General features: G+C 37.0%; 54 protein-coding genes (2 of these 54 running past the window's edge). 14 read left to right on the top strand and 40 right to left on the bottom strand.

The window, feature by feature from the left end; translation table 11 throughout:
• Positions 1-1302, bottom strand: partial view of an alpha,alpha-phosphotrehalase gene (gene treC / locus STRPS_RS05020; RefSeq protein ID WP_007893800.1) — the 5' portion only. Its footprint begins 330 nt before the window's first position; only the first 1302 of its 1632 coding nucleotides appear in the window; its start codon is at positions 1300-1302; its stop codon lies off the left edge, out of view.
• A 65-nt stretch (positions 1303-1367) separates the two neighbouring features.
• Positions 1368-3362, bottom strand: coding sequence for a PTS system trehalose-specific EIIBC component (treP, locus tag STRPS_RS05015; RefSeq protein WP_007893912.1), 1995 nt, complete (start codon positions 3360-3362; stop codon positions 1368-1370).
• Between the two features lie 216 nt (positions 3363-3578).
• On the opposite strand from treP, the gene treR reads away from it, so the two are divergent.
• Positions 3579-4292 (top strand): trehalose operon repressor, encoded by a 714-nt coding sequence (treR, locus tag STRPS_RS05010; RefSeq protein WP_007893900.1) that lies wholly within the window; start codon positions 3579-3581, stop codon positions 4290-4292.
• A 132-nt stretch (positions 4293-4424) separates the two neighbouring features.
• Complete coding sequence (yaaA, locus tag STRPS_RS05005; RefSeq protein ID WP_007893732.1) at positions 4425-5156, top strand: peroxide stress protein YaaA; 732 nt, start codon at positions 4425-4427, stop codon at positions 5154-5156.
• Positions 5157-5276: 120 nt separating this feature from the next.
• Here the strand turns inward: yaaA and nrdG are convergent, their stop codons facing one another.
• From nrdG to mutL, 16 genes are all read right to left on the bottom strand, one after another.
• Entirely contained in the window at positions 5277-5891 is a 615-nt protein-coding gene (gene nrdG / locus STRPS_RS05000; protein WP_007893717.1) for an anaerobic ribonucleoside-triphosphate reductase activating protein, read from the bottom strand.
• Positions 5892-5897: 6 nt separating this feature from the next.
• On the bottom strand, positions 5898-6401 hold the full coding sequence (locus STRPS_RS04995) for a GNAT family N-acetyltransferase (RefSeq protein ID WP_007893867.1): 504 nt from the start codon (positions 6399-6401) through the stop codon (positions 5898-5900).
• Positions 6402-6411: 10 nt separating this feature from the next.
• Positions 6412-7344 (bottom strand): Gfo/Idh/MocA family protein, encoded by a 933-nt coding sequence (locus STRPS_RS04990; RefSeq protein WP_007893821.1) that lies wholly within the window; start codon positions 7342-7344, stop codon positions 6412-6414.
• A 21-nt stretch (positions 7345-7365) separates the two neighbouring features.
• Complete coding sequence (locus STRPS_RS10690) at positions 7366-7518, bottom strand: hypothetical protein (RefSeq protein ID WP_007893810.1); 153 nt, start codon at positions 7516-7518, stop codon at positions 7366-7368.
• A gap of 108 nt (positions 7519-7626) precedes the next feature.
• Positions 7627-9822, bottom strand: coding sequence for an anaerobic ribonucleoside-triphosphate reductase (gene nrdD / locus STRPS_RS04985; RefSeq protein ID WP_007893785.1), 2196 nt, complete (start codon positions 9820-9822; stop codon positions 7627-7629).
• Between the two features lie 101 nt (positions 9823-9923).
• Entirely contained in the window at positions 9924-11486 is a 1563-nt protein-coding gene (locus tag STRPS_RS04980; protein ID WP_007893784.1) for a glycosyltransferase family protein, read from the bottom strand.
• Positions 11487-11613: 127 nt separating this feature from the next.
• Positions 11614-11913, bottom strand: a complete 300-nt coding sequence (locus STRPS_RS04975) for a DUF1292 domain-containing protein (RefSeq protein WP_007893854.1) — start codon at positions 11911-11913, stop codon at positions 11614-11616.
• Between the two features lie 10 nt (positions 11914-11923).
• On the bottom strand, positions 11924-12343 hold the full coding sequence (gene ruvX / locus STRPS_RS04970; protein ID WP_007893744.1) for a Holliday junction resolvase RuvX: 420 nt from the start codon (positions 12341-12343) through the stop codon (positions 11924-11926).
• Complete coding sequence (locus STRPS_RS04965; RefSeq protein ID WP_003083367.1) at positions 12340-12609, bottom strand: IreB family regulatory phosphoprotein; 270 nt, start codon at positions 12607-12609, stop codon at positions 12340-12342. The genes ruvX and STRPS_RS04965 overlap by 4 nt, the downstream gene beginning before the upstream one ends.
• 111 nt (positions 12610-12720) lie before the next feature.
• The gene (gene spx / locus STRPS_RS04960) at positions 12721-13119 is read right to left on the bottom strand and encodes a transcriptional regulator Spx (RefSeq protein WP_007893913.1); all 399 of its coding nucleotides are present in this window, start codon (positions 13117-13119) and stop codon (positions 12721-12723) included.
• 405 nt (positions 13120-13524) lie between these two features.
• On the bottom strand, positions 13525-14667 hold the full coding sequence (gene recA, locus STRPS_RS04955) for a recombinase RecA (RefSeq protein ID WP_007893872.1): 1143 nt from the start codon (positions 14665-14667) through the stop codon (positions 13525-13527).
• An 89-nt stretch (positions 14668-14756) separates the two neighbouring features.
• Entirely contained in the window at positions 14757-16016 is a 1260-nt protein-coding gene (locus tag STRPS_RS04950) for a competence/damage-inducible protein A (RefSeq protein ID WP_007893844.1), read from the bottom strand.
• 115 nt (positions 16017-16131) lie between these two features.
• The gene (locus STRPS_RS04945) at positions 16132-16686 is read right to left on the bottom strand and encodes a DNA-3-methyladenine glycosylase I (RefSeq protein ID WP_007893754.1); all 555 of its coding nucleotides are present in this window, start codon (positions 16684-16686) and stop codon (positions 16132-16134) included.
• A 6-nt stretch (positions 16687-16692) separates the two neighbouring features.
• The gene (ruvA, locus tag STRPS_RS04940) at positions 16693-17286 is read right to left on the bottom strand and encodes a Holliday junction branch migration protein RuvA (protein ID WP_007893783.1); all 594 of its coding nucleotides are present in this window, start codon (positions 17284-17286) and stop codon (positions 16693-16695) included.
• Position 17287: 1 nt separating this feature from the next.
• Positions 17288-18511, bottom strand: coding sequence for an MDR family MFS transporter (locus STRPS_RS04935; RefSeq protein WP_007893804.1), 1224 nt, complete (start codon positions 18509-18511; stop codon positions 17288-17290).
• Positions 18512-18521: 10 nt separating this feature from the next.
• Entirely contained in the window at positions 18522-20489 is a 1968-nt protein-coding gene (gene mutL, locus STRPS_RS04930; protein ID WP_007893835.1) for a DNA mismatch repair endonuclease MutL, read from the bottom strand.
• A gap of 148 nt (positions 20490-20637) precedes the next feature.
• Between mutL and STRPS_RS04925 the strand changes: the two genes are divergently transcribed.
• The 3 genes from STRPS_RS04925 to STRPS_RS04915 all read left to right on the top strand — a co-directional run bounded on the left by STRPS_RS04925 (position 20638) and on the right by STRPS_RS04915 (position 25594).
• Positions 20638-21537, top strand: coding sequence for a hypothetical protein (locus STRPS_RS04925; RefSeq protein WP_232010993.1), 900 nt, complete (start codon positions 20638-20640; stop codon positions 21535-21537).
• On the top strand, positions 21522-21701 hold the full coding sequence (locus STRPS_RS04920) for a peptidase (protein ID WP_007893796.1): 180 nt from the start codon (positions 21522-21524) through the stop codon (positions 21699-21701). The genes STRPS_RS04925 and STRPS_RS04920 overlap by 16 nt, the downstream gene beginning before the upstream one ends.
• Before the next feature lie 992 nt (positions 21702-22693).
• Positions 22694-25594, top strand: a complete 2901-nt coding sequence (locus STRPS_RS04915) for a serum opacification factor (RefSeq protein ID WP_232010992.1) — start codon at positions 22694-22696, stop codon at positions 25592-25594.
• Positions 25595-26093: 499 nt separating this feature from the next.
• Here STRPS_RS04915 and mutS read toward each other — a convergent pair whose 3' ends face one another.
• Genes mutS through argR form a run of 3 tightly spaced genes read right to left on the bottom strand, consistent with a single transcriptional unit; the run spans position 26094 to position 29417 of the window.
• Entirely contained in the window at positions 26094-28643 is a 2550-nt protein-coding gene (gene mutS, locus STRPS_RS04910; RefSeq protein WP_007893751.1) for a DNA mismatch repair protein MutS, read from the bottom strand.
• Positions 28630-28983, bottom strand: coding sequence for a YlbF family regulator (locus STRPS_RS04905; RefSeq protein ID WP_007893906.1), 354 nt, complete (start codon positions 28981-28983; stop codon positions 28630-28632). The genes mutS and STRPS_RS04905 overlap by 14 nt, the downstream gene beginning before the upstream one ends.
• Positions 28980-29417, bottom strand: coding sequence for an arginine repressor (gene argR, locus STRPS_RS04900; protein ID WP_007893813.1), 438 nt, complete (start codon positions 29415-29417; stop codon positions 28980-28982). Before argR ends, STRPS_RS04905 begins: the two co-directional genes overlap by 4 nt.
• 287 nt (positions 29418-29704) lie before the next feature.
• Here argR and argS point away from each other — a divergent pair, with 287 nt between their 5' ends.
• Positions 29705-31393, top strand: coding sequence for an arginine--tRNA ligase (argS, locus tag STRPS_RS04895; RefSeq protein ID WP_007893778.1), 1689 nt, complete (start codon positions 29705-29707; stop codon positions 31391-31393).
• Positions 31394-31438: 45 nt separating this feature from the next.
• Here the strand turns inward: argS and STRPS_RS04890 are convergent, their stop codons facing one another.
• From STRPS_RS04890 to hisS, 5 genes are all read right to left on the bottom strand, one after another.
• Entirely contained in the window at positions 31439-32320 is an 882-nt protein-coding gene (locus STRPS_RS04890) for a YitT family protein (protein ID WP_007893764.1), read from the bottom strand.
• A 51-nt stretch (positions 32321-32371) separates the two neighbouring features.
• On the bottom strand, positions 32372-33256 hold the full coding sequence (locus STRPS_RS04885; RefSeq protein ID WP_007893787.1) for a YitT family protein: 885 nt from the start codon (positions 33254-33256) through the stop codon (positions 32372-32374).
• Between the two features lie 26 nt (positions 33257-33282).
• Positions 33283-34224: a YitT family protein gene (locus STRPS_RS04880; RefSeq protein ID WP_007893869.1), complete on the bottom strand. Its 942-nt coding sequence runs from the start codon at positions 34222-34224 to the stop codon at positions 33283-33285.
• Positions 34217-35965: an aspartate--tRNA ligase gene (gene aspS, locus STRPS_RS04875; protein WP_007893721.1), complete on the bottom strand. Its 1749-nt coding sequence runs from the start codon at positions 35963-35965 to the stop codon at positions 34217-34219. The genes STRPS_RS04880 and aspS overlap by 8 nt, the downstream gene beginning before the upstream one ends.
• Before the next feature lie 145 nt (positions 35966-36110).
• Complete coding sequence (gene hisS, locus STRPS_RS04870; RefSeq protein ID WP_037598994.1) at positions 36111-37388, bottom strand: histidine--tRNA ligase; 1278 nt, start codon at positions 37386-37388, stop codon at positions 36111-36113.
• A 255-nt stretch (positions 37389-37643) separates the two neighbouring features.
• Here hisS and rpmF point away from each other — a divergent pair, with 255 nt between their 5' ends.
• Together rpmF and rpmG are read left to right on the top strand one after the other, a co-directional pair.
• Positions 37644-37826 carry a 50S ribosomal protein L32 gene (gene rpmF / locus STRPS_RS04865; protein WP_003085054.1) on the top strand — a complete coding sequence of 61 codons (183 nt, stop codon included), beginning with the start codon at positions 37644-37646 and terminating at the stop codon, positions 37824-37826.
• A gap of 15 nt (positions 37827-37841) precedes the next feature.
• Positions 37842-37991 (top strand): 50S ribosomal protein L33, encoded by a 150-nt coding sequence (gene rpmG / locus STRPS_RS04860; RefSeq protein ID WP_002982147.1) that lies wholly within the window; start codon positions 37842-37844, stop codon positions 37989-37991.
• A gap of 80 nt (positions 37992-38071) precedes the next feature.
• Here rpmG and STRPS_RS04855 read toward each other — a convergent pair whose 3' ends face one another.
• On the bottom strand, positions 38072-39598 hold the full coding sequence (locus STRPS_RS04855) for an IS1182 family transposase (protein ID WP_007895264.1): 1527 nt from the start codon (positions 39596-39598) through the stop codon (positions 38072-38074).
• Between the two features lie 738 nt (positions 39599-40336).
• Between STRPS_RS04855 and STRPS_RS04850 the strand changes: the two genes are divergently transcribed.
• Positions 40337-40831, top strand: coding sequence for an NAD(+) diphosphatase (locus STRPS_RS04850; RefSeq protein ID WP_007893565.1), 495 nt, complete (start codon positions 40337-40339; stop codon positions 40829-40831).
• A 59-nt stretch (positions 40832-40890) separates the two neighbouring features.
• Here the strand turns inward: STRPS_RS04850 and STRPS_RS04845 are convergent, their stop codons facing one another.
• Positions 40891-41475, bottom strand: a complete 585-nt coding sequence (locus tag STRPS_RS04845) for a helix-turn-helix domain-containing protein (protein WP_007893555.1) — start codon at positions 41473-41475, stop codon at positions 40891-40893.
• 203 nt (positions 41476-41678) lie between these two features.
• Here STRPS_RS04845 and STRPS_RS04840 point away from each other — a divergent pair, with 203 nt between their 5' ends.
• Positions 41679-42521, top strand: a complete 843-nt coding sequence (locus tag STRPS_RS04840; RefSeq protein WP_007893561.1) for a DUF368 domain-containing protein — start codon at positions 41679-41681, stop codon at positions 42519-42521.
• Positions 42522-42628: 107 nt separating this feature from the next.
• On the opposite strand, the gene STRPS_RS04835 is transcribed toward STRPS_RS04840, so the two are convergent.
• Positions 42629-43243 carry an NUDIX hydrolase gene (locus STRPS_RS04835; protein ID WP_007893556.1) on the bottom strand — a complete coding sequence of 205 codons (615 nt, stop codon included), beginning with the start codon at positions 43241-43243 and terminating at the stop codon, positions 42629-42631.
• 185 nt (positions 43244-43428) lie between these two features.
• Between STRPS_RS04835 and STRPS_RS04830 the strand changes: the two genes are divergently transcribed.
• From STRPS_RS04830 to STRPS_RS04820, 3 genes are read left to right on the top strand one after another with little or no spacing between them, the layout of a single operon-like run.
• The gene (locus STRPS_RS04830) at positions 43429-43755 is read left to right on the top strand and encodes a PadR family transcriptional regulator (protein WP_007893567.1); all 327 of its coding nucleotides are present in this window, start codon (positions 43429-43431) and stop codon (positions 43753-43755) included.
• The gene (locus STRPS_RS04825; RefSeq protein ID WP_007893558.1) at positions 43742-44326 is read left to right on the top strand and encodes a DUF1700 domain-containing protein; all 585 of its coding nucleotides are present in this window, start codon (positions 43742-43744) and stop codon (positions 44324-44326) included. Before STRPS_RS04830 ends, STRPS_RS04825 begins: the two co-directional genes overlap by 14 nt.
• Positions 44323-45231 carry a DUF4097 family beta strand repeat-containing protein gene (locus tag STRPS_RS04820; RefSeq protein WP_007893563.1) on the top strand — a complete coding sequence of 303 codons (909 nt, stop codon included), beginning with the start codon at positions 44323-44325 and terminating at the stop codon, positions 45229-45231. Before STRPS_RS04825 ends, STRPS_RS04820 begins: the two co-directional genes overlap by 4 nt.
• A gap of 170 nt (positions 45232-45401) precedes the next feature.
• Here the strand turns inward: STRPS_RS04820 and STRPS_RS04815 are convergent, their stop codons facing one another.
• Both STRPS_RS04815 and STRPS_RS04810 read right to left on the bottom strand, forming a co-directional pair.
• Positions 45402-45758 carry a DUF1304 domain-containing protein gene (locus tag STRPS_RS04815; RefSeq protein WP_007891571.1) on the bottom strand — a complete coding sequence of 119 codons (357 nt, stop codon included), beginning with the start codon at positions 45756-45758 and terminating at the stop codon, positions 45402-45404.
• Between the two features lie 9 nt (positions 45759-45767).
• Positions 45768-48023 (bottom strand): YhgE/Pip domain-containing protein, encoded by a 2256-nt coding sequence (locus tag STRPS_RS04810; protein WP_007891605.1) that lies wholly within the window; start codon positions 48021-48023, stop codon positions 45768-45770.
• 130 nt (positions 48024-48153) lie between these two features.
• Here STRPS_RS04810 and STRPS_RS04805 point away from each other — a divergent pair, with 130 nt between their 5' ends.
• Positions 48154-48693, top strand: coding sequence for a TetR/AcrR family transcriptional regulator (locus STRPS_RS04805; RefSeq protein WP_007891603.1), 540 nt, complete (start codon positions 48154-48156; stop codon positions 48691-48693).
• 96 nt (positions 48694-48789) lie between these two features.
• Here STRPS_RS04805 and rpsD read toward each other — a convergent pair whose 3' ends face one another.
• The 9 genes from rpsD to mnmA all read right to left on the bottom strand — a co-directional run.
• Positions 48790-49401 carry a 30S ribosomal protein S4 gene (rpsD, locus tag STRPS_RS04800; RefSeq protein WP_003084382.1) on the bottom strand — a complete coding sequence of 204 codons (612 nt, stop codon included), beginning with the start codon at positions 49399-49401 and terminating at the stop codon, positions 48790-48792.
• A gap of 221 nt (positions 49402-49622) precedes the next feature.
• Positions 49623-49895 (bottom strand): Veg family protein, encoded by a 273-nt coding sequence (locus STRPS_RS04795; RefSeq protein WP_007891642.1) that lies wholly within the window; start codon positions 49893-49895, stop codon positions 49623-49625.
• Positions 49896-49907: 12 nt separating this feature from the next.
• Entirely contained in the window at positions 49908-51269 is a 1362-nt protein-coding gene (gene dnaB, locus STRPS_RS04790) for a replicative DNA helicase (RefSeq protein ID WP_007891582.1), read from the bottom strand.
• 37 nt (positions 51270-51306) lie between these two features.
• Positions 51307-51759 (bottom strand): 50S ribosomal protein L9, encoded by a 453-nt coding sequence (gene rplI / locus STRPS_RS04785; RefSeq protein ID WP_007891600.1) that lies wholly within the window; start codon positions 51757-51759, stop codon positions 51307-51309.
• Positions 51760-53733, bottom strand: coding sequence for a DHH family phosphoesterase (locus STRPS_RS04780; protein WP_007891614.1), 1974 nt, complete (start codon positions 53731-53733; stop codon positions 51760-51762).
• 87 nt (positions 53734-53820) lie between these two features.
• Entirely contained in the window at positions 53821-55722 is a 1902-nt protein-coding gene (gene mnmG / locus STRPS_RS04775; RefSeq protein WP_007891547.1) for a tRNA uridine-5-carboxymethylaminomethyl(34) synthesis enzyme MnmG, read from the bottom strand.
• Positions 55723-55738: 16 nt separating this feature from the next.
• On the bottom strand, positions 55739-56188 hold the full coding sequence (locus STRPS_RS04770; protein ID WP_007891640.1) for an NUDIX hydrolase: 450 nt from the start codon (positions 56186-56188) through the stop codon (positions 55739-55741).
• A 219-nt stretch (positions 56189-56407) separates the two neighbouring features.
• Positions 56408-57019, bottom strand: a complete 612-nt coding sequence (locus STRPS_RS04765) for a MarC family protein (protein ID WP_007891585.1) — start codon at positions 57017-57019, stop codon at positions 56408-56410.
• A 34-nt stretch (positions 57020-57053) separates the two neighbouring features.
• Positions 57054-57671, bottom strand: the 3' portion of a protein-coding gene (mnmA, locus tag STRPS_RS04760; protein ID WP_007896478.1) for a tRNA 2-thiouridine(34) synthase MnmA. 504 nt of this gene lie beyond the right edge of the window; only the last 618 of its 1122 coding nucleotides appear in the window; the start codon falls outside the window, past its right edge; its stop codon occupies positions 57054-57056.

Raw genomic sequence — 57671 nt, 5'->3', positions numbered from 1 at the left:
TTGATAAGAATGCCCGACTTTTAGCCAAGGTGTCCCAGTCGTAAAACCTGCATGTTCACTGGCATCCCATTGCATAGGTGTCCGTGAATTATCGCGAGATTTCGCTTGAATAATTGTAAAAGCTTGCTCAGGCGTTTTACCTTCATCAAGCATGATTTGGTAGGCATTTTTACTTTCAATATCAACATAATCTGCCATGGAACGATAATCCGGATCAATCATCCCAATCTCCTCACCCATATAGATATAAGGCGTTCCACGAGAAAGGTGGATTGAGGCTGCTAGCATTGTGGCCCCCTCGTTGCGGAAGTTATTAACATCGATAAAACGATTCAAAGCCCTTGGTTGGTCATGGTTATTGTAGAACAGGGCATTCCATCCATTTCCTTTACTCATTCCTTCACCCCACGAATGGAAGAGATCGCGTAACGCGGCAAAATCAAAGTCCATAATCGACCACTTCTGACCATCGACATAATCCACTTTTAAATGATGGAAGTTAAAAGCCATTGACAACTCCTCGCGTTCTGGAGCTGTGTAAAGAATACAGTTTTCAATAGTCGTCGCTGACATTTCACCCACAGTCATAAAAGAATCATCTCGACCAAAGCTAGCCTTATTCAACATTTTCAGATAATCATGCGTAACAGGACGATCTGTGTAAGCTGGCTTCCCATCATTAACAGGACAATCGACTATTTCATCATCTTTGCCAATTAAATTAATGACATCAAAGCGGAAACCTTTGACTCCTTTATCACGCCAAAAGTTAACGACTTTAACTAATTCTTCTCGGACATTTGGATTGCGCCAGTTTAAATCAGCCTGCGTGATATCAAACAAGTGAAGATAGTATTTGCCAGTATCACCAAATGGTGCCCAAGCATTCCCACCAAATTTAGAAACCCAATCTGTAGGTTTATCACGAAGGATAAAGAAGTCTTGATAATATTCATCACCAGCCAAAGCCTTTTGAAACCATTCATGCTCTGTAGAACAATGGTTTAAAACCATATCAAGCATAAACTCTATGCCAAGCGATTGCCCCACGGCAATCATCTCTTCAAAATCAGCCATCGTTCCAAAATCTGAATTAACAGCAGTATAATCAGCTACATCATAACCATTATCACGTTGTGGACTTGGATAGAAGGGATTTAACCATACCATATCAATTCCTAACTCTTTTAAATATGGTAGTTTTTCAATAATCCCTCCGAGATCACCAACCCCATTTCCTGTCGTGTCTTTATATGATTTAGGGTAAATTTGATAGACAACTTTACGTTTATCAATAGTCATCGTTTTTCCTTTCATAGAAACAGCGTCAGGAACTGTTAACAGTTCCTGAAGTCGCTTATTGGTATCTAATTTTTTCGAGCAATCATTAAGGCTTGGCTACGCTTAATCTGACGCGGTAAAGTTCCTTCAATAGCCACATCATAAGCATCTTGATTGGTCACAATAACAGGTGTTTCTGTTGGGTATCCGGCTTCCTTAATAGCCTCTATATCAAATGAAATCAATTTGTCACCAGCTTTAACATGGTCGCCTTGACGAACATGGGCTGTGAAACCTTTTCCTTCAAGGTTTACAGTATCCATCCCAATATGCATCAAGATTTCAGCACCATCAGCTGAGAGCAAACCAATGGCATGTTTGGTCGGAAATAATACCGAAACCTGAGCATCAACTGGAGATACCAGTTCACCTTCTGTAGGCTGAATAAGCACTCCTTGCCCCATGACACCTTGAGCAAATACTGGATCAACAGCTTCACTTAAAGCTTTTGCTTCGCCAGTAAGAGGACTAACAAGTGCAAGAGTAGCACCTGATTCTGCTACTGATGAAGGTGTAATTGTTGGCACTGTTACAGCTGAACTAACAAATGATTCATCGGCCAAACGATCGGCAATAATATCATCTTCGGTTTTGGTCATAATATTTGATTTACGGAAGAAGACTGTCAATGCCATTGGTACTGCAATAGCCACGGCCATACAGATAAAGAATTGTCCCATATATTTAACATTGATTGCCATAAACCCTGGTAAACCACCAACTCCAATGGCATTAGCCTGAACATTCATTGTGGTACATAAAAGACCAGCAGCACTTGAACCAATCATACCGGCTACAAATGGATAGATGTATTTGAGGTTAACCCCAAATAAAGCTGGCTCAGTGACGCCAAGGTAAGCTGAAATGGCAGCTGGAAGTGATATTTCTGCTTCACGTTCATTTTTACGGTTTATCAAGTAATAGGCAAAGACAGCTGAACCTTGAGCGATATTTGAAAGAGCAATCATAGGCCATAGTCCAGTCGTACGAGTTGCAGTATCCGCAATCAATTGTGTATCAATGGCATTTGACATATGGTGTAAACCAGTGATAACAAGTGGCGCATACAAAGCACCAAAGATCGCTCCAAACAACCATTTAACAGGACCAGTTAAACCAGCAAGAACAACAAAGGAAATACCTTTACCAATTGTCCAACCTAAAGGTCCTAATACTGTGTGAGCTAAAACAATAGCCGGTACTAATGAAAGAAATGGCACGAAAATCATTGAAACAACTTCTGGAATACGTTTACGCCAAAAGATTTCCAAATAGGCAAGTGATAAACCAGCTAATAAGGCTGGGATAACCTGTGCTTGATATCCAATTTTGTTAACAGTAAAGAAACCAAAATCCCAGACCCAGTTTTTAGCAATTTCAGAAGCTGGCGTGGTTGCTACCGCGTAAGCATTAAGTAATTGAGGGGAGACTAAACAAATACCAAGCACAATACCAAGGATTTGTGTTGTTCCCATCTTACGGCTAACAGACCAAGTAATACCTACTGGTAAGAAATGGAAAATCGCTTCTCCTGGTAACCATAAGAAACCGTCAACCCCGGCCCAGAATTTAGAAACTTCTACAACTGTTTTCCCATCAAGGAATCCCCATGGTACACTATCAATTAAGTTACGGAAACCTAGAATAAGACCACCAACGATAATAGCTGGAATAATTGGTGTAAAGATCTCAGCTAACATTGTCATCACACGTTGGAAAACATTTTGATTACTCTTAGCCGCTGATTTAGCTGCTTCTTTTGAGACGCCCTCTACACCTGAAACAGCAGTAAAATCATTGTAAAAAATCGGGACATCATTACCAATAATAACTTGAAATTGTCCAGCATTGGTAAAAGTTCCTTTAACCGCTGAAATTTTTTCAATCTCTTTAACATTAGCCTTGCTATTGTCATTCAAGACAAAACGCATACGTGTTGCGCAGTGCGTAACCGCTTTGATATTTTCCTTGCCGCCAATAGCAGAAAGAAGCATCTTAGCTTCATTTTCAAATTTTCCCATTTGATTTCCCCTAGGTCTCTTTCCCTTGATTTTTTTATTTCAAAAAAATCAAAAATTAATTTTTATAAATTCTAAAAAAGAATTTAATCTACACTTCAATTGTAATCGATTGCATATTTGTAGGCAACTTGTTTGCTGAAAAAAGTGGCTAAAATAGTAAAATTATGGTATCTTGTATGTTGAAAAATAGACAAGTTAGAAAGTGCACCACTTACTATGAAGAAGTACGACTATATATTTAAAGATTTAGAATCAAAAATATCCAAAGGAGTTTACGCTATTGATGATTTTTTACCAACTGAATTCCAATTAAGCAAAGAATACAATGCTAGTCGTGACACCATTCGCAAAGCTTTAACTCTCTTAGTTAAAGATGGCTTAGTCAAAAAACAACAAGGTCGAGGAACACAAGTTATTAAACATCATCAGATTCTTTTTCCCATTTCAGAGTTAACAAGCTATCATGAGTTAGTTACCTATTTTAATATGGACTCTAAAACCAATGTGATTGCTATTGACAAGTTAATTGTGGACGCTGATATGTCAAAATTGACAGGATTTCCTCTCCATTCCATTCTTTGGCGAATCACTCGCCAAAGGGTTGTTGACGGTATTGCCTCTGTTCTGGATATTGACTACCTTAGTAAAGATATTGTACCAACTATCAGTCGTGAAATTGCTGAAAAATCCCTTTACCACTACCTAGAAAAAGACCTCAACTTAGCCATTGATTTTGCCTTAAAAGAAGTCACCATTGATCAAGTCAATGACAAAGATAAAATTTTACTAGATTTAGGCTCAGATCGTCACCTTGTTTCCGTTAAATCAAAAGTCTACCTCTCATCTAATGAACAATTCCAGTTTACTGAGAGTCGTCATAAATTAGAAAAATTTAAATTTGTGGATTTTGCACGACGTAAACCCAAATAAAAAACTGTTTTAAACCAAGATGCCTTAGCATCTCCCATGAATTCCAATGGGTTTGTTAGCCAAGTAAGGCTTAAGATATAAAGTTCTGACCTTTCCTTGACAGAAAGGCTTTTTCTTTACTACAATAACTATATGTTAACTTTTCTAATCCCAACAGCTAAAGAAATGAAAATTCCCAAACAGAGTTTTCCTCCTAATATTCCTGAAAATAGCTCAGCTATCATTGACCAGTTAGCCTCTTTATCACTTGAAGAACTGGCTGTAGCTTATAAATTAAAGGAAACTGCAACCCAAAAAGAGTTTGATAGAATTCAGTCTATCAAAAAAGGACAAGCTCCAACTTATCCTGCATATCAGCTCTTTAACGGCCTCATGTACCGCCACTTTGATCGAGAACAGTTATCCCAACAAGAAAAAAACTATCTTCTCACGCATACCTTTATTACATCATCATTATATGGCATTATCCCAATGGACTTTCCCATCGCCGAACATCGTCTGGATTTTCAAACGAAGCTCAAAATTCATGGCAAATCTTTAAAGCATTATTGGCGTAAGGATTATGACCATTTTTTGAAGGACAAGAAAATAATTATTTCACTTTTATCTACTGAATTTGAAGAAGTTTTCAGTAAAGATAAAAACAACTTGTGGATAAGTCTCTTGTTTTTGGAAGAAAAAGCCGGTACCTTAAAGAGTCATTCAACAATCTCCAAAAAAGGTCGTGGGGACTTTCTTAAAGCCTGCGCTCAGAGCAATTGCCAAGACATTAACGACCTTAAAAAGCTTGTTTTTAAAGGCTTTAGCTTCTGTGAAGAGCAATCAGATCGCCATAAATTTGTTTATATTAAAAAAGAGGCCTAGGCCTCTTTTTGAGGCTTATCCCCATAGCTGGAACTTATTCACAGGTTGTGGATAAGTGTGAGGATAAACCCCATCTAGTCAGATTGAGACCTGGTTTCAATTGCCTTAACAATTGCCTACTTAGATCAGTTTGTCTCGGCTAACTTGTTCAAAGGTTTGATCACCGTCATTTAGTTTTGACCAAATCACCACACAATTGCGTCTCAGAGATTCTTGAACATCAATAATTCTTTGGTTCGAGGATCCTCGAAACTGCAACATAAGATTTTTCTTAGTAATATCAAACCGCCCATCCACCAAAATATCAATTAAGGACAGCAGCTCTAACTTATCTGGTGTCTCTTCCATCATTTCTTCCCAAGTATAGCCAGTCCATGACCAAATATCTTTTTCCGGCAACTCTTTTCGAATCCGTTTAATGAGTGGCAACAGTATGCCAGTGTTTAAAAAAGGTTCCCCACCTAGAAGTGTCAAACCTTGTACATAAGGTTGAGCTAAATCTATCATAATTTGCTCTTCTAATTCTTCCGTATAGGGGATTCCAGCATTAAATGACCAAGTGGCGGCATTATAACAACCTTTACAGTGAAACATACAACCCGATACATAGAGAGAATTACGCACGCCCTCCCCGTCAACAAAATTGAATGCTTTATAGTCTATAATGCGACCCTTACTGAGTTCCTGTGATTGCCATTCCTTTGGTTTGGGATTATTCCAACACTTTTCTGACATCTACTTTTACCTCTGTTTTATCCAATAACGTTCGGTTCCCCCTTGGATATCTTCTAAAAGACCTCCATTTGCCAAAATGACTGCCCGACTAGCGCTATTATCGACCTTGCAAGTGACAAGGACTGCATCTATGTTCTTCTCGTAGGCTATCGTAATGGCCTTATGAAGCATTTTCTTAGCAAAACCTTTATTTCTCTGACTAGGTCTCACGGAATAACCAATATGTCCACCTGAGACTCTCAATGCATCTGTCAACCTTAGTCGCAAACTCAAGAAACCAATGGCTTGCTTTGTTACTTGATCAAAAGCAACAAATTGAATTGATGGCGCAAAGTGACTCGGAATTCCAATTCCTTGCTCAATTCTCTCATTAGTTGCGATCCAAGTATCATAGTCAAAGTCTTGAGTATTCCAAAAGCCACCATCATGGGCTGAGTTGAAATCCTCGAACTCCCGCATCATATCTACTATTGTTGCCTTATCGTCAAAAGTTGGACGCCGTAATTCCATTAAACTCCTCCTAATTTGGTAAAGTGAGATCTAAATGACCACTTGTCTCTTCTGAATTGACAATCTGTTGACAAATCCAGTGACTCATTAAAGTTAATTCCTTGTTGACAGGGTTGACACCACTTTTAATGCCATCTATAAAAGCGCTAATAATAGACTCAAAACCACGCTTATATAAGGTAGTATCCCAATCAGAAAAACTAATTTTTTCCTGATGATTACCTTTAAAGACAGTTAGCTGATCTAGATTTTCAAGATGCATTGTCTTCTCAGGTCCCTGAACTTCCATCACTTCTCGGCGAGAGCCCGACTGAAGATTCATGCTAGCCATAATTATTGTATTTTCAGTCGTTAAGTTTACAGTTGCTTGACAAATATTTTCTCCCTCTAGCTTATAAGAAAAGTAACCCGTGTCAGGCATTTCTCCTGTTAAAAATAGGGCTGTATCAATTGGATGGATAAAAAAGTCAAATACTTTAAAAACGAATTCCCCCGGCCTGTTACTATCGTTCTTCTCAACTAAAACTTTACGCTTCGTTGACAAGCTTGACAACTCCTTTACGCCAGGAGCGAAACGCCGATTAAACCCTGCCATTAGAAAGGTTTGGTTAGCCTCTGCCAGTGCATAAAGCTCTGCCACTTCCTTGTATGATTCGGATAAGGGTTTATCCATATAGACAGGAATACCTCTTTCTAAGAATAAGGTAGCCATCTGGTAATGCACTTTTGTTGCAGCATGAATAAAAACCCCATCTAAATCTACACTAACTAAGTCTTTATAGTCATTGTAAGTTACTGAACGTGAAAATAAAGCCTCTACATCCCTTAGAGTAGCCTGCTGACGTGTTGATATGTGCCACTCAATACCATCTAGTTGACGCATATAAGGAAGATAAGCCTTTTGAGCAATTTTTCCTAAGCCAATAATGCCAAGTTTTAACATTCATCCCTACTTTCTAGCTCCTTATTTCTGAGAAGAGTGTTTTTTGGCTTTCTCCAAAAATTGAGCTTTTAACTCTTTCATCTTATCTTTTCTACTTCCATTCTGTTGTGACTGCTTCTCATGGAATCTTTCTACTTGTTGCATTCCTTTATAATCTAATTGATACTTTCCCATTATATACTCACTTTCCTTGTTACTGCTACTAGTTAAATAAAAGGTTGCTATCCAAGCAACCTTTTAAGCATAACATCATTTTTTTAAAATTGCTATTCTCATTATTTTTTATAGACCAGGATACTTAATCGTTGAGCCATTCATATGTTTCACTCGTGCTGATATTTCTTTATGACGTCCATTAACCATTGGACGAGCCTGAGGGTTACCTAAATAACCACAAGTACGTTTGACCACGTCAACAGTTTTAGGATCATTATTGCCACAATTAGGACAAGCAAAGCCACGTTCCGTCGGTGTAAAATCACCTTCAAATTGACAGCGATAGCATTTATCAATTGGTGTATTAGTTCCCAAATAACCAACGCGATCATAAGCATAATCCCAAACAGCCTCCAAAGCCTTGGGATTTTGTTGCAATACTGGGTATTCACAATAATGAATAAATCCCCCCGATGCTCCAGCTTCTGGATAGACTTTCTCAAAGTCCAACTTTTCAAAAGGTGTTGGATTTTTACGGACATCGTAGTGGAATGAATTTGTATAATATTCTTTATCTGTAATATTTTCAAGTATTCCAAACTTTTCAATATCTAAGCGACAAAAACGATCAGTCAAGCTTTCTGATGGTGTCGAATAAACTGAGAAATGATAGCCATAACTATTTGACCACTCTTCGCAAGCTGATTTCATGGCTTTAATGATAGCCAAAGTAAAATCTTTTGCTTCTTGATTACCTTCCCAGTCTCCACCATAGAAAACAGAGGCTACTTCATAAAGGCCAATATAGCCTAATGATACTGTTGCACGACGATTTTTGAAAAGCTCATCGACACGATCAGTCTTATTTAAACGTTTACCAAAAGCACCATATTGATAAAGGATCGGTGCATTTGCAGGCGTTGCTTCCTTAACCCGTTCAACACGATAAACCAATGCATCCTTACCAATAGCAAGTCGTTCTTTAAAAAGCTCCCAGAATTTTTCCATATCGCCGTTTGATTCAAGGGCAATCCGCGGTAAATTCAAGGTTACAACACCCAAATTCATACGACCAGAGGTGATATCATGCCCCTGCTCATCTTTCCATCCTTGAAGGAATGAGCGGCAACCCATTGGGGCTTTAAATGATCCTGTCAAATCGATAATTTTATCATAAGAGAGCATATCAGGATACATGCGTTTTGTAGCGCATTCTAAAGCTAGTTGCTTGATATCATAGTTGGGCGAATCTTCTTCAAGATTTAAACCACGTTTTAAGGTGAAAATTAGTTTTGGAAAAATTGCTGTCCGATGCTCGCTCCCCAAACCCTTAATTCGTATTTCTAGAATAGCCTTCTGAATCTCCCGCTCAAACCAGGATTCTCCTAAACCAAAACCTAATGATGTAAATGGTGTCTGACCATTGGAAGTAAAGAGAGTGTTAATCTCATATTCCAGAGATTGCATAGCATCATAGATATCTTTTTTAGTTTTTTCAAAAGCGTAGTCTTCGCGCTTCTCGGCAACCACCCATTTTTCAGCGTCAGCCATGTGTTTCTTGTAATTCAGCTCAGCATATGGAGCTAAAAACTCATCAATACGATCAGCTGTACACCCACCATACTGACTTGAAGCAACGTTGGCAATGATTTGAGAAATCTGAGCCGTCGCGGTTTGAATAGATTTTGGGCTCTCCACTTCAGCATTGCCGATTTTAAACCCATTAGCTAACATCCCTTGAAAGTCAATTAAGCAGCAATTTGTCATCGGTGTGTAGGGACTGTAATCCAAATCATGATAATGAATATCCCCTTTTTGATGCGCATTTGCAACATGTGGAGGTAACATCTTGAGGCCAATAGACTTACCTACGATACCAGCTGTTAAATCTCTTTGTGTATTAAAAACATCACTATCTTTATTGGCATTTTCATTAACCACTGATTGATCTTTTTGTAACAGTTTATCAATAGTAAAATTAATATCAGTTGCTTGAGAACGAGCAAAATCACGCTGTGTACGATAATTAATGTATTCTTTTGCAATAGCATATTCATTTGCTGACAGTAATTCATGTTCCACAATATTTTGGATTTCATAAATCTTAACATTCTTAGGGAAACGATCTCTAATTTCAGCTACAACACGTTCTGAAATAGCCTCTAACTTTGCTTCAACCAAGGGCGACATTTTTGTTACTTCTATACTAGCCTTTAACAAAGCACTATAGATTTTAGTTGTGTCAAAAGACACTAAACGACCGTCGCGTTTTATCACTTTTATATCTGGTTGAACAACTATTGTTTCTTTTTCATGTCTCATCTTGTCATTTCTCCTTACTTGGACTATTATATCACTCCATTAAAAAAAATCAATATATTGTGTTGATAAAATTTAGATAACACAATATATTGATTTTCATCTTATTTTTGCTGATAGATCTGAAAGCTTGCTATATCAGTTTTAGTAATCAATTGATAGTCCCGTTTAAGGTGCTTTTGGAGAGTTTTTGGTAAAGGATATTCCTTATTCACAATAATATATTGAGCCCTATCTTGTAGTAGCTCATCCATCAAGACATGTTTATGTGCGGCCTTCTTAACATTAACAGAAGGAGATGCAAATTGTGAAGCGGCTTTCCGCTGACTTTCTAAATAGATTTGTGAACTACTATCCCATACATAAATTTTATCCGATGTCGCAACATGCTCTTTGATATAGCTAACAACCTCTTGTCTTCCTTGGTTGAGGTGATTTTGATCAGTATATTGCTGTATCCCCAAAGCAAGAGATAAGGCAATAACAATAAAGGGTAGATAATAGGTTTTCTTGAAATAAAGCTTGATAATAGCCAGTAGACCATTTGGTTGCCTTCTCACTCGACGATGACTACGTGTTCTAGTAGATTGATGATAAAACTGAGCAAATGGGACAGCTATTAAAAGCAAGCTAAAAGGCAATAGCGGCAAAAGATGATAAGGGTAATAATCACCACTTAAACCGGCAATAATAAGGTAAGTAACAATCGTAGCAAAAAGAAGATACTTAATATAAGGATTCAGTTGCTCCTCTCTTCCTTTTATAGAAGGGGCAAAGCCATAAAAGAAGCCAATTCCCCCTAAAAAGCACAAATAAATCAAAAAAGAAAGAAAAATCGGCAAAGCCCCAACTCTAAAATAAGAAAACTGATACAATACGGCTTGAGATAAATAAGGGCCTAAAATTTGTAAATTTAAAATAAAATAACCAACGATATAGAAGACCAAGAGAAGCCCTAATATGATAGCTAATAGTTGGTAGAAACCTCTTGCCAAATGCCTTAATTTACAATTATAAACTACGATAGCTATGGTAACTAAGAACCAAAAAACCAGTATTCTAGGTTCTAAAAGCATGGATATCGCAGCTGTCATGCCAAACAAAATAAAGGCCTCATCCTTAGTTAATCCGGCAAAATATTTTGTCAAAAACCAAAGCGTTACCAAAACAAATGGCATCGCGAATTGAATGGGATAGATTCCTCCAAAACCTAGGCTAGCAAGTAAAATAAAATAAAGCATCGTAAAAGCCAATGCAAGTTTACGGTTAGCTGTCACAAACTGAACTAATTTATAAAAATAAATTCCAGCCATATAGAATGCCACTACTTCTATGAAAACCAACCACCAAGTTGAGCCTAAATAATAACTTAAAGCTATTAAGGCAAAATAAAGCATTCCTCCAGTTGTAAAGATATCACTGTAGGGAATCTGCCCTTTGGTCAGCATCATACCAATATAAAGGTTTTGATTTTGTAATGGGTTGGCCAGATCAGTCAATAAGGGATTAGCCACACTCAAAAAAGCTACTAAAAAACTAATGATTAGAATATAAGTTTTATGTAAACTTGGAACTTTTGTTTCATACTTTGTTGTATGGTTAGTTGGGCCATCATCAACTTGAAAATCCTTCATAGTTGCAGTAGCATTAACAGTCATTTGACTCACTTATTTTCTCCTTGAAATGTCATACAACAAGTATATCAGATTATGACATTTAGTCAATTTGAAGTTCTAAGAGGCCTCAACTATCAGGCTTGTTTGAGGCAAAATAAAAGACCCAATGGGCCTCTTATTATTCTTCATCTAAAAAACTGTTAAAGACTTCTTCAATCATATCCCATTCAGCATCAGAATCTTCAGGAATTGGTTGTAAATCACCTTCAGTTCCATCTTCGTTTTCAGTGAATGAATAGGCTTGAATTTCAATCTCACCAGACTCATCCTCTTCAGAACCAGCAGGTACTAGCAGAACATAATTCTTTCCAAATTCTTCTTTTCCATCAATAGTTAATAAAATCTCGAATAATGATTCATTCCCTTGTTCATCCACAAGTGTAATAACTTCATGTTCATGATCGTGATTATGTGCCATTTCTTTCTCCTTAATAGGTTCTATCTAAATAATTTTGCAAAATAAGTTGAGCAGCAAGTTTATCAATAACCTTTTTTCGCTTGCCACGACTAATATCCGCCTGTTCAATTAGCATTCGTTCAGCTTCAACGGTTGTTAGTCGTTCGTCTTGGTAGACAACTGGAATCTTGAATAGTTCTTGTATTTTTTGACCATAGGCTTGGCTAGCTTCTACCCGTGGACCACTAGTATTATTCATATTCTTTGGTAGACCAACAACAAATTGAGAGACCTTATATTGGGCTACCAATTCACTTAATCGATCAAAGCCAAAAGCTTGGTTAGCTTCATCAATTTTTATAATCTCAAGACCTTGGGCAGTAAAACCAAGTGGGTCACTAATGGCAACACCTACAGTTTTTGAACCAACATCCAATCCCATTATTCTCATTTAACGTCAATTCCATTTCCTTGTAAATAATAGCGAACAAGCTCTTCTACAATTTCATCACGTTCATACTTACGGATCTGATTTCTGGCATCATTATATCTCGGAACATAAGCAGGGTCTCCACTTAATACATAACCAACGATTTGGTTAATTGGATTGTAACCTTTTTCCTCTAAAGAATGGTAAACAGCAGTAAGTGTTTCACTAATTTCCTTCTTATCCCCATCGTCTAATTTAAAGCGGACTGTTTCATCTGTAAATCCCATACTTACACCTTCTTTCTAAACTAAGTGCTATCATATATTATATCTTATTTTTTGATAATTAACAAGAAATCTAGTTATTAGAACATAAAAAAAGCTCATAAATAGAGCTTTTTACAAGGCAGCACGTAAACGCGCCTCTGTATTTTCAATATTACGAATAGAGCGTGGCAAGAATGCTCTAATATCATCTTCTTTATAGCCAACTTGAAGGCGTTTATCATCAATCAAAATAGGGCTCTTAAGAATACGAGGATTGCCCTGAATTAAATCAATAACTTCACTAACACTTAATTCTTCAATATCACAGTTTAGAGCCTTTGCATAACGGTTTTTAGATGAGACGATACTCTCAACACCATTTTCTGTTTTTGAAAGAATTTCCAAAATTTCTTCTTTTGTTAAAGGTTCTTTTCCTAAATTCTGCTCTTTATAGGGGAGCTTATGGCCATTTAACCAAGTCTTGGCCTTTTTACAGCTCGTACAACTTGAAATCGTATAAATTCTTATCATGTTGCTCTCACTTTCTATTTCGTGATATGATTATTGTAACACAGAGTAAAAACTTGAACATAGGTCTTCGGACCTATTTTTTGTCATTTTTGGCCGTTTACCCTTTCCTTTTGTGTGATTTTTCCCACCACTAGCCCTTTGTAAGCGGTTTTATTACTTTTTGAATAAGTCCTATTTATTAATGGACTCATTACTAATTACTAGGCATATGCTGTCTATTCTACTAAGTCGTCTTCCCTTCATTCCGGCTTATTAGTAAGTCCTTAACCAAGAATCATCTTCTATTCTTAACAAATTTATAATCTCTTCTTCTGTAACTTGTTCTGAAAAATCTCCCACCCGCTTGATTTTAAGAATCTGTCTTTATCTCAAATTAAGCAAAAAAAGACCTTAAAGGTCTTTTCTTTAATCTTCAATTTCAATCGCATCATCCAACTCGAGGACTAGCTCATCAGTACTTTGGTCTAATGTAGGCTCCACAACTTCTTCTTGCTCTAAGTCATCTTCTAAGAGACCTACTTTCACACGCACTTTATGATCGATTTCTTCAAAAATATCAGGATGATCTGCCAAGAATTTTTTAGCATTCTCAGAACCTTGCCCGATTTTTTCGCCATTATAAGAGAACCAAGCGCCCGCTTTCTGAATAATGTCTAAATCTGAAGCAATTTTAATTAACTCCCCTGTACGTGAAATACCTTCTCCATACATGATTTCCACTTCAGCTACTTTAAATGGAGGAGCAACTTTATTTTTAACAACTTTGATTTTGGTCTCTTTACCTATGTTGCTGTCTTTTTGCTCACCAGTACCTTTAATCTGTGTATTACCACGAACATCCAGTCGGACAGAGGAGTAGAATTTCAGTGCACGACCACCAGGTGTTGTTTCCGGATTCCCAAACATAACCCCCACTTTTTCACGTAACTGGTTAATAAAAATAGCAATCGTTTTAGTTTTATTGATAGAGGCTGAAAGCTTACGCATGGCTTGACTCATCATCCGAGCCTGCAACCCAACATGACTATCCCCAATATCACCGTCAATTTCTGCACGTGGCACTAAAGCTGCGACCGAGTCTACTACCACCAAATCAACAGCACCAGAGTCAATTAATTTACCTGCAATTTCAAGTCCTTGCTCGCCTGAGTCCGGCTGCGACAAGAGCAACTCATCAATATTAACACCTAAAGAAGCGGCATAGGCAGGATCTAGAGCATGTTCAGCATCAATAAAAGCGGCAATACCACCTTCTTTTTGAGCCTGAGCAACTGCGTGGAGAGCAACAGTTGTTTTACCTGATGATTCAGGTCCATAAATTTCGATAATACGGCCCTTAGGATAACCTCCAGCACCTAAAGCAATGTCCAGAGCAAGACTTCCTGAACTCATGACTTGAACCTTTTGTTCAGCTCTTTCTCCGAGACGCATAACCGCACCTTTCCCGAAGTCTTTCTCAATATTTTTTAAAGCATCATCTAACGCTTTACGACGATCATCGCCAAACTTTTTGGTGATTTCTTCTGTTTTCTTCACTTTTTTTGCCAATTCATTCTCCTCTTCACTGGAAAAGCTTAGAAATGACTCTACAAACGGTCATTTTTATTATTTCCACACTTACTATATTGTATCAAATTTCAACTTTTTAATAAAGTTTTTCGGACCAAATTAAAAGCATGTAGCGTTGCTATATAACGAATATCAGAACGAGTCCGTCCACCAATTGCAATTTGGATAGAATCTGTTTTTTCCTCTGTCGAAATACCGATAAAAACAGTTCCCGCCTCATGTCCCTCTAGAGAATCTGGCCCTGCAACACCTGTTAAACTAATTCCTATATCTGACTCAGTTAACAACCGCGCTTTCTCAGCCATTTCTCGGGCTGTATAGTGGCTAACCACCCCATTAGCTTGTAAATCAGATAAAGGAATGTTCAGCATTCTTGACTTTTCTAACATACTGTAGGTCACAAACCCGCCTGAAAAAAATTCAGAGATCCCTGCATAATTAGCTAAGGTTGACTGAAAAAGTCCAGCTGTTAGACTCTCAGCTGCTGTAAGTTTTTTCTTCTTTTGCTTAAGTAACTGGACAACTTCCCTTGATAAACTATTATCTTCACCATAACCATAAAAGAACTGCCTTAAGGGAATACTGTCCATCGTTGGGGTATCTAAAATAGCTTTTTCAAGTTTATCTAGCTTTTGATTTGCCTCTATCAGCCCCAATGCCTTGGTGGATAAACGCAGTGTTACTTCACCTATCTTGGCATAAGGCGCGATCGTTGGATCAGTCTGCTCAGATATGAAGTTGGCTAGAACAGTGACTAGTTGACTTTCACCAATACCAAAAAAGCGTAATACACGCGAATAAAGCCTAGTCTGAGTCGCAGTCAGCATCGGTAATAACTGTTGATTAACCATTGGTATCAATTCAGAAGGAGGGCCAGGTAAGACAACATAAGAAACACCGCCACTCTCCACCAAACCTCCTACCGCTAGTCCCGTAATATTTTGAATAGGTCTTGAACCTTCAATCAACTGCGCCTGCCTCTCATTATTAGTAGTACGCGAACCTTGCGGACGAGAAGCAAAAAAGCGATCCAATTTATCCCTAGCCTCTTTGTCGAAAATCAAATCACGCCCCAAGAAACTTGCTAATGTTTGCTTGGTTAAATCATCTTCTGTTGGGCCAAGGCCTCCACACAGAATAACAAGATCACTACGTTTACTTGCTATGGCAAGAACCTCCAGCAAACGATCTTTGTTGTCCCCGACGGCTGTTTGAAAATAGATATCAACTCCTATCTCAGCCATTTTTTCGGATAAAAACTGAGCATTCGTATTGAGAATTTGACCAGTTAAGATCTCTGTACCTACTGTAACAATCTCCGCTTTCATTTAGCCACCTACTTACCTATTCGATATTTTTCTTCATTTTATCAAAAAAACTCCTATCATTCTATCGAAATTAGGAGTCTTTATCACAAAAGAAAAACCATTATTTATCAGGAATCTACTTATAAGCACAGTTCTCCTCATGATCATTGACCATTCCTGAAGCCTGCATAAAAGAATAGACAGTTGTCGGCCCAAGAAATTTAAAACCATGTTTTTTTAAAGCCTTAGCTAAAGCGATTGACAAATTTGTCTGAGCGGGAGCTGGATGGTCTTTGTTGACAAGGTTGTCAATGGGGTGATAATCAACAAATCCCCACAAAAAATCCGAAAAAGAACCATAATCTTCTTGAATTCTCTGAACCGCTTTTGCATTGTTGACAGTAGCTTCCAGCTTTAACCTATGGCGGATAATCAATGGATTCTGTAAAGCGTCAGCCATTTCTTTTGAGCTAAATAGAGCAACTCGATTAACATCATAGTTATGAAAAACCTTGTTAAAAGCAGGGCGTTTTTTTAAAACTGTCAACCAAGATAGGCCAGACTGATAACTTTCCAAACAAAGCAATTCAAATAATTTTTGATCATCATAAATTGGCTTGCCCCACTCTTTATCATGGTAGGCACAATAAAGTGTATTATCTACGGGTACCCAGTGGCAACGTTGAACCATAACCTATTACCCCTTCATTAACATTTTCAAAGCTGACTTGATATACTGCTCAGCCGTTTCCTCTGTTCCTTCAAAGAAAGCCCTAATCTTCTTCAACTCTGTTGCTTTATAGCCTAGCGCTAAGAGGGCCTCGATAGCTTCGTCAAGCTGGTGATTACTATTTCGCTTAGCTTGGCTCTGCTGCTGACCAGGCTCTGGATTGTCCACAAACTTGCCAGCAAGGTCGAGAATCATTTGCTGTGCCGTCTTTTTACCAATTTTAGGGAACTTCATTAAGTACTTAATATCACTATTGTCAATAGCTGTAACCAAGCCCTGGTTATCGTCCACAGCAACAATAGCTAAAGCAGTCATGGGACCAATACCCGAAACAGAAATGAGTTTTAAAAAAACATCCTTTTCATCATCCGTATGAAAGCCAAATAAAAGATGAGCATCTTCTCTAATCACTTGATGCAGATAAACAGTCACATTTTGGTTGACACTATCTGTAAAGCTATAAGGGTTAGCCACATAGATAATATAACCTAGACCATTTACCTCTACAACAATATATTTAGCAGTAATTTTTGTTAATTGCCCTTTTATATAGTCAAACATATTAAACCTTTTCTTTCTGTTTCGCAGCTAAAATAATGAGGTATAGTCCCACTATCGCAATAAGTAAAAAAGAGACTTGAACACCGATGAGCCCAGTAAAATGGCTGAGCGACACAATTAAACCCGCTAATACTGCTCCCAAAGGTTGCGTCATAGAGATAAATCCAGTGTAGGAGCCAATTTTTGATTGATCCATCATTTCTGCCCTTAAAACCTGATTAGCTGGAACATTTATCATTTCACCTATAGTAAAGATAATCACAGCAATGATAATACCCGTAAAGTGACTAAACGAAAAAGCCAAAAACATTCCAACTGTAAAAATACCTGACCCTAAGATCAACTGTTGCAATAAAGGCCACCTTTCAGTCAATTTATTCGATAAGGTCATCAGAGCTACAATCAAAATCGTATTGGTGAATACCATAATAGACAACATCTTAGCCCCCGTAATCTGAAACCCCAAAACCCTTGTTTCCTGAAAGGCAAGCTTTAAATGAACAGGTACAAAATTATCCATTTGTAACCAAATACTTGAAAAGAGAATTGACCCTAAAGTAAAGATAAGAAAGGGTTTATCTTTGAAGACTTCTTTATAATTTCGGAAGGTACCACCCAGACCTCGGTTATGGGTAAAAGAATGATCCTCTGGCATGGTTTCATCGAAATAGAAATAAGCAATTAGGAAACAAAGGATGTTAACGAGAAAAAGAGCTATCAATAAGTCAAGAAAATAATGATCATAGAATAGGCCGGAGAGACCTGCACCAAGCATCACAGCAATATTAATAAACCAATAATTAATAGTGTAAACAAATTTCCGATTATTCAAATCGGTTAAATCAATCAACATTGCTTCATATGCTGGAGCATAAAAACTAGAAGCCAATTCTACTAATAGGATGCCTAAGAACATTAAATCTGGCATAACATGGTTGGGCACGTTTGCTACAATAGCTAAGAGCCAACCGATTGTCGTTCCAATAGAACCATAAATAACCACTTTTTTCCGTCCAATGGCATCAGACAGATGACCCCCGTACAAACTTCCTAAAAGACCAGCAAAACTAGTCACTATCATCAAAAAACCTGTCCACAGTGTCCCAAAATAAGTGGCGTAGTACATAGCCATAAATGGAAAGATACTACTTCCAAGAGTAATCGTTACAAACCGAACTAGTTGCCTAATTTGGATCTGTTTAGATAAATTAAAAAATTCCTTCATAAATCACTTCCTAATATTTTCCTAAATCTCTCAAACTAGTATGATTTTCTTGAATACGGCGGAACATTTTTTCCATATCTGATTTACTAAAATGAATCAAGACTGGACGCCCATGTGGACAATTATAAGGATTTTTACACTGTGCCAACTGTAACAACAATTGTCTTGCAGAATAATCATCCAAGGTATGATTAGCTTTGATTGATTTTTTACAGCTCATCATGATAGCCAACTCAGCCCTGTAGGTCTTAATGGAAACTTCCTGAGTCAAAAGCAACATATCACACATCTCATAAACGCCAGCTTCAATCTCACTTTCTTTCATCCAAATAGGGTGTTCCCGCAAAATAAAAGTATGATGTCCGTACGGCTCCAGATAGATTCCCACATCATTTAAAAGAGACATCTTTTCCTGTAAAGTCAAAAAATCAGAGCCTGAAAATTCAAAAAGATAGGGAACAAGCAATTGCTGTAAACTGCTGTCAACTTCCCCAATTTTCTCACGGTAATATTCATACTTAACCCGCTCCTGAGCCGCATGCTGATCAATAATGAAAAGCCCATCAACCCCTTGAGCAAAGAGATAAGTCCCGTGCATTTGTCCAAAATAGTCTAACTCTGGAAATGTCGACGCTTCTTCGTTTTCCAAACGTTCCACCACTTGTTCCAACTTATGCTTATTTTTAAAAGTTAAGTCAGAATGATCACCTACTAGCTCTTCAGTATCTGGGCGACTAGCATGCTTAACAGCAGGCGATGATAATTCCACTGATGCCTCTTCTGCTAGCTTGACAGGTCTGTCAAGATCAAAGCTGTCAGAATAAATCGGAGTCTGAGCTTCGCTAACATCCTTCTTTTCGACAAAAAAATCATTTTCGTGGGGATCATAATAAAGTTTACGAGTCTGTAAAGGCAAACGCGTCTGCTCTGCTTTTGGCAAAGAACGAGTGCTTGATTTTGCTAAATTTTCCAAGGCATCAGGAATTAAATCTTGGGCTTTTAAACTTTCTGCAATAGCAGTGCTAATCAAAGCCATTAACTCTCTTTCCTTAGAGATACGAACTTCTTGCTTTGTCGGGTGAACGTTGACATCCGCTAAGTAAGGGTCAATCTGAATATCAATAACCACAATCGGGAAACGCCCCACCATTAATTTGGAACCATAGCCATCTAAAATAGCACGATTGAGTAAAAAATTTTTGATATAGCGACCATTAATTAAAATGGTAATATAATTTCGGTTTGCCCGAGTTAGTTCTGGCAGACTAACATAACCACTGACGTCAAAGTCTAAGTCTGCATTAGCTATTTCGATCATTTTTTTTGCAGTTTTTAGACCGTAAATACCTGCAATGGCTTGTTTCAACTGACCACTTCCAGATGTTCTAGTCATTTCTCGCCCATCAGATATGAGAGTGAAGGCTATTTCAGGGTGTCCTAAACTTAAACGATTGACCACATCGACAATATGAGCCAATTCTGATTGGAGACTCTTCATGTATTTTAGACGTGCTGGCGTATTATAAAAAAGATTTTCAACCCTTATCCGAGTTCCAACAGGCATCGAAATTGCTTCTTGCCCCTCAATCTTGCCACCACGCACAAAGAGTTGGCTACCATGCTCAGACTCTTCTGTAGCGGAAGCAATGGTCAACTCACTAATTGAAGCAATCGAAGGTAATGCCTCTCCTCTAAAACCAAGTGTTCTAATACGAAAAAGATCACCCTGATTTTTTATCTTACTAGTTGCATGACGAAGGATACTCATGGGCAAATCTTGCTCCGACATGCCTTCACCATTATCGGTTATGGTTATAGACTTTAAGCCTGATTCTTCAATATCAATAGTAATCTGACTACTTTTTGCATCAATGGCATTCTCTACCAATTCTTTAACGACACTTGCTGGACGCTCAATAACTTCCCCAGCTGCAATCTGATTGGCGAGAATTTCTGGTAATTCAATAATTTTAGTCATTCATTTGTCCTCGCATTCTTATGGACTATTATAACATAAAAGAAACAGGAGACTACTCCCTTCAAAGCTTCCTTCTATTATATATCTATATCATTCACTTAATATGGGCATATAGTTCTGATAGAAGACTCCCTTAGGGAGGAAGCCAGTGAAAAGGATCATAATGAGTTTGAAAAAAGACCAATTACAAAAAGCTTTTGAAGAAAAGCAGTCTCTAAAATTAACTTACAAGCTTAAAGTTAATAAAGAGAAATTTAACAAATCTAATAGTCGAAGAAGGCGAGCACTCTCAGAGTCTGAAAGTAATCCTGAAAAAATTATCTCTAATACTATTTCTTATAAGATAAACGAGAATCAAGCAAATGGTCAGAATCTTGAGGATGTTAAATTAACATATAGCAAAAAGATGGTTCCTGTTCCAGAAATTGACGGAGAAGTTATTAAACCTCAAGTACCTAGCTTACCAGAATTAACACCTATTATTGAATATGGTTCTAACTTAGACTTTGATGAAGAAACTATTTATCATTTACCAATAGAACATGGGCGCTATGAATCCAATATTCCGATAACTATAAGTGAGGACACTAAATCAGACAATTTAGATATTATTGTTGAGGGTAATATTATTGACTTTGTGAAAGATAGCATTACAGACAATAGCTACACTAAATCTGGACATAATTCAGCTGATAATAACCAAGCTACTGTTGAGGATACCAGATCAAACTTAGATATAATTACTATTAATGGGCAAGGTGAACCAATTGAATTTATAGAACATACCCAAACTGGAATATCTGGTCAATCCGAAGAAATCACTTTCATCAAAGAGACACGTAAATCAGAAATGACTATCAGCGGTCAAAGTGATTCTGTCGAAATTATCGAAGATACACAACCTGGTATGTCTGGATTTAATAAAGCTACTGTAGTGGACAAAGACAAGTGGACGAAGACACACGTCCTAAACTTCAATTCCACTTTGACAACGAAGAACCTATTAGTGAAGAAGACAAAGAACTCCCTCAAATGGCAGATAAGGTAACTGAGCAAGTTCCTCAATCACCTGTTACTCAAAGTGAGAATCTACTTCCTCAAACTTCAGATACTAGTAATAACTGTAATACCTTATTTACAATGGCAGCTTTAGCTATTATTGGAGCAGCAGGTCTACTTAATAAAAAACATCGTGAGAATAAAATTGATTAAACTCCAAACATTACAAAGCAACAAAAATCCATCTCAAACGCTATATCATAGTGAAGATAGACTATAGCTGATGATTTTAACTCTAAGGAACTTACTAAAAAATCTATAGAGAGAACGTCGGACACAACGTGTTGAAAAAGTTTATCCAAAAAGCTTGGACAGACTTTAAATAGTCTTGTGATCCTATAAATTGATTTAGTTAATGAACGTAGTGTCACTAAATCTTACACTTTAATGTCTTCAACCTCTCTTAATAAAGAAGACTAATAGACAGAATTAACACTTAACATCTTAGAAAAACCACCCTGGTCCTTACTTATAGCTAACCACTCTCTTATAGTGATAGTTAAAAGTTCCTTTCTATTTATAAAAATAAATACTCTTAGAAAAACTGATAGTATAGGATTTCTAGGGGTATTTTCTATTGATAACTTATCACCAAAGAAGCTTAATTACATGATTTAATCATAGAAAATATATAGTCATTCAGCTAAATTAATATCATCAGAAAAAAGAATTAGCTACTACTCGATACTAACAGGTAATAGACTTTATAAAATAAGGCTTACAAATGCTGAGGCTTTTCCAAAAAAAGTAAAACTATCGTAATGAGAAAAACAATTTTCTCATTAAAATTAATGATATATTTAAATAAATGCCATATTAGGCAATAAAAATAACTAATAAATTAAATTATTGTTCATATATTTTGCTTTTTTTAAATTATTGAACTACATTTTGGTCAAAAATTATATAATTTGATGAAAAAGATTATTTTATAATTAAAACAAAGAAATTTATTTTCTTCAGTAACGTTATTTAATCAATAGTTTACTGTTATCATTTTATTTTAATCTTATTTTTACTTGTTTTTAAATCCTATTGAAGTAAATTTACTAAAATCTTCATTTTCAAAAATAATGGTTTTTAAAAATTATTGGAATTAGAGTATACTACTTAAGTTAGGAAAAAATGAAAAAATGGGAGAATAAATGAAAATGATAAATCGTAAGTATAAGCTGAGAAAATTGTCTATTGGACTCGTTTCCGTAGGAACCGTGTTCATGACAACAGCAGTTGCAGCAGAAGAGAGTGTTAATAGCAACAACACTAACTCAGCTCAAACAAGTGTGACTAATTCTAATGTAACGGCTGATAACTCTTCGAGTAGCACTACTACAAAAGAAAATGATGCGACTTTAGCTTCGTCAGAAACTGCGGAAAAAACTAAAGAAGAGTTAAACAAACCTCAAGTACCTGCCCCTATTCAATCCGACTCAAGCAATACTGAGGCCTCAAATAAGGAGCCATTAGAAGGTACGCCAACCCAAGATACTGCAAACCGTGTGGAAAGGGTAGAAGTAAAATCTGAAACCATTGAGATTGATAACTATAAAGTAGATAATGAAAAATCGGATCTTACGGTTACCGATGGCCAAGGTAGGGACAAAGTTATCAAGAACCGTGATGATGAAAAGCGTGAGATTTTTGATCTCCATCGCGAAGTAGTTGACAATCAGGATGGAACATTAGAGGTTACACTAACTGTTAATCCTAAAGAAATCGATAAGGGAGCAGAAGTGATTGTTCTTTTAGACACCTCTCAAAAAATGAAAGAGGAAGATTTCAAGACTGCTAAAGAGAATATTAAAAAGTTAGTTACAACTTTGACTGCTAACCCTAGCAACCAAAATCACAATTCCCGTAACTCTGTTCGTCTTATTAACTTTTATAGAAAAGTCAATGATCCATTAGAACTAACTACTACAAATGTGGATAATAAACTAGAGGAAGTTTGGAAAAAAGCTAAGGAGGATTATAACTGGGGGGTAGATTTACAAGGAGCCATTCATAAAGCCAGAGAGGTATTTAACAAAGAAAAAGGAAACGGAAAAAGACAACATATCGTTCTCTTTACACAGGGGGAAGCGACTCTGAGCTATGATATAAAAAATAAGGAAGCTATCGGGAAACAGACAATTGATGACAAATCTGTAACCCATACTACTCCTTTATTACCCTGGCCATTTTATCTTGATGCTACAATGACAAAACGTAATATAGTTGAAGACACAAGAAAAATCATCGATTGGTTGAGTAGTATTGGAATTAAAAATTTTGATGAATATAAGAGTCAACTTGCTTTAGCTAAAGCAGGAAGTGGCCTCGGTGGTTTATTAGGAAACTTCGTAGGCATTGAAAATCCTTTGGACTATATTTTACTTAAAGAATTAGCCTCTGATAAACCTACAGTTGAATTTAATTATGATAAAAAAGTAGGCGAAGGATATCACTATTTGACACATTCACACAGAGAACTTGCTGGTGGAGATATGGTGGATAAACTTATCGCTAACTTAGATTTAGAATTAAAAAAGAAAATATGGTTTGGTGGTAACACTACACAATATCTAGCAAAATTAGGGATTAGAAAAGCTCTTGAAAATATTTTCTATCGTCGCAACCATGTCTTTTATAACCACAATCTCTCAGCACAGGCTGAAGCAAAAGAAGCACAAAATGAGGGAATTGTCTTTTATTCCTTTGCCCTTACAGATACTCAGAAAAAATCCGAAAGTAAAGTATTTAGCTTTCTAGGCGGTAATTCAAATGATAATAAATTCGACCTTTATATCAAAAAAATGTCAGAAAGTAATAAGTTTTTAAATACAGAAAAGATATTAAAAGATACTACATTTAAAGATATATTAGAATCACTTGAGTTAAAAGACGACTTTACCAATGGAATACCTTCTCAATACAAATCTTCTCGTGGAAATATTAAATATAGTCCTGAAAAAAATGGTATCTTTAGCTCAACTAAAGAAAGCCTTACTTGGACTATTTCTAAAGACGATTTGCAGAAAGCTTTTGAGGAAAGTAAACCATTAACGCTGACCTATACGCTGACAGTTGATAAAGAGAAACTCAAAGCTAAAGGCAACAGTCGGAAAAAACGTGATCTATCATCTGATAGTAACGTTCCTATAAGTAAGAACATTATTTCGAATACCATTTCTTATACCATCAATGATAAAAAAGTTAACGCTAAAAAACTTGATGATGTTAATCTGATCCATTCTAAAGAAAGACTTGTTAAGAAAATCGTTAATGAAACGAAACGTGAAGTCTTGACATTTAAGACACAAGAATTCCTTGATAATAGGCTTCCAAAGGGGCAACGCGTTCTTGCTACTAAAGGCGAAAATGGTTCAATCACATCAGAATTTCAACATACTTACATTGGTGATAGGTTGACAGACAGTAAACTTCTGATAAAAATTACTAAAAATCCTCGTCACGAAGTGATTAGAGTCGGAACTAAGGTAACTGCTCTAGCAAATGAAAACCTAGACATTATTAGTGGACAAAGCGACCCTATTTCCATAACTGAAGACACACAACCTGGTATGAGTGGGCAATCTGATCATGCAAGGCTCATTGAGGAGTCAAGTACTGAACACAATAATCTTGTTGTCGGTCATCAAAGTGAGGCAGTAGATATTACAGAAGACAGTCAACCTAATATGTCTGGATCTAATGAAGGCGGGGTCATCGAAGAGGAAACAGATCTTGAATCTATCTTACAGCTCGAAAACAAAGAGTCTGACAATGATTCAGAACTTCCTCAAAAGGCTATCATTGAAGAAGATAAAGAATTCCCACAAATAACTACTCTTAAAGAAGACAAGAAAGTTACCCAAATCCCTCAAATGGCAGCTAAGGTAGCTGGACAAACACCTCAAGCACCTATAACACAAAGCGAGCACCAACTTCCTCAAACTGGAGATAAGGAAACTAGCTGTGAAGCCTTCTTTACTATGACAGCCTTAGCAATCATTGGAGCAGCAGGTCTTGTAAACAAAAAACGTTACGACAAACATATTGATTAAAAGCTGATCGCACAAGGAAAATAGCAATTATCAAATAGTTAATCCATTCTGAGAAGCCAAACGATATTGCTTATCGTAAATCGGTTGGTTAGAGGAGTCATGGTAAATAGCGGTATTTGCTTTCTCTGATAATAACCTGCTTACAGAACTACCCCTTATAGACTCTACCCTTCCGTTCCTGCGGGAGGGTTTTAGTGCAAAGCCTAACTTGAAAGAAAAAGACTGTCAATCACATGTCAAGTTTAATAAGCTCCACTAAATCACTACCTCTTTCCTAAACGCAAAAATGCCCATTTTACCTTCGCACTTTAAATCAAATAATCAAGTTAATGCTTGACACGCCTGTCAATTAGACTAAAAGAGTCTGGGATAAAAAGATATTAATTTTTCCAATTGATAAATGAAACCCAAAAAGCGAACAAAACTCATTTTCTGATACTCAGAATACTGTCTTGTTCGCTTTTTATATTTGAGCTTAGACTTTTGTCCCAGACTCCTTTTATAATTCTTTTTTTAAGTCATAAAGAATGGTCATTGCTTCCATAGGAGTCAGATTCATGATATCAATTGCCTTAAGCTTGTCAACAATAACCTCGTTAGCCTCGCTTGTCAACAAAGCAAGTTGTTGATTACCACTCGTCTCTTGAGAAACTACTGCTGAGGTATTGGCTAAGGTCACCCTTTTTGAATCACCTTCTAATTCTTCTAAAATATGGCCTGCCCTTGAAAGTAATCCCTCTGGGAGGCCTGCAATTTTAGCAACGTGGATACCATAAGACTTGTCCGCAGGGCCTTCAGAAATCTTATGTAAAAAAGTCACTTCTCCTCCTCTTTCCAAGGTCGCCACATGGACATTTTGTAGGCCTTCCAGTTGACTTGATAGTGCTGTCAACTCATGGTAATGCGTTGCAAACAGCGTTTTAGCACCAACACGATCATGGATATACTCTATGATTGATTGAGCCAAGGCCATGCCATCATAGGTCGCTGTTCCCCTCCCAAGCTCATCAAATAGAATAAGTGAGTTTTGACTAGCACGCTGGATAGCTTGATTAGCTTCCATCATTTCCACCATAAAGGTTGACTGGCCAGAAATCAAGTCATCTGCAGCTCCTATTCGAGTAAAGATAGCGTCAAATAATGGGAGATTAGCCTGATCTGCAGATACATAGGAACCCATTTGGGCCATGATAACAGTCAAGGCAAGTTGACGCATATAGGTTGACTTACCACTCATATTTGGTCCAGTGATTAACTGAATAGAAACCTGGTCTGTCAAGTGAATACTGTTTGGAATGTATTCCCGGACACCCATTACTTTTTCAACAACTGCATGACGACCATCTACAATCCTCACCTCTTTATCTTGATTAAATTGAGGACAAACGTAGTGGTTCTGCTCTGCAACATGAGCTAGGCTTTGCAAGACATCTACAGTTGCAATGGCTTTGGCTAAGCTCTGCAATCGCGCAATATAAGTTTCCACCTGTGCTCGAACCCTCATGAAAATATCATACTCTAACTGAGCTGATTCTTCACGCGCCTCTAACATCTGTCCTTCAATCTTAGCGAGTTCTGCTGTGCCATATCGTTCTGAGTTTTTCAGCGTTGCTTTTCTAAAGAAATGGTCTGGAACTAGTGATAAATTAGAGTTTGTCACATGGAAATAGTAACCGTCTTTTTTGTTGTAATCAATTTTTAAATTATTGATACCACTGGCTTGGCGTTCCTTGCCTTCAATATCAGCAATCCAACCTGTCCCTTCTTTCATCACTTTTCGGTAATGATCCAAGCGCTCATCAAAGCCGGTCCTTATAATATTACCTTCACTAATGGTGGCTTGAGCCTCTGGGTCAATAGCTGAGCGAATAAGGTTTTCCAGTTCTGGAATAGTATCAATTTGATCGACTAGCTCTCCTAAATCTGTGCTGGTCATAGACTCTAAAACAGCCTTAATATAAGGAACTCGGGCTAATGTTTGACCTAATTGAAGAAGGTCTTTTGGGTTGACCTTACCAAAGGAAACTCGACTGGACAGGCGCTCAATATCATAGACCCCTTTTAAACTATCACTTAAATCAGCTCGTTCGATAAAATTATCAAGGAAGGTCTGGATAATTCTTTGCCTTTTTTCAATGGCCGCCTGATGAATGAGCGGACGATCTATCCAAGTTCTTAATAACCGCATTCCCATAGCCGTCTTCGTCTCATCCAACAGCCAGTAAAGACTCCCGTGTTTTTTACCCGTACGAGCATTTTCAAGCAAATCTAAGCTGGCTTTTGTACTATAAGTCATCTGCAGATAGTCTTTAATCTCATAATGGCTAACTTTTTGTAGATGCGAGAGTTCTCGCATTTGGGTTTGATGAACATAAGCCAAGAGCTTCCCTGCCACCCTAAGTTCAATTGGAGCGAGTTGCGGACTTAGTAGATCAGAATTTTCGCAGCAACTATCACTATAGGATAAAAGCAAGTTGCTGTCTTGCTTTAATTGTTTTTCTTGATCTTCATTCAGTTCAAAACCAAGAATAACTTCTTTGGCTTTTAAATTTAGGATTTCACTGCTAAGGTTTGTAAAGTCAGTCAGACTCGTTACAAAGAATTCTCCTGTTGCCAAATCCATATAGGACAAACCATAACCCTGTCCATCATGATCGATGGCAACCAAAAAGTTATTAGCTGTACTTGGTTTAGCTGAATCAACAACTGTCCCAGGAGTGATAACTTGAACAACTTCACGTTTGACCACCCCGACTGCTTTTTTAGGGTCTTCCATCTGTTCAGCAATTGCAACCTTATAACCCATTTCAATGAGAACATCAATATATTGTTGAGCTGAATGATGGGGCACTCCTGCCATGGGAATAGGATTTTCAGCGTTTTTATTGCGACTGGTTAAACCAATTTCTAATAACTGTGCAGCTTTTACTGCATCTTCATAAAATAGTTCGTAAAAATCTCCCATCCTAAAAAGCAAAAAAGCATCTGGATAATTGGCTTTAATGTCCAGATACTGTTGCATTCCAGGAGAAATTTTAGGATTGGTCATTCCTAACCTCCTTATTTATTTTCTCTTCGATTGTTTTTGTAATGTATTGTAATAAATCACTAGCATCTTGCATTTTCTCTCGGTATTCTGCTACCAAGGGCTGATCTATAATAGTTTCTTCCAAGTTTTCAGCTAAGGTCAGCGACTGTTTTGCAGCTCCTTTCTTCTCTATTTTATCAAAAAGAATAGCATTTTGCTGATTCTTTTTCATGTCAAAGGCCAAGGCAGTCAATTCAGAATTTTCCTTCATCTGATTATCAATCAGTTTAAAGGCCTGTACACTAGGATGCTTTTCAATGATAGCTAATAACTGCTTTAGAGAATTATCATATGGGGTCATATACTTAGTGCCAAGTCTTTTTCAAAGCGCTCTGCAATCTCTTCATTGCGACAAATAACTAGCAGTGTGTCCGCTCCTGCAACAGTACCAATGATTTCATCAATATCACCGTTATCAATCAAATTTGCTAAGACATCTGCTTCACCTAGATTAGTGTGGAGAACTAGCATGAAACCAGCACGATCAACTTTTAAAACGTAGTAACGAACATCTGGACTAAAGGGAGAAGCAACCGGTTCTGACAAGCTATAATAGAGTTTTCCTTTTTCATTACGTAATTTTAAAAGTCCTATTTCTCTCAAGTCACGCGATAGGGTTGCCTGAGTAACACTAATCCCTTCTTTGCTGAGAAACTTTTTAATTTCTTCTTGCGTGCCAATATGTTCCGATTGAATAATTCGCTTAATTTGATTTTGACGCTCAATTTTATTCATATGATTCCACCCTAATTGTATAATTATCCTTTCAAATTATAACAAAAAAAATGTGATAATTCATCATCTTACCCGATATTTTTGTTAACCATCATATTTTTCTTGTTTCAAAAACCTTTTAAAATCTACTTAACCATTTTATTTTAAACTTTCAGAATAAAAGCAAGTGTTAGATTTATCACATTTTTACGTGAAAGATAATGACAGTATAATTTATCAAATCATCTCTCGTTTATTTTTAGAAAATGTGTTAAAATGGATTGACAAACTATTTTAGGAGAAACAAGATGGATACTAAATCATTGATTGCAAGTGAGATTGCAAAAGTGGTTCCTGAATTGAACCAAGAGACTATCTATAATTTGCTTGAAACACCAAAAAATTCTGACATGGGGGACATTGCCTTTCCTACCTTTAGTCTTGCTAAAGTGCTCCGCAAAGCCCCTCAGATGATTGCTGCAGAGCTTGCCGAAAAAATCGACCCAAGTCAATTTGAAAAGGTTATGGCAGTTGGGCCTTACATCAACTTCTTCCTTGATAAAACCACAATTTCAAAAAATGTGCTCCATGCTGTTATTGAAGAAAAAGCTAACTATGGGCAACAACATATTGGTGATGGTCAAAACATCACATTAGACATGTCTAGTCCTAACATCGCTAAACCATTCTCAGTTGGGCACTTACGTTCTACTGTCATTGCGGACGCAATTGGACATATCTACTCTAAACTTGGTTACAATTCAATCCGTATTAATCATTTAGGTGACTGGGGCAAGCAATTTGGAATGCTGATTGTTGCCTATAAACTTTGGGGAGACCAAGCAGCCATTGAAGCTAACCCAATTGATGAGCTTCTTAAACTCTATGTAAGAATTAATGCTGAAGCTGAAGAAAACCCTGAATTAGATGAACAAGCTCGTCAATGGTTCAAAAAACTTGAGGACGGTGATAAAGAAGCTTGGGATTTATGGCAGTGGTTCCGTGATGAAAGTCTTGTTGAGTTCAACCGTATCTATGATAAATTAGATGTCACTTTTGACTATTTCCATGGCGAAGCTTTCTACAATGACAAAATGGACGAAGGCATTCAAATTCTTGAGGATAAACACCTTCTTAAAGAGTCTAAAGGTGCACAAATTGTAGACCTTGAAAAATATGATTTACCACCTGCTCTTATCAAAAAATCAGATGGAGCAACTCTCTATATTACACGTGATATGGCGACAGCAATGTATCGCCAACGCACCTTCAACTTTGTTAAAAATATCTACGTTGTAGGACAAGAGCAATCTCACCACTTTAAACAACTTAAAGCCGTTCTAAAAGAAATGGGCTTTGACTGGGCAGATAATATGATTCATGTTTCTTTCGGCTTAGTTACTAAAAATAAGAAAAAATTATCTACTCGTAAAGGAAATATTATCCGTCTTGAGCCGACTCTTGATGAGGCTGTTGCTCGTGCTCTAACTCAAATTGAGTCTAAAAATCCAGATCTTGAAAACAAGGAAGCTGTCGCTCATGCCGTTGGTGTTGGTGCAGTTAAGTTTTACGATCTTAAAACTGATCGTGATAATGGTTATGATTTCGATCTTGAAGCGATGGTTTCCTTTGAAGGAGAAACTGGCCCCTATGTTCAGTACACATACGCTCGTATCCAATCTATTCTTCGCAAAGCCAATTTTACACCAGACGTCAACAAAGATTATTCCTTAAAAGATGACGAGTCGTGGGAAATCATTAAATTGCTTCAAAGCTTTGCTTCTAACATTCAACGTGCAGCAGATAAATACGATCCATCAATTATTGCAAAATTTGCTATCCAATTAGCACAAGCTTTCAATAAATACTATGCCCATACACGCATTCTTGATGAGTCTGATGAACGTGACAGTCGTCTAGCACTTTGCTACTCTACAGCAGTTGTTCTAAAAGAATCGCTTCGCCTTCTCGGTGTTCAAGCTCCAGAAAAAATGTAAGAAAAAAGTTCTGTATCCTAAGAGGATATAGAACTTTTTTAGTGCCTAAACTGGCTTATCATAGTTTTTACGTCTAATTTTAAAATCAGAGCTAATAACTTCATCAACATCAACAATTGAAATGAAAGCATCTGGATCCAGGTCTGCTAGAATGCGTTTAACATCTCTAACTTCATTAGGACTTAGAGTAATATACATCACATTATACTCGTTACCTGAGTAGGCTCCTTCTCCTTTAAGGTAGGTCACTCCTCGGTTAATTTCTGTTAAAATAGCATGGGCTGCAGCCTTGGAATGTTTTGTAATAATAATCATTCCCCGTATCGTATAGCCACCGTTTTGAACAATGGTTAGGACCTGACTGAAAACAAAGCTAGCAACCAAGGTATAAAGCATCTGTTTCAAATCAATATAAGTTAAAGAAGCTATTAAAATAACAGCATCAATAGCCAGTAAGGTCTGACCCAGTTTAATTCCCATCTTCTCTTCAGCTATACGGCCAATAATATCCGTTCCGCCTGTTGTGGCGCCATATCGGAAAACTAGGCCACACCCCACGCCTGAAAATAAACCAGCAACGACTGCTACTAGCATCATGTCATGCTCCAGTCCCAAGGCAAACGGTACTTTCTGCCAAAACCATATAAAAATAGACATACTTACTGTTCCATAAATCGTTAAGGCCAAGGAACGTCGTCCAAATATCATAGCTCCGACTATAAATAAAGGAATGTTAAATAGTAAAGAAGAATAGGCTGGGTTAACTCCCATTAAAGCATGTAACATCAATGTCAGTCCAGATACTCCACCTTCTGCAAGCCTATTTGCCATATTAAAGTTAACAAAGCCAAAAGAATAAATGGCGACGCCTAGCGTAATCATAAACAAAGCTTTCAAGCGTCCAAACCAAATATGAAGTTGTGTCATATCATTTCCTCCTCTATCGATAAAAAACTAGTTGCTTCTTTGAGAAGCAAACTAGTTGACTATCTTCTTTTTCCTTTTTTTCTTCTTAGGTATAAAGAAGTCTGGACTGTTTATCTCATCCATATCAAAAATTGAAACAAATGCTCTCGGATCAATCTCACTTATCACCTCTTTAAGCTCACGTACATCTGTTCTACTCAGAGCGGCATAGATAACTTTCTTCTCTCGGGCAGAATAGGCACCTTCACCATTCAAATAAGTGACTCCCCTACCTAATTCTTCCATGATAAATTGCGATATTTCAGCAGAAAAATCTGAAACAATAATTGTTCCCCGAACGGAATAACCACCATTTTGAACGATATGAGCAATCCTTCCATACATGAAGCTAGCAATTAGCGCATACATCATATCTGGTATGGAAATATAAGTCAAAGATAGAACCATCACGAAAATATCAATTCCAAGCAACGCTTGGTTGAGCTGTAAACCAAATTTAGTCTCAATAACTTTACCAATGATATCGGATCCGCCAATTGTTCCTCCACTGCGGAAAACTAGGCCTCCACCAAGTCCCCCTATAATTCCTGCCATCAAAGAGATCACTAACTTATCATGATTAAGATCAATCAAGAGAGGCAGTTTTTGAAAAATCCAAACGAAAAAATAGAGTGACAAGACACCAGTTACAGTATAAACCGTAGACCTTCTCCCAAAATACTTGGCTCCGATAAAAACTAGTGGTAAGTTGATAAGATAGCCTGAAATAATGGGATCAATATTAAAAAGTGCTTTTCCGACAAGCGTTAGCCCTGACATCCCGTTGGCTGCGATGCGGTTTGCCATATAAAAATAAACAAAGGCAAAAGCATATACTGCTGATCCACCAATGATATATGATAATTTTTTAAGTTCAAATTTACTGTCAAATGGCATCCCAACCTCCTCTGTTAAACTAAACACTAATCATCTTCAACAAAACGACCTATTATCCGAACATTTTCAGCTACAGAGATAAACGCATCTGGATCTGTTTTCAACATTAATACCTTAAAACCAATATACTCCTCCTGGGTTAATATGGTAATAAGGACGGACTTATGCACATGTTTATAAGTCCCCTCAGCATCATTAATACACGTTACCCCACGATGTAGTTTTTTATGAATGGCTTTTATAACCTTATCAGGTTGTTCAGTTACGATCATCGCTTGCATTTTCTTTTGTTTAGTATATATAGCATCCGTTATACGTGTGCTAACAAATATAGCTACCATTGAATAAAGTGCATATTGCCAACCAAATAAAACACCTGCAAAGACCATAATCACTGCATTAAGAACTAGAGCAATCTGCCCCACATCTTTGCCGGTTTTTTTACGGATCGTTAAGCTGACGATATCAATTCCTCCACTTGAGATTCGTGACTTCAATCCAAAACCGACACCAATACCCATAAAAAGGCCTCCAAAAATGGCATTTATTAAAGGGTCTTCTGTCAGTGTTAACTGTGGGATGATTTGGATAAAAAAGGAGGACATGGTAACCGTTATAAAAGTGAAAATTGTAAATTTATGGCCGATTTTATACCAAGCTAAGACCAGTAAAGGAAGATTTATCAGGTAAAAAACAAGTGAAATTGGCAGTGTTACCCCTAGTGTTCGATGGCTCACTGCCGAAATAACCTGTGCTAAACCTGTTGCTCCACTGGAGTACACATGGCCCGGTTGAAAAAATAAATTAACAGCAATACTAGAAAGAATCCCATATAAGATAGAAGCAGAAATTTTTTCTGCATATTTCTCTCTAGAAATGCTTCGCAGAGCATGTAGCAAACCTACTTTTTTGGCACCGCGACTAATGACATATTTTACTTTTTTCTTGTAAGTTGTTTTTCTAATCATGACTTTCTACTTGAAGACTTAATTCATCTAGTTGTTTGTCTGACACTAAGCTCGGTGCTTGTGTCATTGGATCACTTGCTTTGTTATTTTTAGGGAAAGCAATAACCTCACGAATATTATCTTTACCAGCAAGCAACATGACAAACCGATCAAGACCGATAGCCAAGCCACCATGTGGAGGGAAGCCGTAATCCATAGCTTCTAATAAGAAGCCAAATTGTTCATTAGCATCCTCTTTTGTAAAGCCTAGGGCTTTAAACATACGTTCTTGCATGTCTTTTTGGTTAATCCTTAGGCTACCACCACCAAGTTCATAACCATTTAAGACAATATCATAAGCCACAGCACGAACTTTAGTTAAATCCCCTTCCAGTTCCAGTGCTGATTCTTCAGTTGGTAGTGTAAATGGGTGGTGTGCTGACATGTAACGATTTTCTTCTTCAGACCATTCGAACATTGGCCAGTCAACAACCCAAAGAAAGTTGAATTTATTGTTGTCAATCAAATCAAGTTCTTTGGCTAAACGATTCCGCAGAGCCCCAAGTGTGTTATTAGCAATAGCTAATTCATCAGCCACAAATAAGATTAAATCATTGTCAACCAACTGTAAAGCTTCTGTCAAATCGTTGTCAACTTCTGTTAAAAACTTAGCAACTGGACCTGTCAATGAGTCATTTACCTTCTTCACCCAGGCTAGACCTTTTGCTCCAAACTGCTTAGCAAACTCAGTTAGCTTATCAATATCTTTGCGTGAGAATTGATCTGCTTTATCTTTGACAACAATAGCTTTGACAGCTTGAGCTTCTGAAAATACTTTAAAATCAAGACCTTTTACAAGGGAAGTCAAGTCTTGCAAAAGCATATCAAAGCGGGTATCTGGTTTGTCAGACCCATAGAAATTCATGGCATCGTCATAAGCCATTCTAGGGAAGGGAAGCTTAACGTCAACACCTTTGGTATCTTTCATAACCTTAGCAATCATACCTTCAACGAGGTCTTGAATTTCCTGTTCCGATAAGAAAGATGTTTCCAAGTCAACCTGTGTAAATTCTGGTTGACGGTCACCTCGTAAATCTTCATCACGGAAACATTTAACAATTTGGTAATAACGATCAAAACCAGCATTCATTAATAACTGTTTTGTAATTTGTGGACTTTGTGGTAAAGCGTAGAAATGCCCTTGACTAACCCGACTTGGTACCAAATAGTCACGCGCTCCTTCTGGCGTTGACTTGGTGAGCATTGGCGTTTCCACATCGATGAAATCAAGATCATCTAAATAATTACGAATCGAATGTGTTACTTTAGCACGTAGCTTGAAGTTTTCCAGCATCTCCGGACGACGCAGATCTAGATAGCGGTAACGGAGTCTAGTCTCATCGCCGACCTCAACGGCATCCTTGATTTCAAAAGGCGTTGTTTTAGAGGTATTTAAAATCGTTAAAGCAGTAACTTTTAACTCAACAGAACCGGTTGCTAATTGATTATTTGCCTGTTGGCGCTCCTGAACAAGACCCTGAACTTCGATAACATATTCGCTACGAATAGCCTCTGCATTTTTTACCACATCAGCATTAGTGTCCTCTGGATTAATAACAAGTTGCATAATACCTTCACGGTCGCGTAAATCAATAAAAATAAGGCCGCCCAAGTCTCGACGACGTCCAACCCAACCTTTTAAAGTAAGTTCTTGTCCAATATGTTCTGATCGAACATGTCCAGCATACATGCTACGTTTCATCTAGTTATCTCCGATATATTTTTTAGTCTTTACTATTATAACAAAATCCATCTAAAAACCCCACCCATTTAAAGAGAATTAAAGCTCGTCAATGATTAACACAAAAAAGCTCAATCAAAAAGAGGGCTAAAGCCCTCAATATTTATCAAACTAATTTAGATAATAAGCTAGGGAAATCATTACTGATTTCTTCAAAACGAGCTTCAATTTCGTGACGACTTTGGTTATTTTTTAGGGTTACTTTACCAGCTTCAACTTCACTTTCACCCAATGTCATAATCACTTTTGCTTTAAAGTTATCTGCTGATTTGAACTGTGCCTTAATTTTACGTCCTAGATAATCACGTTCTGCTTTAAACCCCTGTCTACGAAGAGACTGCACCAATGCCAAAGCTTTGCTATTAGCACTCTCTCCCAATACAGCAATATAAACATCCATTTCAGGCGCTACAGGAAGTGTGATGCCCTGCTTTTCTAAAATAAGTAAAAGCCGCTCAAGCCCTAAACCAAAACCAAAACCTGGCGTTTCCGGACCATCAAAGTAGCTAACCAGACCATCATAACGGCCACCTGCACAAATAGTTAGTTCCGACTTATCTACGGTTGCCATGAACTCAAAAATAGTGTGGTTATAGTAATCCAAGCCACGCACCATATTGGTATCAATAACATAAGGAATCTCAAGGTCAGCTAACATATCCTTAACAGCTTCAAAGTGCGCCTGACTCTCTTCATCTAAGTAGTCCAAAATTGATGGTGCATTTTCAACAGCTACTTTGTCTTCTTTTTCTTTAGAATCCAAAACCCGCAATGGATTTTCATCCAAACGTCGTTGACTATCCTTAGATAATTGTTCACGCATAGGTGTCAAGTAATCAATCAAAGCTTGACGATAAGCAGCACGACTAGCTGGACTACCTAAACTATTGATGTGTAAGGTAATATCTTTGATTCCTAATGTTTCAAAAAGATGGTTAGCCATGGCAATTGTTTCAACATCAGTAGCAGGATTAGCTGAACCAAAACACTCTACCCCAATTTGGTGGAACTCACGCAAACGACCTGCTTGAGGACGCTCATAACGGAACATTGACCCGATATAATACAACTTAACTGGTTTTTGAACCTCTGGTGCAAAAAGTTTGTTCTCAACAAAAGAACGCACAACAGGAGCTGTCCCTTCTGGACGAAGCGTAATATGGCGATCACCCTTATCATGGAAATCATACATCTCCTTGGTCACGATATCCGTCGTATCGCCGACAGAACGGCTAATAACCTCATAATGCTCAAACATTGGGGTTCTGATTTCCCCATAATTATATTTTTCAAATGTTTCACGTGCAACAGCTTCGACATATTGCCACTTAGCAGCTTCCTCAGGTAAAATATCCTGCGTTCCTTTAGGTTTTTGAAGTTTCATAATAATTGGTGCCTGAGTGTTCACAAAAACACTCTCTTCCTTTCTGCATTCTAATCACTCTTATTTTAGCATTTTTCTAAGCTTTTTGGATAGAGCAGAGCTTTAAAAAACTTTTTTGTCAAGTAACTTTACTTTACAAAAAAGTTGTGTTACTATATTAAAGTTGGCGAAAGCCATAGACACAAAAAATATTCTGGGCTATAAGCTTTAAAGTTTATGTCTAATGCCCAACATTTTAATCGGAGGATAGAAACAATGGCAGTACCTGCACGTCACACGTCAAAAGCTAAAAAGAACAAACGTCGTACACATTATAAATTAACAGCACCGTCTGTACAATTCGACGAAACTACTGGAGATTTCTCACGTTCTCATCGTGTATCACTTAAAGGATACTATAAAGGACGTAAAATCGCTAAAGCTAACGAAGCTAAATAATAGAAGGGAGATACCATGCGCGTAAATATTACACTTGAACACAAAGAATCTGGTGAACGCTTGTACCTTACTTCAAAAAACAAACGTAACACCCCAGACCGTCTTCAATTGAAAAAATACTCACCAAAATTACGTAAACACGTAACTTTCACTGAAGTTAAATAATTGAAACTAGTGAGAGTCTGGGACAAAAAGAGTTCTCAGCTATAAAAACAGAGATTCACATTTAGAGTGAGTCTCTGTTTTTAATTTTTTGTCATTCTCCTATTGTATTTCAGTAGATTATTGGCCATGAGGACCAATCCCATATCAATCTTAACCTGACGTTTCCCTCTCAGGTTACACCGTTTGTAACCCAAACAAGCCTTTATCTGACCAAAGACAGGTTCCACATCAACTTTCCGTTGTGCGAAGATTCGCCCTCCTTCTTCAGATAAAAGCGCTTGACTCTCTTTTCTTTTCAACTCTTGGTATCTCTGGTTTACATAGAGACACTTTTGAGGGGCTAAATCAGGATAATCCGCCTGATAAACCCTGATGTCTTGTTGGAATCCAGTGGCTGTTCTGCTATGTTTGATAGATTCAAAATGATAATCCCAACCATCAGGATGTGTGTAGGTATCACTGACGTCATCGTAGAGCCAATTATCGAGATGCTTTGGAGAGTGTTTCTGCTTTCTTTTCTGCTCCTTATCAAACATACTGTATTTAATCAGGTGCTCAACTCCAAATTTGTCTAGTGTGGTTAAGTTTTCTTCACTCCCATACCCCGCATCTGCAACAACCCTCTTAAGATTATGTGGGTAACTATCTAATAGTGGGATCAATGTTTTAGTATCGGTTGGGTTTGGAAAGATATCATAATGAAGGACAAACTGATTTTCCGTAGCGATTTGAAGATTGTAGCCTGCTTTAAGCTGCCCATTCCTCATATGGTCATCTTTCATCCGCATAAAGGTAGCGTCTGTATCTGTTTTGGAAAAACTATTGCGACCATCGAAGATAGAATGATAGGTCTCATATTTCTCAGCTCGCACTGAAAAATCATCCTTAACCTTTCGTAGGACCTTCTTGAGTTTTCGACGTTTAACTTTGCGTGTATCCTGACCTTTAACAGGTTCCTCCTCAATGTCTTGAGTTAAGTCTGCCAATTCTTCCTCGATGATTTGAGCAAATGCGGTTAACTGCTCAGCAGTTACTGGTTCTTGTTCATCCAGAACAATGGCCTCGTGAATCAGAGGGCTGACTTCTTCTTGAAAATAGCGGCGTAGGTCAGTTTGAAGCTTGGCAGAGAATTTAGCTGTTGCTTTCTTCCAGACAAAGCTATATTTATTGGCATTGGCTTCAATCTTGGTACCGTCAATATAGAGACAGTCCAGAGAGACTAGGTCCTCCATCTTGAGACGAAGGTTTAGTTCAATGAATAAATCTCTAATTAAGTTTTCCATGCCTTTGGCCACACGGAAACGATTAATGGTTCGATAACTGACCACCAGCTGACCAGTCAGATACTGCATAGCTATATTTTCTATCATTAATTTCTCGATTTTGCGACCAGAGAAGACTCCTCGAGTATAAGCAAATAAGAGAGCAGATAATAAGAGTTTAGGGTGATAAGAAGGACGACCAAAGGTAGAGTAGAAGCCAGCGAAACAGTTTTCTTCCAATTCATTTACCACTTTTTCAATGGTGAAGACAATGTGGTCTTGTGGTAAGCAAGAGGTAAGTTCAAGTGGCAATGTGGTTTGATTTGTGTTATAGTGAATATGCATGGGGATAGCCTTTCTAAAGTGTTTCTGGACAATTCTATTTTATCAAGACTATCGCAACCATGCAAAAAGCAACGGCAAAAACCGTTGCTTTTTTGTTTTAGTCAAGAAGACTTTTGTCCCAGACTCATTTTATTTCTATGCTACTATTGACACAATAAATACAAGGAGGTCAAGCCTATGTTTTAATTAACATTACAAGAAAGTAACACTCTTAAAGACCTATTCAATTCAAAGGAGAAATCTTATTGGAAAAATTGATTATTGAAACAGAGGCCCTAATCCTTAGGCTTTTAACATGAGATAACTATAATGCTTGGTTTGAATGCCTCTCACCATACTTTTGATGATGAACGATTGGCTATGGCTGGTTGTGACCAAAACTGGTTTAGGCAGTTAGTAAACCGGTAGCAAGAACTTTGGAAAACGGCCAACACCTCTGTATACTCAATAGTGCCACTTCAGCCCGTATCAATGTAGGTGGGGGAGCTGAGATTTCTCCACCTAGAAGCCTAAATTTCTTCAGCAAATAGAGCGTCACAATAATTAGCTGAGAAATGATGCCTATGAACCTCACTGTCCCAAGTTTGCCTTTAAATCACATCAGTGAATTGACAAGACTGTTTACAGCAAGAATTTACACGACTAGTATTTAGATTACTATTTCAAAGATCTCAGGTTCCTTGTTGCAAGAAATGTTATAATAGACAAAAATACAAATTATCATCTAAGGAAGTAACCATGCAAAAACATTGTCAAGAATGTGGCACAAAACTGATTGCCAAAGAATTGGAAAATGAAGGCCAAATTCCCTTTTGTTCACATTGTGAACAATTCCGTTTTCCCAGCTTTAACACTGCTGTCAGTTTAATTGTTGTCAACCAAAGCAACCATAAAATTCTCCTAATCCAACAATATGGTCGCCCTCGGAAAATCTTAGTGGCAGGTTATGTTAGTAAAGGTGAAAGTCTTGAAGAGACTGCTTTACGAGAGTTGAAAGAAGAAACCGGCTTGACAGGCTTGTCAATTTCTTTTAACAAAAGTCAATTCTTTGAACCTTCAAACACTCTCATGTGTAACTTTACAGTATTTGTCAAAGACGATGGTGACTTTCAAGCTAATCATGAGATAGATGCTTACGACTGGTATAGTCCTGAGGAAGCACGACAAAATATTTTTCCGCATAGTCTAGCAGCTTCTTTTCTAAACTATTATTTAGATAAGAAAAATTGGTAAATAAAAAGTGAAAATCTTTACCTTCACTTAAAGGTATCCAGATGGTCACCTTTTTATCATTAAAATAGGTTATTTATCAAAAGTGCTGATAGACCTGTAATTAGACAAAATACAACTGTAACGCCTAGTACAATCAAAGGGTTCTGATAAGGATACTTAGCTTTTTCTTTAATAGTCTCAACTCTATTTAGTGTTTGACCTTTAGATATAGCTAAAATTTCTTTATAGGTTTGGACGCTATTTTCTTTTTTAAATTTTTCAATGCGTAAAGCAAAATACATAACCACAAACCATTCAAAAATAAAAATAACAAAACCTCCCTTACCTAAAAAATAGATGAGTGGATAAGCTGTCAAGGCCATAATAAGTAAGCCTATTGTCATTGCCCAACCATCTCGATTGAATTTCTTTAAATCATCCCTTTGAACAATTTTTTTCATTTCATCAATATCTCCTTCTACTAACTGATCTAGACTTAGGTTAAAAAGATTGACCAAAGCAATTAGACTGTGAATATCAGGATAGGATCTGTTATTCTCCCAATTTGAAATGGTTTGTCGTGAAACATAGATTTTTTCCGCTAAGTCTTCTTGTGAGAATCCTGCTTTTTTTCTGCATGAACTCAATTTTTCTCCTAATTCCATATGTCTCCTTTCAACTTAAGTTTATGCTAACCTCTTGTTTTGGGCTATCAAAAGTTTTTGACATTGTGCTGAAATGACGCCCATTTTATATTAACTTCTTTTACTTTACACATGTGTCAACAGATTGACAAGTAATAATATTCTCATTTATAAAAAAGCAAGTTTATGTTACAATAATGAGACTATCGTTAAAGGAGGATTTCATGATTTCTATTCTAGGTCGGCTTTTTAAAGGGATGATCATCGCTTTAGGCTTTATCTTACCCGGTGTTTCCGGAGGTGTTTTGGCAGCAATATTAGGAATTTACGAGCGGCTCATCCGTTTTTTAGCCCATATTCGCAAAAATTTCATAGAAAATGTCCTCTTCTTTCTACCTGTTGGAATTGGTGGCATTTTAGGAATTGCCCTCTTCTCTTTCCCTGTCGAATATCTTCTAAAGCATTTCCAAGTACCAGTATTATGGGGATTTGCTGGTGCTATCCTTGGTACATTACCTAGTTTACTGGTTGAGTCAACCAAAAAATCTAAGCGTCATTATAAGGATCATATTTGGTTCTGGTCTAGTTTTGTTATCTCTGGTCTCTTCCTTTATTTTTTGAATGATCTTCTTGGCAATCTTCCTGTTAATTTTGCTACTTTTATTCTAGCAGGTGCTCTCATTGCTCTTGGCGTATTAGTGCCCGGTCTCAGCCCATCAAATCTATTATTGATTCTTGGTCTCTACTCCCCAATGCTCCAAGGTTTTAAATCACTTGATTTGATTGGAACATTTTTCCCAATCGCTGTAGGGGGCCTATTAGCCATTGCTGCTTTTTCAAAAGCTATGGATTACGCTTTAACTCACTATCACTCCCGGGTTTACCATTTCATTATTGGCATCATTCTATCTAGCACCCTTCTCATTCTTATCCCTGTTCCTCATAGTCCCGAAGCTATTAATTATAGCGGAGCAGGATTATTTACTTTGGGTATGGCTTTGCTTCTATTCGGACTCGGTATTTGGTTAGGATTATGGATGAGCAAATTAGAGGATAAATATAAATAGTATTACAAAAAAGTGTTGGGAATCCAACACTTTTTTGTCTGTTAGGTCATACCTTTTCCACATTCAAAAACAATAATTGAAAAAATTACTTACTCTCTGCCAGGATACTATTCTTTATTACTATCTTTTATCAGTTGAATGAAACAATCTGTAAACTGAGCAGTCATGCCCCAAATGGTCTCCTCTAACCCTTCATAGAAAGGAATATGCGCAACCTGATTTGAGAAAGCATATTTTTGGCCGTTGCGAATCCGATCAAAAGGAAAATTACTTTCTTCTTTAACGCTTTGAGGCAAGTCATAATAAATCGGCTTTGTTTTCCGTAAATAGTCTAACGGAACTACAAAAAGATGATCAACTTCTTCATTATAAGCTAATGCTTGCCAATCTTGACAATGTAACTGGCCCACAAAACAATGAATCGTCCGCTTCGATTGAACGATGTAATCAATTTCACCCCAGATTTCTATTTTATCTGCAGAAACATTCAATTCTTCCATAGTTTCTCTAATAGCAGCATTTTGAGATGTTTCATTCTTTTCAACACGACCACCTGGAAAGGATACGTCACCCGGCTGGGAAATATGTTGACTCCTTACCTCATACAAAATATACCACCCTTCATTTTGCCAAAGTAGAGGTAAAAAAACTGCATACTCTTTTTGTTCACCCAAGGGCTCTGGTTTATGGTTTTTAATCAAATCCTTAATTGTTTTCTTCATATTGTTCCTTCTCGTTCTTCTTATGTCCCAAGATTACAAAAAATAGTAAGGAAGGTCAAGAAATTACTTTTTAAAATATATAAAATTTTTATATATTATCTATTGACTTCTCTTTATTTTTATCATATACTTTATGTATAAAATATTTATATATAAAATTTTTACCCATTGAAGGAGGTAATGGTATGTATTTTCCCGTATCAGCTACCTTGATTGAATTTTTAATCTTGTCTATCGTCAAAGACCAGGATTCCTATGGCTATGATATCAGCCAAAACATCAAACTGGTCAGCAACATTAAGGAATCGACCCTCTATCCCATCCTCAAAAAGTTGGAGAAGGCCGATTATCTCAGAACCTATAGCCAAGAACATCAAGGACGCCAACGTAAGTACTATCAATTAACGACAGAAGGACAAACACAACTTGCTTTTCTTGAAGAAGAATGGCAAAACTATAAAGCAAGTTTAGATGCAATTATAGAAGGGAGTCTCCGCCATGACAAGAACTGACTATTTAGCAGAGCTACAAAATCAGCTCCGAAAATTGCCAGAAGACGATTATCTAGAAGCAATGGATTACTTTACCGAATACTTTGACGAAGCTGGTCCTGAAAATGAAGAAAAAGTCATTGCTGATCTAGGCAGTCCTAAAGAAGCAGCCAGTGAAATTATAGGCCGTTTACTTGAAGGTAAAATTGAAATTGAAAACAAGAGACCTAAACACTACGCCAAAATTATTTGGTTGACAATTCTGTCAATCCTAGCAGCACCTACTGCGATACCAATCTTCCTCGCTATCTTAAGCCTAATTTTTGCTATAATAGTAGTCATTGCAGCACTCATATTTTCATTAATTGTTCTAGGCATCTCATTTTTCGCCAATGGTTGTTATGTCTTATTTGACAGTTTTAGCTACTTATCAACTTCTATCAACTCAACAATTCTTAGCTTGGGTATGGGCCTAATGATGATTGGCGGCTCTCTCTTAGCTATAATACTTGGATTTGAAGCCTGTGCCGCCCTTATACGTGGCGGAGCACTCCTCATTCAAAAAATGATAAAGAAAGGTCAAACAGTATGAGAACTTTGAAAAAAATAAGCTTTATTACAGCGCTTTGTTTATTGCTTTCAGGAGTCACCTTGGCTGGTTTAGGCTACGTTAGAGGTGGCTGGTCAGATTTATCACCTTATACCAATTCATCAAAGAATAAGCATTATAAAACTGAAAAAATAGCAGACTTTGATCATCTTTTACTTGACTGCAATGTTTCAGATATTATCATAAAAACCGGAAATCAAGAGAAAGCCAGCATTACTTATTATGTCGATAAAAAATATCCTGTCAAAATTGAGCAAACAGGGAAGACCTTATCCATAAGTGACAAGTCTAAAATGTTTAAACGTAAACCAATCATCAATTTCTTGACCTTACGAAATCTCACTAATATTCAAAAAAATAGTTATTTTGACGTAAAATCTGACTACTCTATTCAAATTACCCTTCCTAAGGGTAGGAAACTCACTAGTTTAAAAGGGAAATTAAAAACTGGGGAATTACAGATAGAAAATAGTCAAATTCAAACAATTGACTTCCTATTATCAACCGGAAATTTTTCCGTTGATTCTTCTAAGATAATGGAAGGACAATTAACTCTCCATACAGGCGAGGTGACAGTTAACGACAGTCATATTAGTAATAGTAAGATAAATGTTAATGCCGGAAATCTGGAATTTGGTTCTTCAAGTATTGCAAACTCACAGTTAATATTGAAAGCTGGCGATTTCACCGCCACTGATATCACCTTTAACGATAAAAACAGTTTAAAGTTAAACAGGGGTAACGCTGACATTCAGTTAAAAGATCATGATTTAGCACTTAAAACCAATAAAAATTCAGATGACTCCGAAATAACTACTAATTTAAAAAGTGATTCTAAAAACCAACTAAACATTATCAATAAAGTTGGTGACATTACAGTAGAATAAAAGAAAAGTCTGGGACAAAAGTCTAAGCTCAAATATAAAAAGCGAACAAGACAGTATTCTGAGTATCAGAAAATGAGTTTTGTTCGCTTTTTGGGTTTCATTTATCAATTGGAAAAATTAATGGCAGGGAATCTCAAAAATTAATATCTTTTTGTCCCAGACTCATTTTGCTATAAAATCATGCTGATTAAGGCCAGAATAGCTAAGCTACCTTGTTTAAAAAGAATTTTCTTATCTACGCTTATTGCCCCATATATAGCCACAGTAATAACATTAATTAAGTATAGAGCAACAATCTCACTATTAGGCGATATAAAGATTCCATATAAAAGTAAAAAAGCAATCACTCCATTGTAAATTCCTTGATTTTTAAAGAGATTCACTATTGTTTTATCTTTTAATTCCGCTTGTGTCAACTGAAATACTTTCTGTGTTGTTACCGAAGTTGTTGCAAAAGTCTCTAAATACATAATATAGAGCTGTTCACATGCTGTCAAAGTTGATAAAAGCAATGTTAAGAAAGACATTTTTACTCCTTACTGTGAGTTTTTTGGGCGATAAATAATTAGAGCAAGTACTAGGAAGCCTACTAAAAATCCTGTCAAAATGTTGACTTCAAGTCCAATATGACCAGTCAAAGAAATTGTTTCGCGTAAACCTGAAACAATATAAGACATTGGGAGATATGGGTGTAAGGTTTGGAAGAATCGACCACTTAATTCTATCGGGTAGGAACCTCCTGACGAACCTACTTGTAATAACAACATTGCTAGAGAAGCAAAGGAACCGTAACGATCATCCCAACCAACAAGAGCAGTCACTAATGCCATAAGGGTCCAACCACTTAAGATAATGAAAGTTAAAGTTTTTAGTTCATAATTTGCTTCAAATCCAAGGAATTGAATAGCTCCATATAGAATCAAGGAACTTAAAGTTGATATAAAACCATTGATAATGAATTTTTGTTTAGCCCAATCCCAACGATTTTTAACTGGTCTTCCTGACAGCGAAGTAGCAAAGATAACATTAGTTGATAAGGCTACTACCATTAATGAAACAGCTATCATATAGGGAGCCATACCAATACCGTTAGTTTTAACACTATCGTTATCTTTTTCAGATAAGGCCACTGGGGAAGCTACCGCTTTAGCATTCTTTTCTTTGACACTTACTAAATTAAGCTTGTGAGAAGCCTCTGCCAATGACATTTGTAAAGTTGATAAGCCGCTTGACATAGTTGTCAAACCATCTGTCAACTTAGCACTACCGTTTGTCAACTGAATAGCTCCTTGTGACAAATCATTAGTTCCTGTAGCTAACTTCTGAGTTCCATCCAATAGAGCATTGGAATTAGCATTCAACCGTTTAGAGCCACTTGAAATAGCTGTCAATCCTGTCAGTATCTCTTGATTTTTGCTATTAAGACTTGCAAGAGCTGAACTTATCTTGTAACTTCCAGGTAAAAGTTGATTTGTAACACCACTATTGACAGATTTTACCCCAGCTGAAAGTTTTACTAGTGCAGCACTGGCTTGCGGTAAAGCTTGATTCGATAAATTAGCAATTTTATTAACACTAGCTTGTAACTGACTCACATTTGAATTATTCGGCAAGTTTGCTAATTTTGTTTTCAAGACTGTTGTGATAGCAAGAATCCTTTGAGCACCCGCTGTCGCATTCGATGGGGTTGCCGAGATAGCCTGACTCAATTCAGCTTGCTGTTCAGGAGTTAAACTTTTATAAGTGGATGTCGCTTGTAATGAAGCCAACTTACTACTTGTTGAACTAGCTTCACTATCAATAATCCCCTGCGCTAAATTTGAAATTCCAGTTAAGGCTTCCATCAAGTCAGCTGTATTTGGGACAGACAGGCCACTTACAGCATTATTAAGTTCTTGTATAGCATTATTCAGCTGTGGTAAGCCTACTTGTAAAGCTTGAACTCCTTGCGTCTCTTCTTGACTCATTGTAGTTTCTGATGCTAACTTATTTAAACCGGCTGTTAGTTGGCCTGCTCCATTAGAGAGTTGACTAATCGCATCTAAATAGAGGGGCAGCTGCGAAGAGAATTTGCTGATACCATTATTCAATTGGCTTACACCGCCAGTATAAGTTACTAATCCCGAATTAAGCTGATTAACTCCTTGATTTAAGGTTTGACTACCATTAGCAAGACTTCCAAGATTCCTTGTTATCTCTTGACTACCCACTTTGGCACTATTTGCACCTTGAGCCAATTGCCCACTACCTGTCGAAGCATCCTCTAAACCAGTCTGAAGGTTACTCATACTTTGAAAAACTGAGGTTGTATAAGTTCGACTGATATTATCAGAGACCGATGATTTCAGTTTAGCCATAGCTGCTTCACTCATTTTTGAAGCGACCATGCCATGACCTCTACTTGTTTGATATTGGATAACTAACTTCTCAGGATTATTCTCTAATAAAGTAGTTGCCTTCTTCGAAAGGTCTTTAGGTAGGGTGACAACCATATAGTAATCGCCATCTCGCAGGCCATTTTCAGCCTTTTTCTCTGAAACAAAATGATAATCTAAATCTTTATTTTTAGACATCTTGTCTACCATATCCTTACCAATATGTAAATCCTTTTGATTCAACTTAGCTGCCCTATCATGGTTAACTACTGCTATCGGTAAATCTTCTACACGACCATAAGGATCCCACATTGATCCAAGAAAGGATAAATTATATAAGGCTGGAACCAATGCTACGCCTATCATTGTGATGATTAATTTTGGATTTTTTAAAAGTGCTTTTAACTCTTCTAACATTTTTACTCCTCAAACAATTGTACTTAATTCATTTTATGATAAAATATATTATACATTGAAGCAAAAAAAACTCAAGAAATTACGGTTGAATTTAGACACATTGTCCAAAATGTTCAAAAAGGAGAACTTGATGCAGAATAACCGCAAAGAAAATACAAAACGAGCCTTATTAGATGCAATGGTTAAACTCTTAAATAAAGAGAGCTTTGACGATATTTCAACAACTGAGTTAGCGGAAACAGCAGGTATCAGCCGATCCAGCTTCTACACGCATTACCGTGATAAATACGAAATGATTGATAGTTACCAACAAACCTTATTTCATCAGCTTGAGTATATTTTTGATAAAGATTATGAAGATAACCAGCAAACTTTTTTAGAAGTATTCACTTTCTTATCACGTGAAAAACTATTATCTGCTCTCATTTCATCAAATGGAACTAAAGAACTTCAGAACTTTATCATTAACAAGGTCCGGATTTTAATTTCATCGGAATTGCACGAACGACTTGCAAAGGAAGGAATGTCAAAAATTGAACTAGATTATCAAAGTATTTACTTAGCTTACGCTTTCTTTGGTACTTGCCAGACCTGGATTGCTAGAGGAAAAAAAGAAACTCCTCAACAAATGACTGATTTTGTCTTAAAAATGCTTAGTCGGTCAAAATAATCCCAAAAAAGGACTGTTTTTCTATCTCATTTTTCCTTAGTCAAGCCATCAAAAAAAAGCCTATTAAATAGGCTTTTAAAGTATTCAATGTAAGAATTAAAGCATTTTGTTGTAGAATTCAACGACAAGTGCTTCGTTAATTTCTGGATTGATTTCATCGCGTTCTGGTAAGCGCGTCAATGAACCTTCAAGTTTTTCTGCGTCAAATGATACGAATGCTGGACGTCCAAGTGTAGCTTCTACAGCTTCAAGGATTGCAGGAACTTTCATTGATTTTTCGCGAACTGAAATGACTTGGCCAGGTTCAACACGGTATGAAGGAATATCAACACGTTTGCCATCAACAAGGATATGACCATGGTTAACAAATTGACGTGCTTGACGACGAGTAGTTGCAAGACCTAAACGGTAAACAACATTGTCAAGACGACGTTCTAAAAGAACCATAAAGTTGAAACCAAGAGTTCCTTCTTTGATTTTTGTAGCTTGTACGAACAAGTTACGGAATTGTTTTTCACCTAAACCGTAAGAAAAACGTAATTTTTGTTTTTCAGCAAGTTGTAGACCGTACTCTGAAAGTTTACCACGGTTGTTAGGACCGTGTTGACCTGGTACGTAGTTACGACGTGCCAATTCTTTACCTGTACCTGTAAGTGATAAGCCAAGGCGACGTGATTGTTTCCATGATGGACCAGTATAACGTGACATATTTAATGTCCTCCTCTAAATATTTTGAGGAAATAACTGTTTGAAAAATCCTGATTCGTGCAGAGAGTTTTCACCTAAACAGCAAAGGTTACTTGAATAGATAACCACCTGTTGACGAGCTTCATATTTTTCTGCTATTATTTCACACAAGCTTTATTATAACATGATTATCAGCATCTGTAAATCATATTTTAAAATTTAGCTACTTCTTACACCCCTTTTTAATCTAAATACCTAATTAAGGTTTTTTCTGTTAGAATGTCTGAATAGGTGTAAGATTCAACATAGGTATTGTTATAACCTCCAGATTGACCAGCGTTGTCATTATATTCAATAATAAATAAAGAACTATAAACTTCTATCAAACGACCAATTTTATTTTTTTCTCTTTTTCTACCGTTTTCCAAGGTCAATTCCACTAACTGACCTTCATGAGCTTTAATATCTTCTTTAATTTTTTTCATTTTTGCAACATCTGCAAATGCGTCACTCATACTCTACTCCTCTTATCTCTCTTCAAATTGTGCAATGGTTGAAAACTTATTATATTCTTTTTGGAACATTAATTTTACGGTTCCACGCGCTCCAGAACGGTTTTTTTCTAAAATAACTTCGATTGTATTGTCTTCTATAGTATCTTCAGATTCTTCGCCTTCTTTACGATAGTAATCATCCCGGTATAAAAAAGCAACAATATCAGCGTCTTGCTCAATTGATCCTGATTCACGGATATCTGACAATACTGGTCTCTTATCTTGTCTTTGTTCAACACCACGCGATAATTGGCTAAGTGCTATGACAGGAACTTTTAACTCTTTAGCTAATATTTTAAGTTGACGTGATATATCTGAAACTTCTTGCTGTCGATTTTCTGGCTTAGTTCCTGTTATTAACTGAAGATAGTCAATAACAATAAGCCCTAATCCGTCTTCTACTTCTTGAGAAAGCTTACGTGCTCTAGCACGAATTTCAGTAATCTTTATACCCGGTGTATCATCAATATAAATAGGAGCCTCTGCAAGTGCCCCTTGAGCTATCGTTACATTATTCCAATCCTGCTCTGTTAATTGTCCCGTTCTTAGGTTATGAGAATCCACCATGCCTTCCGCTGCAAGCATCCGGTCAACCAAGCTCTCCGCACCCATCTCTAAAGAGAAAATGGCAACCGCTTGTTTCTGTTTAGTTCCAACATTTTGAGCAATATTGAGTACAAAGGCTGTTTTACCAACAGCTGGACGTGCTGCAAGAATAATGAGTTGATCAGGATGTAGACCGGTTGTAATCTTGTCCAGATCTCGAAAACCGGTTGGAAGTCCTGTGACATCTGTTGTTTGTTTAGAACGAATTTCAAGATTTTCATAATTAACTTTTAAAACATCTGAAATTTTTCTAAAGCCACTTCGGTTGCTATGTTCATTAATTTCAATTAATGCTTTTTCCGCCCCAGCAATAATATCCTCAGAATCAGAGGCCCCTTCATATGCTAAGTTTACAGTGTCTGTCAACCTCGAAATAATGTCTCGGAGCATAGCTTTTTCCGCGACTATCTTGGCATAATATTCCGCATTTGCACTAGTTGGGACACTATTGACAAGTTCAACAATATAGGACAAGCCACCAATATTTTGTAAATCTCCCTGGTTGTCTAAAATAGTTCGAACTGTAGTGGCATCAATAGCATCATTCCGGTCACTAAGGGTAATCATTGCCCGAAAGATAATTTTATGAGAATATTTATAAAAATCGTCGGGACTAATAAATTCTCTAACTGTGATGAGTTTATCCGGCGAAATAAATATTGAGCCTAAGACAGATTGTTCTGCTAGTAAATCTTGCGGCTGAACTCTTAATTCTGGTACTTCAGGCAACTCTTACACCTCCACTTCTAATTAAGTAATCAAGAGCCTAAGCCTGATCAACTTTTAATTTAATTTCTGCTTTAACTTCTTTATGTAATTTAACAGGAACTTCCATTAAGCCAATTGCTCTAATTGGATGATCCAAGTCAATATGTCTCTTATCAACACTAATATTGAACTGTTTTTTTAACTCTTCAGCAATTTTCTTTGCCGTAATGGAACCAAAAGTTCTCCCATCAGGACCAACTTTTTCAGTAAAAGAAACAACTGTTTTCTCATCATCAAGCGCTTTTTTTGTAGCTTGGGCTTCTGCAAGGAGTTCAGCTTGAGCTTTTTCTTCAGCTTTTTGCTTACCTTTCAGTTCACCAATTGATTGGCTTGTTGCTTCTTTCGCTAGATTTTTTTTAATAAGAAAATTCTGGGCATAACCTGTAGGGACTTCTTTTATTTGTCCTTTTTTCCCTTTACCTTTAACATCTTCTAAAAAAATAACCTTCATTTATTCTACCTCATTCGTTTCTTTTAATGTATTTTCAATTGTCTCAATCAATAATTGTTTTACATCGTCAAAATGTTGGCTTTCAATTTGACAGGCAGCTAGATTAAAATGTCCTCCACCGCCTAACCTTTCCATTATGCGTTGAACATTTATTTTACTCCTACTTCGAGCAGAGATAACAAATTTATCACTTTGGGTCTGAACCATTGCAAAACTGGCCTCAATTCCTGCCATAGACAAGAGAGTATCCGCTGCCTTACTTGCAATAACGTTAGTGTATATATGATTTTCGATACCTGTTCCCACAATAATATTGTCACAGATACGTTCACCACGGAGTATAATTTCATTAACCTGTTTATACTCATTAAAATCAGTAGCTGATATTTGTTGAATTTCGACACTATCACTGCCTTTGTTTCGCAAATAACTAGCAACATCAAACGTCCTACTGGTAACTCGAGTAGAAAAATTCTTAGTATCAAGCATAATTCCTGCCATCAAGATACTAGCCTGAACCTTGCTAAGTCTCTTCTTGTCATTTTGGAATTGGATTAGCTCTGTAACTAGTTCGGCAGCACTGCTGGCACCACTTTCAATAAAGGTCAAGATAGCATTCTCTGGAAAATCGTCATCTCTTCTATGATGGTCTACAATAATAACATCTTCGAACATCTCATAGAATGCTTTAGATAGTGTTAATGATGTTTTCGAATGATCTACCATAACTAGAAGTGAATTCTTTGTGACTAAGCGCATAGCATGAGTGACACTGATTAAACGAGTTTTCCCATCGGCTTGTAGCCTTTCTATAGCCCTTTCAATATCATGGGCCATATCGTCTGGCTCATAAACGGCAAACGAATTATCAATAATATTACTAGCAAAAAACTGCATACCGACTGACGCTCCTAGAGCATCCATATCTAGCCTTTTATGACCAACAATGAAGACATTGTCAACAGTCTTAATACGATCGGAAATGGCTGTCATCATTGCTCTTGTTCGAGTTCTTGAGCGCTTAACAGTTGATACAGAACCACCACCAAAGTAAACTGGAGTTTTACCCTCTTCATTTTCTCGAATGACAGTCTGATCTCCACCACGTACCAAAGCAATATTTAAATTTTCTAAAGCTACCTGGCCAATTTGGTCGTGGTATTTTTGTCCGAAGGAAATCCCCATACTCAATGTTAAACGCAATTGTCTTTCCTGAGCTTCTTTTCGAAAAACTTCCAAAATAGCAAATTTATTATCCATTAACTCTTTCAAATTTTGATAATCTGTAAAGAAATAATAGCGATCCATATTAACGCGACGATAAAAAATATGACGAGTATTCATAAAGTCAGCAATAAAATTAGCAATAAAGCTGTTAATTTTTGAGATATCTGCATCCGTTAAATTGTCGGTAATTTCGTCATAGTTGTCAATTGAAATAATACCAATAACCGGTCGCAACATACTGGCATCAATTGTCTGACGGTTCCCTATAAAAGCATCAAAGAAATAAAAAACACCTGAATCTTCATCTAAATATGATGTGTAGCGATTTCCTGAAACTTCAAAAGTTTGAGAGATATTCCCTTTTCGTTTCTCTAGTAGAATATCGTGAATCATTTGATTTTGAAACAATCCCTCTTCACTTGTGAAGATTAGCTCAGTATAAGGGTTATACCATTCAACTAAGTTAGTTTCTTTATCAAACTGAACAACCCCAACAGGCATTTTATCCAGTAATGATTTTAAATTATTCTCTGTTTGTTCATTTAAAATTTCAATATGATTTAAATCAGATAATTCATGAATCTCTTTTTGATACCAAAGAAGTGCAATAATAAATAAAAGCACCAAAAAAATAGCTAACAGAAGTAGCATTCTTGATTGAACAATACTGACACAGAGTGCTAATAATCCAAATAAAATTAAACCCATCAACATTAAATGGATGGTTTCAAAACGAAATCTTTTCATCCTATAACCTCTTAAGGACTTATTATATCACAAAAAAGCCCTGAAATACAGAGCTTTACCTATCTATTAAGGTTACATTTTTGTGACCTATTGTGTCTTTCTTCTTGCTTTGCCATTTCCTTCAATATAGACCATTAAGATAGATATATCGGCTGGGTTAACTCCCGAAATACGGCTAGCTTGACCAATTGTTTCTGGGTTAATTTTTTTAAATTTTTGACGCGCTTCCGTCGCTATAGAATCAATAGCATCCCAGTCAATATTCTTTGGAATTCGTTTTTCTTCCATTCGTTTCATTTTTGCAACTTGATCCAAAGCCTTATTGATGTAACCCTCATACTTGATTTCTGTTTCCAGTAATTCAATAACCTTAGTATCTAGATTTTCATCAGCAGAACCGATAAATGAAATAGCAGTAGCATAATCAATTTCTGGACGGCGCATAAATTCTTTAGCTGTCATAGCATCAGTTAAAGGCTTGAACCCTAATGCTTCTACTTTTTCATTGGTCTCTCGAATAGGTTTTAGTTTGATACTGTCGAGACGTCTTAATTCTTTCTCAAATTGTTTCTTCTTAGCTTCAAAAGCGCTCCATCTTTCATTATCAACAAGTCCAATTTGACGACCAATTTCTGTTAATCGCATATCTGCATTATCATGACGTAAAATCAACCGATACTCCGCACGAGAAGTCAAAAGACGGTACGGTTCGAGCGTTCCTTTTGTCACCAAATCGTCAATCATAACCCCAATGTAGGCATCACTTCTTTTAAGAATGAGTTCCGGTTTACCTTGTACCTTAAGAGCAGCATTGATTCCAGCTATAATCCCTTGCCCGGCAGCCTCTTCGTAACCAGATGTCCCATTAGTTTGGCCAGCTGTGAATAGGCCAGAAATAACTTTGGTTTCAAGCGTTGCACGCAATTGATGGGGGAGAACAATATCATATTCAATGGCATATCCTGTCCGCATCATTTCAGCATTTTCTAAACCTTTAATCGAGTGCAATAACTCTTTTTGGACATCTTCAGGTAAACTTGTTGAAAGTCCTTGAACATAGACTTCTTCTGTATGACGGCCTTCAGGTTCCAAGAATAACTGATGTCTCTCTTTATCAGCGAAACGGACAATTTTATCCTCAATTGATGGACAATAGCGAGGTCCAACACCTTTTACAATCCCTGAAAACATTGGCGCACGATAAAGGTTTTTATTAATAATATCGTGACTATTCTGGTTAGTATACGTTAACCAACAGGGAACTTGATCCTTCAAATAATCCTCATCTTTAGACATGAATGAGAAGTGGTTTGGCTTATCATCACCAGGCTGAATTTCTGTTTCTGAATAATCAATTGACGACGCTTTAACACGTGGGGGGGTTCCTGTTTTGAAACGGCCAATTTCTAAGCCTAGCTTTTTTAAATTGTCGGCTAAAGTAACAGAAGCCAAACTATTATTAGGTCCAGAAGAATATTTTAAATCACCTAAAATAATCTCTCCCCTTAAAGCTGTTCCAGTCGTTACGACAACTGCTTTAGCAGAAAATTTCTGACCAGTAGCTGTCAAAACACCGACCACTTGTCCATCTTCCACCAAAATATCATCAATCATACTCTGACGGAGGGTCAAATTCTCTTGGTTTTCAACGGTATGTTTCATTTCCCTAGCATACAAAGCCTTATCAGCTTGAGCACGAAGGGCACGAACTGCCGGTCCTTTTCCAGTATTCAGCATTTTCATTTGAATATAGGTTTTATCAATATTCTTACCCATCTCGCCACCAAGGGCATCAATTTCACGGACAACAATCCCTTTTGCTGACCCTCCAATTGATGGATTACAAGGCATAAAAGCAAGCATATCTAAGTTAATAGTGGCAAGTAAGGTTTTACAACCCATACGAGCTGTAGCTAAACTAGCTTCAACACCAGCGTGACCCGCTCCTACAACAATGACGTCATAAGATTCTGTAAATTCATGTACCATTTAAATTCCTCTTTTTTTACTGATTGATGATATGTTTTAATTGTCCGTCCCAATTCGGCAACTTATCTTTTAAAAACTCTGGAACTAAATCAATTTCTGACAGTCTATTGATGTCTATCCATTCACAAAGTTGAATTTTAGTTCCTTCTTGCAGGTGTAAATCAGGCTCCTGTGATGGTGCAACCATATAATGAAATTCAATATTATGCCAATAAATCCCCTCATCCCAGAAATGATTCTCTACGATGAATGCTAACTTTTCTACTATAATTTCTATACCAAGCTCTTCCATCGTTTCACGTGAAACAGCTGTTTCAGTCCTTTCTCCGACATGAACGGCTCCTCCAATTGGATAATAACGGTCCTTGCTATCCCTTGTTAAAAATATCTGACCATTCCTAACGAGGATAGCTGTCGCTCTGACTGAACTTATTGTCTGTGCTTTAGTAAATCTAAAATCATTCATTGACACCCTCACTTAAGTATTACATAAAGAAAAATAGCCAAAACCCGCGAAAATTGTACACAAAAAGGCTTACAATTTCCATGAGCTTTGACCATCACAGTTTTTCTAAATTTATTTTAGCAAATAGATCTTAAAAGTCAATAAGGAGGGGTTCCTCTCTGTGCATTCCTTAATAGAAGCTTTACATATTTGTCAAGTCATATCAAGATCTTGTAAATGCTAAATATGAAAAGCTCCTCTGATTCCTATAACTAGCATCTGAATACCAATTGTTGTTAAAATTAATCCCATCAAACGTGTAATCACGCTCATCACATTTTTTCCTAACACTTGTGAAATGGTTTTAGCACTAATTAGTAAACTATAAGTAATTAAGCAAAGGATAAAAAATGACGTCAAGGTTATTAATTGATTTTCAAAGCTTCCTTGAGAGAGGGTGATGGCGGTTGCAATGGTTCCTGGGCCAGCAAATAGAGGCATGGCTAAAGGAGAAATAGCAATATCCATAGGGTTGGTTTTTTCATTTGCACCAAGATGATTTGTTAAAGGAGCATGAATACCATTAATCATGTGATAGCCAGTTAAAGCCACTAAAATACCACCAGCAATTCTTAAAGAGTGAATCGTAATTCCAAAAATTTGAAAAATATAGTGTCCACTAAAAGTAACGACCAAAATAATAATAAAAGCAATTATTAAACTATTCTTTGCAACAGCTTTTGAAATTTTTTGATCATCATCTGCCACTAAAGCCATGTAGGCTGGTAAATTTGAAATGGGATTCATTATCGCAAAAAACGCCATAAAAGTAAGTGTAAATTTACTAATCATTTTTTCCTCTTATCAGTTGACAATTTTGTAACGTTTAAATATATTGACAGACAAGACCATCTTTATAGGCTTGGTCAATAATACCACCGCCTAGACACTCTTGGTTATCATAGAAAACTACTGCTTGTCCAGGTGTAATGGCACGCTGAGGCTCAGCAAAAAGAACTTTTGCTTTATCTCCCGACACCTTTACACTTACTTTACAGTCTGGTTGACTGTACCTGAATTTAGCAGTGCATTCTAGTGTGAACTCCTTTGGCATGTCATGTGTGAAATGAACCATAGAAGCATCTAATGATGTTGACATTAATGATTCATGATAAAAGCCTTGTCCAACATATAAAACATTTTGACTAAGGTCTTTACCAACAACAAACCAAGGTTGATTGTCACCTCCATGTTGTCCTCCGATACCAAGGCCACCTCTTTGGCCGATTGTATAATACATTAGGCCTGCATGCTCTCCCATATCACGACCATCAACGGTCTTCATTCTTCCCTTCTGAGCTGGTAAATATTGACTTAAAAATTGTTTGAAGTTCTTCTCGCCAATAAAGCATATGCCAGTCGAGTCCTTCTTCTTAGCAGTTGCTAAATCCGCACGCGCAGCAATTTCCCTAACCTGAGATTTTTGTAAGTGACCTAACGGGAA

The sequence above is a fragment of the Streptococcus pseudoporcinus LQ 940-04 genome, from assembly GCF_000188035.1.
Lineage (GTDB): Bacteria > Bacillota > Bacilli > Lactobacillales > Streptococcaceae > Streptococcus > Streptococcus pseudoporcinus.
The sequence above is the reverse complement of the archived record's forward strand: the minus strand, read 5'-3'. Positions and strand labels throughout refer to the sequence as shown.

Excerpts from the sequence above, each read along its gene's own strand:
- STRPS_RS04795 (WP_007891642.1), bottom strand. The coding sequence starts at position 49,895 with ATGAGTGACGCATTTGCAGATGTTGCAAAAATGAAAAAAATTAAAGAA.
- STRPS_RS04935 (WP_007893804.1), bottom strand. The coding sequence starts at position 18,511 with ATGAAGGAATTTTTTAATTTATCTAAACAGATCCAAATTAGGCAACTA.
- STRPS_RS04855 (WP_007895264.1), bottom strand. The coding sequence starts at position 39,598 with ATGCATATTCACTATAACACAAATCAAACCACATTGCCACTTGAACTT.
- mutL (WP_007893835.1), bottom strand. The coding sequence starts at position 20,489 with ATGACTAAAATTATTGAATTACCAGAAATTCTCGCCAATCAGATTGCA.
- STRPS_RS04845 (WP_007893555.1), bottom strand. The coding sequence starts at position 41,475 with ATGGAATTAGGAGAAAAATTGAGTTCATGCAGAAAAAAAGCAGGATTC.
- treP (WP_007893912.1), bottom strand. The coding sequence starts at position 3,362 with ATGGGAAAATTTGAAAATGAAGCTAAGATGCTTCTTTCTGCTATTGGC.
- hisS (WP_037598994.1), bottom strand. The coding sequence starts at position 37,388 with ATGAAACTTCAAAAACCTAAAGGAACGCAGGATATTTTACCTGAGGAA.
- nrdG (WP_007893717.1), bottom strand. The coding sequence starts at position 5,891 with ATGTCAGAAAAGTGTTGGAATAATCCCAAACCAAAGGAATGGCAATCA.
- STRPS_RS04825 (WP_007893558.1), top strand. The coding sequence starts at position 43,742 with ATGACAAGAACTGACTATTTAGCAGAGCTACAAAATCAGCTCCGAAAA.
- mutS (WP_007893751.1), bottom strand. The coding sequence starts at position 28,643 with ATGACCAATCCTAAAATTTCTCCTGGAATGCAACAGTATCTGGACATT.
- STRPS_RS04815 (WP_007891571.1), bottom strand. The coding sequence starts at position 45,758 with ATGTCTTTCTTAACATTGCTTTTATCAACTTTGACAGCATGTGAACAG.
- STRPS_RS10690 (WP_007893810.1), bottom strand. The coding sequence starts at position 7,518 with ATGGGAAAGTATCAATTAGATTATAAAGGAATGCAACAAGTAGAAAGA.
- STRPS_RS04965 (WP_003083367.1), bottom strand. The coding sequence starts at position 12,609 with ATGGGATTTACAGATGAAACAGTCCGCTTTAAATTAGACGATGGGGAT.
- treR (WP_007893900.1), top strand. The coding sequence starts at position 3,579 with ATGAAGAAGTACGACTATATATTTAAAGATTTAGAATCAAAAATATCC.
- STRPS_RS04820 (WP_007893563.1), top strand. The coding sequence starts at position 44,323 with ATGAGAACTTTGAAAAAAATAAGCTTTATTACAGCGCTTTGTTTATTG.
- STRPS_RS04770 (WP_007891640.1), bottom strand. The coding sequence starts at position 56,188 with ATGAATGATTTTAGATTTACTAAAGCACAGACAATAAGTTCAGTCAGA.
- aspS (WP_007893721.1), bottom strand. The coding sequence starts at position 35,965 with ATGAAACGTAGCATGTATGCTGGACATGTTCGATCAGAACATATTGGA.
- spx (WP_007893913.1), bottom strand. The coding sequence starts at position 13,119 with ATGATAAGAATTTATACGATTTCAAGTTGTACGAGCTGTAAAAAGGCC.
- STRPS_RS04880 (WP_007893869.1), bottom strand. The coding sequence starts at position 34,224 with ATGATTAGAAAAACAACTTACAAGAAAAAAGTAAAATATGTCATTAGT.
- yaaA (WP_007893732.1), top strand. The coding sequence starts at position 4,425 with ATGTTAACTTTTCTAATCCCAACAGCTAAAGAAATGAAAATTCCCAAA.
- STRPS_RS04830 (WP_007893567.1), top strand. The coding sequence starts at position 43,429 with ATGTATTTTCCCGTATCAGCTACCTTGATTGAATTTTTAATCTTGTCT.
- STRPS_RS04780 (WP_007891614.1), bottom strand. The coding sequence starts at position 53,733 with ATGAAAAGATTTCGTTTTGAAACCATCCATTTAATGTTGATGGGTTTA.
- STRPS_RS04765 (WP_007891585.1), bottom strand. The coding sequence starts at position 57,019 with ATGATTAGTAAATTTACACTTACTTTTATGGCGTTTTTTGCGATAATG.
- STRPS_RS04810 (WP_007891605.1), bottom strand. The coding sequence starts at position 48,023 with ATGTTAGAAGAGTTAAAAGCACTTTTAAAAAATCCAAAATTAATCATC.
- STRPS_RS04850 (WP_007893565.1), top strand. The coding sequence starts at position 40,337 with ATGCAAAAACATTGTCAAGAATGTGGCACAAAACTGATTGCCAAAGAA.
- STRPS_RS04835 (WP_007893556.1), bottom strand. The coding sequence starts at position 43,243 with ATGAAGAAAACAATTAAGGATTTGATTAAAAACCATAAACCAGAGCCC.
- mnmG (WP_007891547.1), bottom strand. The coding sequence starts at position 55,722 with ATGGTACATGAATTTACAGAATCTTATGACGTCATTGTTGTAGGAGCG.
- argS (WP_007893778.1), top strand. The coding sequence starts at position 29,705 with ATGGATACTAAATCATTGATTGCAAGTGAGATTGCAAAAGTGGTTCCT.
- rplI (WP_007891600.1), bottom strand. The coding sequence starts at position 51,759 with ATGAAGGTTATTTTTTTAGAAGATGTTAAAGGTAAAGGGAAAAAAGGA.
- nrdD (WP_007893785.1), bottom strand. The coding sequence starts at position 9,822 with ATGAGACATGAAAAAGAAACAATAGTTGTTCAACCAGATATAAAAGTG.
- ruvX (WP_007893744.1), bottom strand. The coding sequence starts at position 12,343 with ATGAGAATAATGGGATTGGATGTTGGTTCAAAAACTGTAGGTGTTGCC.
- STRPS_RS04920 (WP_007893796.1), top strand. The coding sequence starts at position 21,522 with ATGGCAGATAAGGTAACTGAGCAAGTTCCTCAATCACCTGTTACTCAA.
- STRPS_RS04995 (WP_007893867.1), bottom strand. The coding sequence starts at position 6,401 with ATGGAATTACGGCGTCCAACTTTTGACGATAAGGCAACAATAGTAGAT.
- STRPS_RS04840 (WP_007893561.1), top strand. The coding sequence starts at position 41,679 with ATGATTTCTATTCTAGGTCGGCTTTTTAAAGGGATGATCATCGCTTTA.
- STRPS_RS04915 (WP_232010992.1), top strand. The coding sequence starts at position 22,694 with ATGAAAATGATAAATCGTAAGTATAAGCTGAGAAAATTGTCTATTGGA.
- STRPS_RS04905 (WP_007893906.1), bottom strand. The coding sequence starts at position 28,983 with ATGACCCCATATGATAATTCTCTAAAGCAGTTATTAGCTATCATTGAA.
- STRPS_RS04945 (WP_007893754.1), bottom strand. The coding sequence starts at position 16,686 with ATGGTTCAACGTTGCCACTGGGTACCCGTAGATAATACACTTTATTGT.
- STRPS_RS04805 (WP_007891603.1), top strand. The coding sequence starts at position 48,154 with ATGCAGAATAACCGCAAAGAAAATACAAAACGAGCCTTATTAGATGCA.
- rpmG (WP_002982147.1), top strand. The coding sequence starts at position 37,842 with ATGCGCGTAAATATTACACTTGAACACAAAGAATCTGGTGAACGCTTG.
- ruvA (WP_007893783.1), bottom strand. The coding sequence starts at position 17,286 with ATGTTTGACTATATAAAAGGGCAATTAACAAAAATTACTGCTAAATAT.
- rpmF (WP_003085054.1), top strand. The coding sequence starts at position 37,644 with ATGGCAGTACCTGCACGTCACACGTCAAAAGCTAAAAAGAACAAACGT.
- argR (WP_007893813.1), bottom strand. The coding sequence starts at position 29,417 with ATGAATAAAATTGAGCGTCAAAATCAAATTAAGCGAATTATTCAATCG.
- STRPS_RS04950 (WP_007893844.1), bottom strand. The coding sequence starts at position 16,016 with ATGAAAGCGGAGATTGTTACAGTAGGTACAGAGATCTTAACTGGTCAA.
- STRPS_RS04975 (WP_007893854.1), bottom strand. The coding sequence starts at position 11,913 with ATGGCACATAATCACGATCATGAACATGAAGTTATTACACTTGTGGAT.
- rpsD (WP_003084382.1), bottom strand. The coding sequence starts at position 49,401 with ATGTCACGTTATACTGGTCCATCATGGAAACAATCACGTCGCCTTGGC.
- STRPS_RS04890 (WP_007893764.1), bottom strand. The coding sequence starts at position 32,320 with ATGACACAACTTCATATTTGGTTTGGACGCTTGAAAGCTTTGTTTATG.
- STRPS_RS04885 (WP_007893787.1), bottom strand. The coding sequence starts at position 33,256 with ATGCCATTTGACAGTAAATTTGAACTTAAAAAATTATCATATATCATT.
- STRPS_RS04990 (WP_007893821.1), bottom strand. The coding sequence starts at position 7,344 with ATGTTAAAACTTGGCATTATTGGCTTAGGAAAAATTGCTCAAAAGGCT.